At 39.8% G+C, this 57,671-nt stretch carries 45 protein-coding genes and 3 pseudogenes (2 of these 48 cut by a window edge); 23 read left to right on the top strand and 25 right to left on the bottom strand.

Annotated features, from left to right (window positions below):
* The 5 genes from clpB to htpG all read left to right on the top strand — a co-directional run.
* Positions 1-1,353: the 3' portion of an ATP-dependent chaperone ClpB gene (gene clpB, locus CAL6303_RS16160; RefSeq protein ID WP_015198885.1), read on the top strand. Its footprint begins 1,317 nt before the window's first position; 1,353 of the gene's 2,670 nt are visible here — the last part of the coding sequence; the start codon falls outside the window, past its left edge; it ends in the stop codon at positions 1,351-1,353.
* Between the two features lie 831 nt (positions 1,354-2,184).
* Positions 2,185-3,231 carry a glycosyltransferase gene (locus CAL6303_RS16155; protein ID WP_015198884.1) on the top strand — a complete coding sequence of 349 codons (1,047 nt, stop codon included), beginning with the start codon at positions 2,185-2,187 and terminating at the stop codon, positions 3,229-3,231.
* Between the two features lie 122 nt (positions 3,232-3,353).
* Positions 3,354-4,343 carry a glycosyltransferase family 2 protein gene (locus CAL6303_RS16150; RefSeq protein ID WP_015198883.1) on the top strand — a complete coding sequence of 330 codons (990 nt, stop codon included), beginning with the start codon at positions 3,354-3,356 and terminating at the stop codon, positions 4,341-4,343.
* A 3-nt stretch (positions 4,344-4,346) separates the two neighbouring features.
* The gene (locus CAL6303_RS16145; protein ID WP_041740675.1) at positions 4,347-5,513 is read left to right on the top strand and encodes a glycosyltransferase family 4 protein; all 1,167 of its coding nucleotides are present in this window, start codon (positions 4,347-4,349) and stop codon (positions 5,511-5,513) included.
* Positions 5,514-5,683: 170 nt separating this feature from the next.
* Positions 5,684-7,639, top strand: a complete 1,956-nt coding sequence (htpG, locus tag CAL6303_RS16140; RefSeq protein WP_015198881.1) for a molecular chaperone HtpG — start codon at positions 5,684-5,686, stop codon at positions 7,637-7,639.
* A 1-nt stretch (position 7,640) separates the two neighbouring features.
* Here htpG and CAL6303_RS16135 read toward each other — a convergent pair whose 3' ends face one another.
* A complete protein-coding gene (locus CAL6303_RS16135; RefSeq protein WP_015198880.1) occupies positions 7,641-8,399 on the bottom strand; it encodes a circadian clock KaiB family protein in 759 nt (252 codons plus the stop codon).
* 291 nt (positions 8,400-8,690) lie between these two features.
* Entirely contained in the window at positions 8,691-9,995 is a 1,305-nt protein-coding gene (locus tag CAL6303_RS16130) for a type IV pilus twitching motility protein PilT (RefSeq protein WP_015198879.1), read from the bottom strand.
* 835 nt (positions 9,996-10,830) lie between these two features.
* Between CAL6303_RS16130 and CAL6303_RS16125 the strand changes: the two genes are divergently transcribed.
* Complete coding sequence (locus CAL6303_RS16125) at positions 10,831-11,205, top strand: hypothetical protein (RefSeq protein ID WP_015198878.1); 375 nt, start codon at positions 10,831-10,833, stop codon at positions 11,203-11,205.
* Positions 11,206-11,389: 184 nt separating this feature from the next.
* On the opposite strand, the gene CAL6303_RS16120 is transcribed toward CAL6303_RS16125, so the two are convergent.
* Both CAL6303_RS16120 and CAL6303_RS29365 read right to left on the bottom strand, forming a co-directional pair.
* Entirely contained in the window at positions 11,390-11,893 is a 504-nt protein-coding gene (locus CAL6303_RS16120; RefSeq protein WP_015198877.1) for a DM13 domain-containing protein, read from the bottom strand.
* Between the two features lie 156 nt (positions 11,894-12,049).
* Positions 12,050-12,169, bottom strand: a pseudogene (locus tag CAL6303_RS29365) (Uma2 family endonuclease); the annotation flags it as partial.
* Between CAL6303_RS29365 and CAL6303_RS16115 the strand changes: the two are divergent.
* Positions 12,131-12,652 carry a T4SS efffector SepA family protein gene (locus tag CAL6303_RS16115; protein ID WP_415748905.1) on the top strand — a complete coding sequence of 174 codons (522 nt, stop codon included), beginning with the start codon at positions 12,131-12,133 and terminating at the stop codon, positions 12,650-12,652. The pseudogene CAL6303_RS29365 and the gene CAL6303_RS16115 sit on opposite strands and share 39 nt — an antisense overlap.
* Positions 12,653-12,774: 122 nt before the next feature.
* Here the strand turns inward: CAL6303_RS16115 and gcvP are convergent, their stop codons facing one another.
* The 7 genes from gcvP to CAL6303_RS16080 form a co-directional block, all read right to left on the bottom strand.
* Positions 12,775-15,660, bottom strand: coding sequence for an aminomethyl-transferring glycine dehydrogenase (gene gcvP / locus CAL6303_RS16110; protein WP_015198875.1), 2,886 nt, complete (start codon positions 15,658-15,660; stop codon positions 12,775-12,777).
* A 212-nt stretch (positions 15,661-15,872) separates the two neighbouring features.
* Positions 15,873-16,190, bottom strand: a complete 318-nt coding sequence (locus tag CAL6303_RS16105; RefSeq protein ID WP_015198874.1) for a helix-turn-helix domain-containing protein — start codon at positions 16,188-16,190, stop codon at positions 15,873-15,875.
* The gene (locus tag CAL6303_RS16100; protein WP_015198873.1) at positions 16,177-16,557 is read right to left on the bottom strand and encodes a type II toxin-antitoxin system RelE/ParE family toxin; all 381 of its coding nucleotides are present in this window, start codon (positions 16,555-16,557) and stop codon (positions 16,177-16,179) included. Before CAL6303_RS16100 ends, CAL6303_RS16105 begins: the two co-directional genes overlap by 14 nt.
* A gap of 254 nt (positions 16,558-16,811) precedes the next feature.
* Positions 16,812-17,201: a glycine cleavage system protein GcvH gene (gene gcvH, locus CAL6303_RS16095; protein WP_015198872.1), complete on the bottom strand. Its 390-nt coding sequence runs from the start codon at positions 17,199-17,201 to the stop codon at positions 16,812-16,814.
* 146 nt (positions 17,202-17,347) lie between these two features.
* Positions 17,348-18,472 carry a glycine cleavage system aminomethyltransferase GcvT gene (gene gcvT, locus CAL6303_RS16090; RefSeq protein ID WP_015198871.1) on the bottom strand — a complete coding sequence of 375 codons (1,125 nt, stop codon included), beginning with the start codon at positions 18,470-18,472 and terminating at the stop codon, positions 17,348-17,350.
* Between the two features lie 422 nt (positions 18,473-18,894).
* The gene (locus CAL6303_RS16085) at positions 18,895-20,733 is read right to left on the bottom strand and encodes a tetratricopeptide repeat protein (RefSeq protein WP_015198870.1); all 1,839 of its coding nucleotides are present in this window, start codon (positions 20,731-20,733) and stop codon (positions 18,895-18,897) included.
* A gap of 15 nt (positions 20,734-20,748) precedes the next feature.
* On the bottom strand, positions 20,749-21,165 hold the full coding sequence (locus CAL6303_RS16080) for a hypothetical protein (protein ID WP_015198869.1): 417 nt from the start codon (positions 21,163-21,165) through the stop codon (positions 20,749-20,751).
* 515 nt (positions 21,166-21,680) lie between these two features.
* On the opposite strand from CAL6303_RS16080, the pseudogene CAL6303_RS29360 reads away from it, so the two are divergent.
* Positions 21,681-22,918 (top strand): annotated as a pseudogene (locus tag CAL6303_RS29360) (ISAzo13 family transposase).
* A 203-nt stretch (positions 22,919-23,121) separates the two neighbouring features.
* On the opposite strand, the gene CAL6303_RS16065 reads toward CAL6303_RS29360, so the two are convergent.
* Positions 23,122-24,060 carry an NAD-dependent epimerase/dehydratase family protein gene (locus CAL6303_RS16065; RefSeq protein WP_015198868.1) on the bottom strand — a complete coding sequence of 313 codons (939 nt, stop codon included), beginning with the start codon at positions 24,058-24,060 and terminating at the stop codon, positions 23,122-23,124.
* A gap of 190 nt (positions 24,061-24,250) precedes the next feature.
* Here CAL6303_RS16065 and CAL6303_RS16060 point away from each other — a divergent pair, with 190 nt between their 5' ends.
* From CAL6303_RS16060 to CAL6303_RS16045, 4 genes are all read left to right on the top strand, one after another.
* Positions 24,251-25,405 carry a glycosyltransferase gene (locus tag CAL6303_RS16060; RefSeq protein ID WP_015198867.1) on the top strand — a complete coding sequence of 385 codons (1,155 nt, stop codon included), beginning with the start codon at positions 24,251-24,253 and terminating at the stop codon, positions 25,403-25,405.
* A gap of 91 nt (positions 25,406-25,496) precedes the next feature.
* The gene (locus CAL6303_RS16055; RefSeq protein ID WP_015198866.1) at positions 25,497-26,255 is read left to right on the top strand and encodes a sugar transferase; all 759 of its coding nucleotides are present in this window, start codon (positions 25,497-25,499) and stop codon (positions 26,253-26,255) included.
* Between the two features lie 564 nt (positions 26,256-26,819).
* Positions 26,820-27,899, top strand: a complete 1,080-nt coding sequence (gene gmd, locus CAL6303_RS16050; protein ID WP_015198865.1) for a GDP-mannose 4,6-dehydratase — start codon at positions 26,820-26,822, stop codon at positions 27,897-27,899.
* A 188-nt stretch (positions 27,900-28,087) separates the two neighbouring features.
* Positions 28,088-29,032, top strand: a complete 945-nt coding sequence (locus CAL6303_RS16045) for a GDP-L-fucose synthase family protein (RefSeq protein ID WP_015198864.1) — start codon at positions 28,088-28,090, stop codon at positions 29,030-29,032.
* 841 nt (positions 29,033-29,873) lie between these two features.
* Here the strand turns inward: CAL6303_RS16045 and pstB are convergent.
* From pstB to pstS, 4 genes are all read right to left on the bottom strand, one after another.
* On the bottom strand, positions 29,874-30,680 hold the full coding sequence (pstB, locus tag CAL6303_RS16040; RefSeq protein WP_015198863.1) for a phosphate ABC transporter ATP-binding protein PstB: 807 nt from the start codon (positions 30,678-30,680) through the stop codon (positions 29,874-29,876).
* A 108-nt stretch (positions 30,681-30,788) separates the two neighbouring features.
* Positions 30,789-31,682: a phosphate ABC transporter permease PstA gene (gene pstA / locus CAL6303_RS16035; protein WP_015198862.1), complete on the bottom strand. Its 894-nt coding sequence runs from the start codon at positions 31,680-31,682 to the stop codon at positions 30,789-30,791.
* A 23-nt stretch (positions 31,683-31,705) separates the two neighbouring features.
* Positions 31,706-32,656, bottom strand: coding sequence for a phosphate ABC transporter permease subunit PstC (gene pstC, locus CAL6303_RS16030; RefSeq protein ID WP_015198861.1), 951 nt, complete (start codon positions 32,654-32,656; stop codon positions 31,706-31,708).
* Between the two features lie 515 nt (positions 32,657-33,171).
* Positions 33,172-34,362, bottom strand: a complete 1,191-nt coding sequence (gene pstS / locus CAL6303_RS16025) for a phosphate ABC transporter substrate-binding protein PstS (RefSeq protein ID WP_015198860.1) — start codon at positions 34,360-34,362, stop codon at positions 33,172-33,174.
* A gap of 655 nt (positions 34,363-35,017) precedes the next feature.
* On the opposite strand from pstS, the gene CAL6303_RS16020 reads away from it, so the two are divergent.
* Entirely contained in the window at positions 35,018-35,605 is a 588-nt protein-coding gene (locus CAL6303_RS16020; RefSeq protein ID WP_015198859.1) for a biotin transporter BioY, read from the top strand.
* Between the two features lie 548 nt (positions 35,606-36,153).
* Positions 36,154-36,630 carry a signal peptidase II gene (gene lspA / locus CAL6303_RS16015; protein WP_015198858.1) on the top strand — a complete coding sequence of 159 codons (477 nt, stop codon included), beginning with the start codon at positions 36,154-36,156 and terminating at the stop codon, positions 36,628-36,630.
* A gap of 281 nt (positions 36,631-36,911) precedes the next feature.
* On the opposite strand, the gene CAL6303_RS16010 is transcribed toward lspA, so the two are convergent.
* The gene (locus CAL6303_RS16010) at positions 36,912-37,607 is read right to left on the bottom strand and encodes a hypothetical protein (protein ID WP_015198857.1); all 696 of its coding nucleotides are present in this window, start codon (positions 37,605-37,607) and stop codon (positions 36,912-36,914) included.
* A 462-nt stretch (positions 37,608-38,069) separates the two neighbouring features.
* Here CAL6303_RS16010 and CAL6303_RS16005 point away from each other — a divergent pair, with 462 nt between their 5' ends.
* A complete protein-coding gene (locus CAL6303_RS16005) occupies positions 38,070-40,340 on the top strand; it encodes a transglycosylase domain-containing protein (protein WP_015198856.1) in 2,271 nt (756 codons plus the stop codon).
* Between the two features lie 276 nt (positions 40,341-40,616).
* Here CAL6303_RS16005 and CAL6303_RS16000 read toward each other — a convergent pair whose 3' ends face one another.
* Positions 40,617-41,798 (bottom strand): RtcB family protein, encoded by a 1,182-nt coding sequence (locus CAL6303_RS16000; protein ID WP_015198855.1) that lies wholly within the window; start codon positions 41,796-41,798, stop codon positions 40,617-40,619.
* A gap of 654 nt (positions 41,799-42,452) precedes the next feature.
* Here CAL6303_RS16000 and CAL6303_RS30805 point away from each other — a divergent pair.
* From CAL6303_RS30805 to CAL6303_RS15985, 5 genes and pseudogenes are all read left to right on the top strand, one after another.
* Positions 42,453-43,196 (top strand): annotated as a pseudogene (locus CAL6303_RS30805) (CAP domain-containing protein); the annotation flags it as partial.
* Positions 43,197-43,802: 606 nt separating this feature from the next.
* Positions 43,803-45,146: a S8 family peptidase gene (locus CAL6303_RS30800; RefSeq protein WP_203225979.1), complete on the top strand. Its 1,344-nt coding sequence runs from the start codon at positions 43,803-43,805 to the stop codon at positions 45,144-45,146.
* A 2-nt stretch (positions 45,147-45,148) separates the two neighbouring features.
* Complete coding sequence (locus CAL6303_RS30395) at positions 45,149-45,325, top strand: hypothetical protein (RefSeq protein WP_158333161.1); 177 nt, start codon at positions 45,149-45,151, stop codon at positions 45,323-45,325.
* Between the two features lie 253 nt (positions 45,326-45,578).
* A complete protein-coding gene (locus tag CAL6303_RS15990) occupies positions 45,579-45,776 on the top strand; it encodes a DUF2281 domain-containing protein (RefSeq protein WP_015198852.1) in 198 nt (65 codons plus the stop codon).
* Positions 45,773-46,033, top strand: a complete 261-nt coding sequence (locus CAL6303_RS15985) for a type II toxin-antitoxin system RelE family toxin (RefSeq protein ID WP_015198851.1) — start codon at positions 45,773-45,775, stop codon at positions 46,031-46,033. Before CAL6303_RS15990 ends, CAL6303_RS15985 begins: the two co-directional genes overlap by 4 nt.
* A 175-nt stretch (positions 46,034-46,208) precedes the next feature.
* On the opposite strand, the gene CAL6303_RS15980 is transcribed toward CAL6303_RS15985, so the two are convergent.
* On the bottom strand, positions 46,209-47,018 hold the full coding sequence (locus tag CAL6303_RS15980) for a hypothetical protein (protein ID WP_015198850.1): 810 nt from the start codon (positions 47,016-47,018) through the stop codon (positions 46,209-46,211).
* Between the two features lie 84 nt (positions 47,019-47,102).
* Between CAL6303_RS15980 and hisB the strand changes: the two genes are divergently transcribed.
* Positions 47,103-47,732, top strand: coding sequence for an imidazoleglycerol-phosphate dehydratase HisB (gene hisB, locus CAL6303_RS15975; RefSeq protein ID WP_015198849.1), 630 nt, complete (start codon positions 47,103-47,105; stop codon positions 47,730-47,732).
* 132 nt (positions 47,733-47,864) lie between these two features.
* On the opposite strand, the gene CAL6303_RS15970 is transcribed toward hisB, so the two are convergent.
* Entirely contained in the window at positions 47,865-48,443 is a 579-nt protein-coding gene (locus tag CAL6303_RS15970; protein WP_015198848.1) for a carbonic anhydrase, read from the bottom strand.
* A 174-nt stretch (positions 48,444-48,617) separates the two neighbouring features.
* Here CAL6303_RS15970 and ilvB point away from each other — a divergent pair, with 174 nt between their 5' ends.
* Entirely contained in the window at positions 48,618-50,459 is a 1,842-nt protein-coding gene (gene ilvB, locus CAL6303_RS15965) for a biosynthetic-type acetolactate synthase large subunit (protein WP_238993831.1), read from the top strand.
* Between the two features lie 308 nt (positions 50,460-50,767).
* Here the strand turns inward: ilvB and CAL6303_RS15960 are convergent, their stop codons facing one another.
* The gene (locus CAL6303_RS15960; RefSeq protein ID WP_015198846.1) at positions 50,768-52,108 is read right to left on the bottom strand and encodes an IS4 family transposase; all 1,341 of its coding nucleotides are present in this window, start codon (positions 52,106-52,108) and stop codon (positions 50,768-50,770) included.
* 202 nt (positions 52,109-52,310) lie between these two features.
* On the opposite strand from CAL6303_RS15960, the gene dacB reads away from it, so the two are divergent.
* Positions 52,311-53,792: a D-alanyl-D-alanine carboxypeptidase/D-alanyl-D-alanine-endopeptidase gene (gene dacB, locus CAL6303_RS15955; RefSeq protein ID WP_041740668.1), complete on the top strand. Its 1,482-nt coding sequence runs from the start codon at positions 52,311-52,313 to the stop codon at positions 53,790-53,792.
* A 94-nt stretch (positions 53,793-53,886) separates the two neighbouring features.
* Here dacB and CAL6303_RS15950 read toward each other — a convergent pair whose 3' ends face one another.
* The 4 genes from CAL6303_RS15950 to CAL6303_RS15935 form a co-directional block, all read right to left on the bottom strand.
* Positions 53,887-54,672 carry an FHA domain-containing protein gene (locus CAL6303_RS15950; RefSeq protein WP_015198844.1) on the bottom strand — a complete coding sequence of 262 codons (786 nt, stop codon included), beginning with the start codon at positions 54,670-54,672 and terminating at the stop codon, positions 53,887-53,889.
* A gap of 104 nt (positions 54,673-54,776) precedes the next feature.
* On the bottom strand, positions 54,777-56,036 hold the full coding sequence (locus CAL6303_RS15945; protein ID WP_015198843.1) for a DNA double-strand break repair nuclease NurA: 1,260 nt from the start codon (positions 56,034-56,036) through the stop codon (positions 54,777-54,779).
* A gap of 364 nt (positions 56,037-56,400) precedes the next feature.
* The gene (locus CAL6303_RS15940; RefSeq protein ID WP_015198842.1) at positions 56,401-57,039 is read right to left on the bottom strand and encodes an energy-coupling factor transporter transmembrane component T family protein; all 639 of its coding nucleotides are present in this window, start codon (positions 57,037-57,039) and stop codon (positions 56,401-56,403) included.
* On the bottom strand, positions 57,039-57,671 hold the 3' portion of the coding sequence (locus tag CAL6303_RS15935) for an energy-coupling factor ABC transporter permease (protein WP_015198841.1). 309 nt of this gene lie beyond the right edge of the window; the window shows 633 of its 942 coding nt (coding positions 310-942); the start codon falls outside the window, past its right edge; it ends in the stop codon at positions 57,039-57,041. Before CAL6303_RS15935 ends, CAL6303_RS15940 begins: the two co-directional genes overlap by 1 nt.

Genomic DNA, 57,671 nt, shown 5'->3' with positions numbered 1-57,671 from the left:
CCCCAAATTAAAGATAAATTAGACCAAATTCAAGTCGAAATTGCCACTTTAACCTTCAAACAGCAAGAATTAAATGGGCAATGGCAAGGTGAAAAACTACTTTTGGAAGCAATCAGCGCACTGAAGCAGGAAGAAGAAAAGCTACGGGTGCAAATCGAACAGGCTGAACGTGCCTATGATTTAAATAAAGCCGCACAGTTGAAGTATGGGAAACTAGAAGGAGTACAACGGGAGCGGGAAGTTAAAGAAGCCCAGTTAATTGAATTACAAGCGACATCTGCCAACCTGCTACGGGAACAAGTCACCGAAGCCGATATTGCCGAAATCGTGGCAAAATGGACGGGAATCCCCGTAAATCGGCTCCTAGAATCGGAAAGACAAAAATTACTGCAACTAGAAAGCCACCTCCATCAACGGGTAATTGGACAGCAGGAAGCCCTAGAAGCCGTATCAGCCGCCATTCGCCGCGCTCGTGCCGGAATGAAAGATCCCAACCGTCCCATCGGTTCCTTCATGTTTATGGGACCAACTGGGGTAGGGAAAACAGAGTTAGCGCGGGCTTTAGCACAGTTTTTGTTTGATGCCGAAGATGCCTTGATTCGTTTAGATATGTCTGAGTATATGGAGAAACACTCAGTATCTCGGTTAGTTGGTGCGCCTCCTGGTTATGTGGGATACGAGGAAGGGGGACAGCTTTCTGAGACTGTTCGCCGCAGACCTTATTCAGTAGTACTTTTAGATGAAGTTGAGAAGGCACACCCAGATGTATTTAATATTCTCTTACAAGTTTTAGATGACGGGAGAATTACTGACTCCCAAGGACGTACAGTAGACTTTCAGAACACCGTCATCGTCATGACAAGTAATATTGGTAGCGAACATATCCTGGATGTTTCCAGCGATGAGAGCCAATATGAGAAAATGAGAACTAGGGTAATGGATGCATTGCGATCGCACTTTCGTCCAGAGTTCCTAAATCGGGTTGATGATTTGATTATTTTCCATCCCCTCAATCGAAGTGAAATGGGAGAAATCGTCAAAATTCAACTCAAACGAGTGGAAAAACTCCTGGGGGAACAAAAAATCAACCTGGAAATATCTCCAGCAGCCTGCGATCACCTGGTGGAAGTCGGGTATGATCCAGTATATGGAGCCAGACCAATTAAACGAGCTATTCAGCGTCAAGTTGAAAATGCGATCGCCACTAAGATTCTGGAAAACGCTTTTATTGCTGGTGACACCATCTTGATTGATAAAAACGATCAGGGTTTATCTTTCCAAAAGAAAATACCAACTAAAACCAATGCAGTGAAAACTTTGGTTCCACTCTTAGAGTCATCGTCTGAAATTTAGTAGATGAAGGTAGAAAGCGATTATTAATCTATGATCCCAAATCCTCTATGGTGTCTCTGTACTACAGCTAAATTCAGTATTTGATTACACTGAATAATCTAAGTATTATAACTTACGTTATTCCCTAATTTCCAACGAAACTGATGTAAATACGATAGACAAAATCGTAAATCGTGAGTATAAATCATGGTAGGGCATGATTTATACCCATTTTTTCATCTATCAAGTTTTTAAAAACCAAATCAATTGCTAATTTAAGATTATATAGCGTTTCCCAAGCAGATGAAGTACAGCAATTGTTATCTAAAGCTGATACCTAAAAGCATATAGATTTTAATTTGTACCTCACCAGACTGAGAAGCGCTATATCTGTCTCCCCTTTTGATGGGGTAGGGTAAAGGAAAATCTACAAAAAATTGTACTTTTCAACACGAAAAGTCCTGTATATAAAAAATCTCTTGAAGAGGAATGCTTCAGCAATTAAATTCCAATTTTATGCTTCTATTAAGTAGCATATCTTGTGCTGGGGTTTAGTGTCTTGCAGTATTTTGCAAGTGGTATACCCCAACCCTTCCCTTGCTAAAGGTGGTGTGTTTTTATCCTTCACCAAGTTAAAATCTGCTGTAACTCTGCAAATGTAGGGGTTATCAGTTATATCCAACATACTGAAGTAAGTAGGCAGGTTTTGAAAATTGTAGTTAAGACAACGTAGTGGTAGCAAGATACATTTATTTCACATCTATTAAAATCACTATAAATGATACATTTAGCTGTCATTGACTACAACAGGTTTAACTTTTTTTAAAATTACTTTTTCTCGGAAATTAAATTATGAAAATTACTGCTTATCCAGCATTTAAAACCAAATACAAAAATCCATATAACTGGCTTTTGTATAATAATATAAAATCTCCCAAGGTGACTGTCGCAGAATTTTCTGCCAAAGATAGCTTACGTGGTGACTACGATATTCTTCACCTTCATTGGGTTGTGGAAACTATTATTCGTCACCCAAATTTAATCCAAGCTTTCTTAAGGGCAATTATGATGTTAATCCTCATAGATTTACTCAGAAAAAAAGGAACTAAAGTTGTTTGGACAATTCACGATGAAAACCCCCATTCAATCATTCATCCACAATTAGGAAATTGGTTTCAAAAACAATTTTTACACCGCCTCGATGGTTATATCAGCTTAAGTGAGTATAGCAATCAATCTATTGAAAAAAATTTACCACATTTGCAAAAAATTCCCCATACAATAGTTCGCCATGGACATTATCGTGATGTTTATCCAAATAAAATTACACCTCAACAAGCACGAGACACTTTAGGAATCACAGAAAAACAAAAAGTGTTACTGTTCTTTGGATATATAGATGTTTATAAAAATGTTCCTCACTTGATTCAGACTTTCCGTGAATTAGCACCACCTGATTGGACATTAGTAATTGCAGGTAAAATTGAACGCGATTCCCTCAAGGATGAAATTATTACAGCTACAAATAATGACTCACAAGTTAAATTATTTCTCGAATATATTCCGGATGAGCAGGTACAATTATATTTTCAAAGTGCAGATTTAGTTGTTTTACCATTTCAAGAAATTTTAAATTCTGGTAGTGCATTACTTTCATTATCCTTTAACCGTCCAATTTTAGTACCAGCTTTGGGTTCAATTCCCGAACTTCAAAACCAAGTCGGAAAAGACTGGGTTAAGATGTACTTTGGTGAATTTAATACTATTAATCTTCAAAGTGGCTTAGATTGGTTTGTTGATACTAAACGTTGTGAAAATACACCAATAGATAATTTGGATTGGCGGATATTAGCAAATCAAACTTTGGAATTTTATCAACAGATTTTAAATCAAAAATAGTACAATTTTCTATTGAATTAAACATGAAATTATGAAATTATACTGAGGCAAGTATGAATTAATCAATCTTACAATATTAGTAAATCAATAGAGAAAAATACAATCAATATCAATACTATTTTATGGCTGCTATCTCAGTAATCATCCCAGTGTTTAATGGTGCAAAAACAATAAAAGCATCTATTGATAGTGTTTTGAATCAAACTTTTACTGATTTTGAACTGATAATTATTAATTCCAGTTCCAATGATGCAACATTAGAAGTTGTTTCCCAAATCTCAGATCCTCGAATACAAGTGTATACTCATCCTCAAGCAAATGTGGCAGTGAATCGAAATATCGGTGCAAAATATGCAACAGGTGAATTTATTACTTTTTTAGATGCAGATGATTTGTGGACACCAGATAAGTTAGTATCTCAATATTATGCATTACGAGAAAAATCCCAAGCAGCAGTTGCTTATAGTTGGACTAACGCGATTGATGAAAATGATAAATTTCTATATAAATGTAGTCATGTTCAATACCAAGGTGATGTATTTTCTCAGTTACTTTTAGATGACTTTATTGGAAGTGGTTCTAATGTCATGATCAGATCATCTATCTTCCACAAATTTGGTGGATTTGATGGACTGCTGACAAATGCCCAAGATACAGATTTATGGATTAGATTGGCTAGCAAATATGAATTTGTTTGTATCTCCAAAGTCCAAATTATGTATCGAGTAACGAGTTCTTCTATGTCATCAAATATCATTGGCTTGGAAAAATCTAATCTCCAAGTAATTGAACGAGCATACAGCTATGAAAAGGCAAAAAAATATCTACATTTAAAGCAATATAGCTTGGCAAATCTCTATAAATATCTTACATATAAGGCACTACTATTATCTCCAGATAAGCATTCTATTAAAACTACATCAATCCTCATATTCAAAGCCATAAAATATGACGTAAAACTTTTATTTAAGCCAGTTTTGTATAAAGCACTTATCAAATTATTTACTATTTCCCTATTACCAAAAAAAATTGCCGAAAACCTTTTAGAAAAATTTCCTATAATTGCAGATACAAGTACACTTTTCGGCTACATCAAAGTCAAATATCCTTAAATGATGAAACTTGCCTATATAACTGAGCATAATGTTTTAAATTCCCAAAAATGGTCAAGGCACAATCAAGGAACTTGCACTGCCAGTAGATATATTGCGGATAATTTTGCTGCTCAAAATACGACAATCAACTATATCGGCTCCTTGGTAGCAAAACACAAAATAATTACTCGTAGTAAGTGGAACTTTTATCGACTTTTATTACAAAAAGATTACTATAGTTGGGCAGAACCTTTAATTTCTCGAAGTTATGCAAAGCAAATTGAAAAAAGGATTTTAGCCTCCAAAGCCGATATTGCTTTGTGTCCACAAAACATTGTTCCTATTGCCTACCTTCAGATTAAACAACCCCTAGTTTTGTGGACAGATGCAACCTTAACTTCCTTAATCAATTTTTATCATCACATGGATAACCTATGCGATGAAAACGTGAGAAATATCTATAAAATGGAAGCCGCAGCCCTAAATAGGTGTAAATTAATTCTATATACATCCGATTGGGCAGCACAGTCAGCAATCCAAACCTATGGAATTAACCCAGATAAAGTTAAAGTAGTACCTTGGGGTGCGAACTTAGAATGCGATCGCACTGCCGCTGAAATAGATAATATTATTAAAGCTAGACCCGTTAGTCCCTGTAAATTACTATTTATTGGTGTTGACTGGATTCGCAAAGGTGGTAAAGTTACCCTAGAAATTGCCAAATTGCTCAACGAAAGCGGTTTACCAACCGAACTAACTATAGTTGGATGCAAACCAATAGTTTCCCAGCCATTACCACATTTTGTCAAAGTAATAGAATTTATTGATAAATCTCAACCTAAAGGAATAGAAAAACTAAATCAATTATTTAGGGAAGCCCATTTTTTAGTACTTCCTAGCCAAGCAGATTGTACCCCCCATGTTTTCGCGGAGGCAAATTCTTTTGGTACCCCCAGCATTGCGACAAATGTGGGAGGAATTGCCACATTAATTCAAGATGACATCAACGGCAAAACTTTTGCCTTAAATGCTGACATCTCTGAATATACTAACTATATTCAGTCAATTATGACCAATTACACCACATACCAAAAACTTGCCCAATCGTCATTTGATCAGTATCAAACCCGTTTAAATTGGCAAGTTGCAACCAACCGTGCAAAACAGTTGATTCAAGATTTGATTTAATTCATCCCATCCCTAAGTCCTTAATTTTCTGGGAAAATTCATCCTTTCAAGTTTGTGGTAGGGAAAACCGAATATTTTCTATGTGGTAATCTACATCAGACAACTAAGGGCAATTACTTCTATTTACCCTTTAAAATTCTCATTTAGAGATCCTCATAAACTTAAAAATCATGCTTGAACAAGGAACCATCAGTATTCATACTGAAAACATTTTCCCAATTATCAAGAAATCTCTATATTCAGATCATCAAATTTTCTTCCGAGAATTGGTATCCAACGCAGTTGATGCAATTCAAAAGTTGAATATGGTATCCCGTGCAGGGGAATATGATGGAGAAATTGGGGAAGCAGAGATTACAATTGCCATTGACAAAGGTAACAAAACCCTATCTATTTCTGATAACGGCATCGGCATGACAGCCGATGAAATCAAGAAATATATCAACCAAGTGGCATTTTCCAGTGCCGAAGAATTCATCACCAAGTACAAAAGTGATTCCGATCAACCAATTATCGGACATTTTGGCTTAGGTTTCTACTCCTCCTTCATGGTGGCAAAAAAAGTAGAAATCGATACCCTATCCTACCAAGCAGGAGCGCAAGCTGTTCACTGGAGTTGTGATGGTTCACCTCAATTCACCTTGGAAGAATCATCCCGCACCACTCGTGGTACCACCATCACCATGTACCTCTTGGAAGAAGAAGAGGAATATCTGGAAGCTGCAAGGGTGAAAAACTTAGTCAAAACCTATTGCGACTTTATGCCAGTTCCCATCAAAATGGATGGCGAAACCCTCAACCGTCAAAAAGCACCTTGGCGAGAATCGGCAAACAACCTCAGTAAAGAAGATTATCTCGAATTTTATCGATACCTGTACCCCTTCCAAGAAGAACCCTTGCTATGGGTACATTTGAATACAGATTATCCCTTCATCATCAACGGGATTATGTATTTTCCCAAACTCCGTCCCGATGTTGATGTCAGTAAAGGGCAAATCAAACTATTTTGTAACCAGGTATTTGTCAGCGATAACGTCGAAGAAATCATTCCCCAGTTTCTTTTACCGATGCGAGGAGTCGTCGATAGTAGTGACATTCCCTTGAATGTATCACGCAGTTCCTTACAAGGCGATCGCACTGTGAAACGAATCGGTGATTATATTGCCAAAAAAGTTGGTGATAGACTCAAAGAACTTTACCGCGATAGCTACGAACAATATATCAGCGCTTGGAAAGACTTGGGAACATTCGTCAAATTTGGTACCCTCAACGACGAGAAATTTAAAAAACAAGTGGAAGATATCATCGTCTTCCAAACCACCTACCAACCCAGTCAAGAAACTACCACAGTACAGGTACAAAGCGAAGATGGAGACGCTTGGGAAGACGTAAATAAAGCCGCGAAACTCCCATTTACCACCCTGAAGGAATATCTCGAACGTAACAAAGAACGTCACGAAAACCGTGTTTTCTACTGCACAGATCCAGCAGCACAGTCAACCTACGTAGAATTACACAAGAGTCAAGGCTTAGAAGTCCTGTATCTCGACTCCTTCATCGATACCTACTTTATCAACTTCCTGGAACAGGAATACAACGATGTTAAATTTACACGGGTAGACTCGGATCTCGATAACACCCTTCTCGACAAAGACAAACCTGCGGAAATAGTTGATCCCACCACCAATAAAACCCGTTCAGAAGTCGTCAAAGAACTGTTTGAAAAAGCCATCAACAAACCTAAAGTCAATATCCGCACAGAATCCCTAAAATCTGATAACCCCCAAGGTACACCCCCAGCAATGGTACTTTTACCAGAAATTATGCGACGTTTGCGGGATATGAGTGCGATGAGTCAACAACAAAGTGCAGAATTCCCAGAAGATCACATTTTAGTTGTGAATACAGCACATCCATTAATTCAGAACCTAGCAAACCTCAGCCAAGGTAGTATAATTCAAGATGGTGGTGATTCACCTAGCGCTCAACTTGCAGGGATGATTTGTCAACACGTCTACGATTTAGCGTTAATGTCCCAAAAAGGTTTTGATGCTGAAGGAATGAAATCGTTTGTAGAACGTTCAAATGAAGTGTTAACCAAGTTGACTGAACAAGCGACAAAGTAACCTAAGCTGGTTCTTTCGCACCCAACATACTTAAAATTCGTTCAACATTATCCAAATCCCCTACCATTCTTCGGATTGGTAGGGGATAAACTTTAACTAAGGTGGGAGTTGCCGATACTTGATTGACTTCCGCTTGTTCCGGATGACTCAGGACATCAATTACCTTTAGGGTATAGGGGTAAGTTAGATATCTTTCTAATAAATCATACAGGGTTTTAAGAATGCGTTCAGTATTGGCACTTTTGCCAGCAACGAATAAACGCAGAACATACGCCTGTACTTTTTCTTGACTTTGTTTAGGTAAAATTACTGAAGACCTGAAACTTGAATGGGAATGTTTCAAATCAGCCCGAACAATCAAATCATGGTCTTCCCACAGTTGGGGGAACGTAGATCTATAGGTTGACATGACAAAGCGATCGCATAAACCATCCTGCCAAGGCGCTGCTTGCCATACGCGATCGCCAGCTTCAAAAATACTGTTTAATAATGCTTGGTGCCGCATTACTGCCGGATAAGCTTCCGCAAACGTCCGTACTTCTTCTGTCCGAGGATCTAACCAGTGATCAATTGTCGCTGTATAATAAGGAACTAAAAAATGAGGTGGTTCAGATAAATCTAAAATTTCTTGTAGAGTCGTACACAAATGTAAATGCCATCGACCCTTTTTACTGGGGTCAATACAATAAATTAAATCTCCTCCAGGTGTAAATAGGGCAATACCTTTAAATAACTGAGGTAGCGGTAACTTTTCTGGCATCAACGGTATTAATTAAGTTAGGAATTAGAAAATAGATTCAGAATGGAAACAATACTTGAGTATGAGATACCAGTAAAAGTAAACTACAGAATCCAGGAGAGTCAAACACTCTTAAATAAAGCCTTTCCCAACTGGCAATTCTCAGCGTGATTTTGCTTCCACTAGTTTTTTCCCTATACCCTTAGCAAAAATGCCCCTAGCAAAAGTGTAGTTGATATTATGCCCACACCCATCACTCTAAACTTCTAATTCCTAACTTGATGTCCCTCACTTCAGCCAGGAAAGTATCAATTATTCCCTACCTCGTAGATATTGTGCCATTTCATTCGGAGTTGGGGACATCTCTAAGGCTGTTTCCTCATTAATGCGTCCTTCCTTATAAAGTTCCAGCAGTGATTGATTCATGGTGGTCATCCCATCAAAACCTGCCTGCTTCATCAACTCGTTAATTTCATCGTATTTCCCATCTTTGATCCAGTCTTTCACCGCATCAGTATTAATGAGAATATCGTGGAAAGCAGCACGCTTACCATCAGTTGTTCGACACAAACCTTGGGCAATAACTGCCACCAATGATTCAGAAACAGCTACCCGCATAGCTTCTTGTTCTTCACCCGCGTAAAGGTTCAGAATCCGTTCAATGGTTTTCACCGCACTATTAGTGTGTAACGTTCCCATCACCAAGTGACCTGTTTGTGCAGCTTTGAGTGCCGTATTTACAGTTTCCTTGTCCCGCATTTCTCCCACCAGAATCACATCTGGATCTTCCCGCAGTGCAGCTTTGAGGGCATTATCAAACTTACGGGTGTGCATTCCCACTTCCCGCTGTTTAATTAAAGCTTTTTTACTTTGATGGACAAATTCCACCGGATCTTCGATGGTAATGATATGACGTGGCATTTCCTTATTCATATAGTCAATCATCGCTGCCAATGTCGTTGACTTACCTGAACCAGTGGGACCAGTAATCAAAATTAGCCCTTTGTGATGATGACAAACATCCCGGAAAACTGTAGGCAAGTTCAACTGTTCCATCGTCAGAATTTTCAAAGGAATCAGCCGCAATACCATCGCATAACCGCGCAGCGAATCAAAAACGTTAATCCGTACCCGTGCAAACTCATATTGAGTCGCACCATCAAATTCTAGATTCTGCTCAAACCGTTTGATTTCTTCCTCAGTCAGAATTTCTTCCAACCAAGCCATAAAAGTTGGTTTATCAGTTTCGGCATAGCTAGTAGTCTCAATTTCACCTCGGTTGCGGAAGCGTGGTGTTTCCCCCACACCCAAATGAATATCCGAAAAACCCTTATCAAATGCTTCTTTGATTAAGTGTTCCATTGTAATCCCAGAAGGATTACTGCGAGGACGCGCACCCATTGGTGGAGGTGTTCCTGGACGATGTGTTGCTGGTGTTGTTGGTAAGGTAGGAACTACCCCTGAACCATTGGTAGCACGCTGACTATTACCCATATCCAGAGTTTGAGTGGCTTGACGTTGAGTACTAACACTCATTCCCGGTGGTGGTGGGGGTGCTGGGGGTATACCACGAGGCATGGTTGGAGTCTGACCGACTGGACGCTGGGATTCGCTCATAAATCTTCCAATTAATTAAGTGGGTAGAACGCTGTTGTCGCTTGCTGATGTTTAGGGTGCTTAGGAGGAGATACTACGCATCTGTAAGTAGCAAATTATTTTTAAATTTGAAACTTTAAATTTAAAGAAGAACTAAAAATTCTACTCATTTACTTGTTTAACATACTTGACACAGTAAATATAATCAGTAATATTTGGTAGATATTAATGTATTAATTAGTTGAATCCGAACCTGTGATTTCCTAATTCACTTAAAATCTGATGAAAAAAAATAACCGCAGGAATATCAGCACTAACTGATGGCAACTCAGCGCAACTCTATCTTGAGGAATAATTATGAGAATGAAGGGGTGTTGTGATAAGAAATGTAAAGCAGGTCAAAAGCCACGACAGACTAAACCGAAAGCTATCAGTTCTCAATCTTCGAGATGCTTTATAAAATAAATCTAAAATTTGAAGGCGGGTTGAAACCACATCTAACCCGACTATTATTATGTGCTTGGCTGTAAAGATTCAAATTCTGGCTTCACCCTAACCCATTCTGCTTAAATACTTCCTCTATAAATTACCTGTTATGCTCTGCGTCCTAATTCTCTTCTGAGTTGAAAATAGATAATTAGCAATACCTTAGCCCCCTCAACTACTCGTCTTTCATCTTTGCTGCTGGTATTTATCCACAATTACAAAAAAATAACTGTAAAGTTTATTAAATAAATGCTCATCTTCGCAAAAGGTTTTTATATACTAAATACATTAAATCGTTGATCCCGATGCGGATCGCTAACGAATTAATCTCGCAACGAAAACATCTGCTTTGTTACTGGGAGGAAAAATCGTGGCTCTGTCTCAAACCTCGAACTTCGGTAAAGCTTATTCTGTACTAATGCTTAAAAGCTTTTTGATTTGGACTTTTACCCTGGCAGTTTGCTTGTTGGTTGTTGGTTTTCCTTTAGTGGTGTTGATGGCTACAGTAGGATGTTTACTATCAGTTGTTCTTCAATCAGTAATGCCTGTTAGTGCAGTATTGTTAGTGGCTGGCGGATTAATTTTGTTTAACGTCTTGGCTGTAGTTTGCGCTGCTGCTATTTTGACTACAAAAGGAATTCATCCCAATGAAGTGAAATGGTTAAGTTGGTTACACGGAGAGGCAGAACAAATGCAGACCACTGTTTTCGCCGCTTGTCCCTTGACTTGTGAAATTAGCGAATAAGTAGCCATCACTACTAGATGTTCAACAAACAGTGCATCTGCCCGGTTCTGCCGGGTTTTTTCATGCTTAGTTAAATTTTTACAATCCATAGGTATGGATTATAGGTTAACCACTGACTAGCAATTATTAAAGAATCCTTTAAAATTACTCGGTGTTCTGGATTGTCACCAAAAATGCAGGAGATTTAGCTATTACTTAACTTCGCAGCACCAAAGGTAGCATTGAACTTGCGACACCAAATTACAGCAGATTTGTAATCAGCTAAGTTGATTTTGTCAGAAATGGCATAACTTTGATCACCACTAAATTTTTTTAAAGGGCTAATTAGAACATAATCTCCCTTTTTTAAAGAATAGTATGGTGGTTTAGTAGAACCGATTACGTTGTCTGAACGATGTAAAACTATAACTAAATCTGGTCCTGAATTGGAAGTTTTGAAAGATTTATCAAGTTCTAAAAATGATTTGCCATTTTTTGTCACAATTTTGGCTGTACCTTGAGTTTTATGTTCTCCAGAGACAAAATTATCAACTTTTTTAATAGATGATTTTTCAGATTTCGCTAACTGAACTGTAGGATTGTTTGGAGAGTTAACAGCAATAGGAGCTTCAGTTGAACTAACTTCTTTGGCGCAACTAATGGTCAGAAATGATGCTAGGCTTAATATTAATAAACTTTTGAGTTTCACGATCTTAGATTCCTTAATAACTTAACTCTAATTTTGTCAGTTGTATATAGTGCCCTGAAAACCAGAGCTTAAAGCTAGATAGGAGCCACTATGCAAGGTAGTAAGATGCAGGTATTAGCTCTAATTAACTTGATTATGACTTGAATAATTAGTGCTTCCGTCCCCACGACAGAAACGCTCAACGGAAATTTTTTCCGAGTCAATCAATAAATACTCTTGCAAAGAGGTTATTTTGAGATAATTAGTAAATTTTTCGCTTCTATCTTTAGCACTGGTACTCTTGAGCGGGTATTAAGCTACTATGAAATACATCATAAGTCTCAAGTATCTGATGAGAAATCAGTCGATCCGGGTAAAGAAATAATAGATTTAGGTAATTTAAATAGTCTTGATAAAAGCCTGGATCACACTAGAGTCATGCGTGCGATTATGGGTGACAACGAGGTTCAAAAGCCAAATTGGAGCAAAATTATTGATGTTGCTCATGAACTAGTTGTTCAACGGGGGATGACTATAGATGATTTAATTAAGCTTTCTTTATCTAATATAGTTAAGGGTAAAAAGACTGATTCAGGCTTTCACTATCTGCCAGAACTAAATATTTCTATACAAGGAGTGAGTGCAAATCTTGCATGGCGTAATGCCTTACACTTGATGGAAAGTACCAAATTGCCAATTGAAATATATTTTGAGTGGCGTGACAAAAAGGATTCAATGCATCCTGGGAAGCGGGGTAAGGTTAGCTGGTGTCCTGAATAGTTGTGAAAATAAAAAATATATATTAAATATATAATTTTTATATTATATTTTTCTAACTCCGATTCACTACAAAAACCCGGTTTCTAAAACCGGGTTTGTTAATTAAAGTCTAAATTTCCAACTTACTCTGAATATGCATCCATCGGTAAGCATGAACAAACAAAATTCCTATCCCCAAATGCTGCATCAATACGACTGACACTAACCCAAAACTTATTATCCCTTGTCCAAGGCGCTGGATATGCAGCCTCTTCCCTAGTATATGGATGTGTCCATTCCCCGGAAATTAAGCTTTCGGCGGTATGGGGTGCATTCTTCAACAGGTTATCTTGAATATCCATTTTCCCAGCTTCAATTAGGGCAATTTCTGCACGGATGGCAATTAAAGCATCACAAAAACGGTCTAATTCTGCCTTAGATTCGCTTTCTGTGGGTTCCACCATAATTGTACCAGCGACGGGCCAGGATACAGTGGGGGCATGGAAACCATAGTCCATCAAGCGTTTAGCTACGTCGTCGATGTCGATATTGGCGGATTTCTTCAAGGCACGTAAATCTAGGATACATTCGTGTGCCACATACCCGTTACTACCTTTGTAGAGTACAGGGTAATGTCCTTCCAAGCGTTTGGCGATATAGTTGGCGTTGAGAATGGCGATTTTGGTAGCTTCAGTTAAACCGGATGCACCCATCATCACAATATACATCCAGGAAATTACGAGGATGCTGGCGCTACCCCAAGGAGCCGCAGATACTGCGCCGATGGATTTTTCGCTGCCAATTTCAATTACAGGATGTCCAGGAAGAAAAGGTACGAGGTGCGAAGCGACACCAATAGGACCCATGCCGGGACCACCGCCACCGTGGGGAATACAGAAGGTTTTGTGCAGGTTCAAATGGCAGACATCGGCACCAATATCACCAGGACGACATAAACCGACTTGAGCATTCATATTTGCCCCGTCCATGTAAACCTGCCCTCCGTGGCGATGTGCGATCGCGCAAATCTCGGAAATGCCTTCTTCAAATACACCATGTGTTGAAGGATACGTCACCATCAAGGCGGCAAGGTTGTCGCGGTGTTTCTCTGCTTTGGCTTGGAGGTCGCTAATATCGATGTTGCCATCTTTGTCACAGCCTACAGCGACTACTTTCATCCCACACATAACGGCGCTGGCTGGGTTGGTACCATGTGCTGATTCGGGAATTAGGCAGATGTTGCGGTGAGTATCACCTCGTGATTCGTGATACTGTTTAATTACTAAAAGTCCAGTATATTCACCTTGAGATCCGGCATTGGGTTGTAAGGAAATCCCAGCAAATCCGGTAATTTCGGCTAACCATGCCTCCAACTGCTCAAATAATATTTGATACCCTTTGGTTTGAGATTTCGGTGCAAAGGGGTGAATATTCCCAAATTCTGCCCAAGTGACGGGTATCATTTCCGATGTTGCATTGAGTTTCATCGTACAGGAACCCAAGGGAATCATGGATGTAGTTAGGGATAAATCCTTGGTTTCCAGTTTGTGGATGTAACGCAGTAATTCGGTTTCCGAGTGGTAGCGGTTAAAAGTTGGGTGGGTGAGGTAAGGGGTAGTGCGGGAAAGGAGGGGGGAGGGGGGGAAGGAGGGGAGTTGTTTTCCTGGGGCAAAGATTTCCAGTAAGTCGATTAAATCGGCTTCGCTGGTTGTTTCATCTAAGGAAATTCCCACAGCGTTATCGTCGAAAATTCTCAAGTTGATTTTTTTGACTTCGCAAGCTTGGAGAATAGATTCTAAACTCTTGCTTCCTAATTCAACTCGCAATGTATCAAAGAAATTTTCACTTTTAATTCTATAACCGGATTTTTTCAACCCTTCAGCTAAAGTTGTTGTTTTTTGGTGGATATCTTCAGCAATTTGTTTTAATCCTTCAGCCCCATGATATACAGCATACATCCCAGCAATAACTGCTAATAGAACCTGTGCCGTACAAATATTGCTAGTTGCTTTATCTCGACGAATGTGTTGTTCGCGGGTTTGCAAAGCCAACCTTAAAGCTGTTTTTCCTCGCGCATCTTTAGATACACCAACAATTCGTCCTGGTACTTGGCGTTTGTATTCTTCCTTAGTGGCAAAATATGCTGCGTGGGGTCCTCCATAACCCAAGGGAATACCGAAACGCTGTGTACTACCAACAGCAATATCCGCTCCAAATTCACCTGGAGGTTTGAGTAAACACAAACTTAGGGGGTCAGCAGCAACTGTAACTAAAGCACCTGTAACATGTACTTTTTGAGTAAATTCACGGTAATCGTAAATTGTGCCATCACTGGCAGGGTATTGGAGAATTGCCCCAAAGATAGCTGTAGAAAAGTCAAAATCTTGGTGGTTCCCAATGATAATATCAATTCCCAAGGGTCTGGCACGCGTCTGTAACACGTCGATTGTTTGGGGATGGCAATCTTGGGAAACAAAGTAGGCATTTGCTTTATTTTTGCAGACACCGTAACTCATACTCATTGCTTCGGCAGCTGCGGTACCTTCATCAAGTAAGGAAGCATTGGCAATTTCCAACCCAGTTAAATCAATAATCAGGGTTTGAAAATTTAATAAAGCTTCCAATCTTCCCTGGGCAATTTCTGGTTGATAGGGAGTGTAAGCAGTGTACCAACCGGGATTTTCCAGGATATTCCTCAGAATTACCGGGGGAGTAATGCAGTTAGAGTAACCCATCCCAATATAGGAACTATACACTTTGTTCTGGGACGCGATCGCTTTCAACATCCGCAGTGCATTATACTCAGTTTCGGCATCGGGGACATCAAGCGAACTCGTTAACCTAATTGTCTGGGGAACTGTGTCATTAATTAACTGTTCCAAACTGGAAATTCCCAAAACTTCCAGCATTTCTTGAACTGCATCACTGGTGACACCAATATGTCTTTGCTGAAAACTACCGAACTGCTGATTGTCCCTATCTACCATCGGTTCAGGAGTTGACTGAGGGCGAGGAGCGTAACTTACCACAAACTAGTCTCCAAACGTGACTATTTAATATTTTGCAATAAATATATATAAGGTGTGATATTCCCCTACTGAGTTTATGTAATCTTTATGTTGATTTTCCGGATTACTCAGGGTATACCTAATGATCCAAAGGTGTAGGAGTATGTCACAGATGTTCTATCGAAACCTGCTTGTAGTCATTTTATATAGAAGCGCAGGTGGTTTTCTGGCATTCAAATGATTATGCTTTCCAGTCCATTTTTTTGAACTAAATAAAGTAGTTTCAGTGCAGTACCCGTCGGTCGCTTTTGTCCGATTTCCCATTTTTGGACTGTTGATAAACTTGTGTTTAAGATTGCTGCAAACACCGCTTGACTAACTTGTGCTGATTCACGGATTTGCTTGATCTGTTTAGCTTCCAGAGTTTCCATCGGTGGTAAACAGAGTCGGTCAAATTCACGTAATGTAACTTGATCCATCACACCTACCTGATGCAATCCCTTAGCTGTTTCGTGAACAGCTTCAAGAATAGGTGATTTAGTTTTCCTCATGGCAATTTACCCCTATTAATTCGTCTTCTAGCTTTGCTTTTTCGAGATCTTCGTCTGTATAGGAAAGTAATTCAGATGCTAATCTCTTTAAGGCTTCTTGTTCATCTTTATCGATATTACTGCGCTGATTTTTGGGAAAACCAAACACGAAAATCCACCGATTTCCTTTATTGGTAGCGATTAGAGTACGAAAACCGCTACGCTTACCTTGTCCCTCTCGTGCAATTCGCTTTTTAAAAAGCCCACCCCCTAAATCGGCATCATAAAGTCCTGCCATCATTTCATCTACAGCATTACAAAGACTAAGGTCTTGAAGTCCATGTTTGCGTGACCAACGGTCGAACCATCGGGTTTTGTAAACCACCATATTGTAGTTCCTTCTGCTCAGAGTATAGCACTAAGTGCTATGCTGGATCAGACTTAAAGTTTAGCAAGACTTAGTAAGTAGGTGGGTGGGAAAAATTATCGTTGTGGGGAGTCAGTAGTGAGTAGCGAATAGTGAGTAGTGGTCAGGATTTGAGTTTAATTTACACTTTGTTACATAGTTGTGTTTATCTGTGCCGACTTACTTAGAGTTTTATTTTTAGCTAGAAGTAGAAGAAATAATTTTCCATACCTGAGTTAAACTCCTTCGACTTGGTTACTATATTCCCCTGCCGTCATGGCATCATCAATTTCACTAAAGTCATTCACACGCACCTTCATTAACCAACCTTCACCATAGGGATCATCAGCAATTTCTTCCGGTGAATCAATAATTGCATCATTGCGCTCAATCACAGTCCCTGTAATCGGTGCATTCAAATCTTCCACAGCCTTTACCGATTCAATAGAACCAAAGGTATCACCTTTAGCGATCGCATCACCCACATCAGGCAGTTCCACAAAAACAATATCACCCAATTGATCAACTGCAAAAGCACTAATACCAATAGTTGCAATTTCGCCTTCCAAGCGGACATACTCATGAGTATCTAAGTATCTCAAATCTTCGGGATATTCAAAAGTCATTTTCAACGATTCCTTAGCAGATGATTTTTAATTAAGTGAGTTGGGATAAAAGCTGGAAAAGCTTTGCGGCTACTAGCTATTAGTAACATACCAGGGGGGATAAAATGCAAACACTGGCTTGAGAGAAACATCAGAAGATAAGTTAATCAAGCTTTGGCAGCACGATAAAAAGGGCGCTTAACTACGTTTGCTGGATATAATTTACCGCGAATTTCCACTTCTAATTGCTGTCCGACAGTTGCGATTTTGCTGGGAACATAAGCTAAAGCTACCGGATAACCAAGTGTCGGGGATAAAGTCCCACTAGTTATTTCCCCCACAATATTCCCCTCAAATAAAACTGGATAGCCATGACGAGCAATATTACGCCCCTGCATTTGTAATCCTACCAAGCGACGGGATACACCTTCAGCTTTTTGTCGTTCTAATATTTCCCGTCCAATAAAATCACCTTTACTATCCAAATGCACCAACCAACCCAAACCAGCTTCTAAAGGTGTAGTAGTATCATCAATATCTTGCCCATAAAGTGACATTGCCGCTTCCAAACGCAAAGTATCCCTAGCACCCAATCCGCAGGGTTTCACACCAGCTTTCAGCAGACTTTGCCACAATTGTAAACCTGTTTCTGAATCCACCATCACCTCAAATCCATCTTCCCCTGTATAACCAGTTCGTGCCAAGAAACCTGGTTTTCCCAATACAGTTGCATCCAAATGTCCAAAAGCTTTCACAGGTGCCAAATCCTCTTGCACAAACTGTTGGAGATATCCAGTTGCTTTTGGTCCTTGAACAGCAATTAAAATCTTTTCAGTTGACAAATCTTGAAAATCTATCTGAGTGCGATCTAAATTCTCCCACAACCAAGCCTTATCCTTCCCAGTAGTGGCAGCATTGACAATCAACACACCCCGCTGCACCCCAGAATCTTCCCCTTGGTAATAAAAAATAACATCATCAATAATTCCACCTTGGGGATTCAGCAAAACACTATACTGAGCTTGACCAGGTTGTAAACGCTGTAAATCTGATGGTACCAGCCTTTGTAACTGCTCCACCAAATTTTTTCCCCGCAAAATAAACTTACCCATATGGGAAATATCAAACATCCCCGCAGTATTCCTCACAGCTTCATGCTCAGTAGTTATACCGCTAAACTGCACAGCCATATCCCAACCTCCAAAACCCGTAAACCTAGCTTTTAGTTCTTTAGCAAGGGGATACAGAGGAGTTCGCAGTAAATCTTGAGTCGTTTCCGATTGATTAGCCACAGGTAAATTTACGATATTGAGTCAACATCTTTATATACTAAAAGATGAATTCATCAACTAACACAGAATCAGAGAAAAACTAAACCTTATCTAGCTTGAAAACTTTAGCAACCCAACATAGTTAAGTTAATTAGGAAGTGCGATCGCATTCTCCGACAAACTCCATAAATCGCATTTTCAAACAAACCTAGTAAAAAACCCATTTGTTACCAGAAAGCGAACGACTTTCGTCGCGCAAGCTTCGCACTTTCCGACCAACCCTACAAAACACAGCTTTCATTGCAAGAGATCGCACTTCCACTCAAACCCAGTAAAAAACCTCATCTGTCATTGCGACGAAGGAAGCAATCTCAACATCTTAAACACAAACGAGTCAAAGGATCGCTTCATTTCGCTACACTCGCAATGACGGAAGTTAAAAATCACCCCTCACTTCCTTGCTGCTGTGTGCGTAAATATTCCAGGTTCCCCCGAATAGTCACCGTATTGGGATGATTTGCACCCAAAACCCGTTCTGCAATCTTCAAAGCTTGGATGTAAAGTGGTTCTGCTGCTTCGTACCTTCCCTGGGAATAGTAGAGTGTAGCTAAATTGTTCAAACTGGTTGCAACGTCGGGATGATTTTCTCCCAGTAGCTGTTTATATAACTCCAAAGCTTGGAGGTACATAGGTTCTGCTTGTTCGTACCTTCCCTGGGATTTGTAGAGTGCTGCTAAATTGTTCAAACTGCTTGCAACGTCGGGATGATTTTCTCCCAAGCGGGATTTGACTGCGGATACGCATCCTTCATACCAAGGTGCTGCTAATCCATATAAACCCTGTCCATTGTAAAACCAAGCTAAACCAGTAAAAGCCCAAAATAGATTTTCGTCACTGACTGCATCGGTTAAATTTTCTGCAACTTCTGTGAGGTGGGGAATGGCTGTTTTAACTGAGTTAATAAATTCTAAAGTTGGTGTATAGGGAATTGTTTGAGCAATTTCTATAAAAGTATTAGTAAATGCTTGCTTGATTGCGTTTTTTTCCCCGTCTGCGGTTAATTTATCTTTCAAAAATTCCCTAATTAAGGGATGAATTTTATAACCATATAAATCATCTGCTTCTAAACATTGCACTAAATGACGTTGGTAAAGTTGCTCAATTGCTTTCTCCACATCCGACTCATCCCAGTTGAGGGATTTCGCTGTGGATTCTACCCATTCCCATACAAAAATATCTGCTGCAAATAAACTCAATAACCCGGCTATTTTTTGTGTTTCTGGATTCAATTCCACCCAGCTTAATTCAAATGCAGCTAAAACTCCCCGTTGTGCGGTACTCAATCCCTTTTTTTGGGGATTAATCGCTTCCTGTTCCAGTCGCTGCTGTTGCAACAATTCCAGCATTTTCCCTAACGTGAAATGGGGCGGTTTTTTCTTGATGTACCGTCCCACTAATTCGATTCCTAACGGCAAATATCCCAACCATTTACATAATTCTTGAGCATCTGCGTCATTGCGACGTAAGGAAGCAATCTCAGTATCTTTCACTTCCAACGAGTCATTGAGATTACGTCGTTCATCCTTGGAATGGCGGGATGGTTTATTGACTCGCTTTTCCCCCAGGATATTTATTAATAGCTGTAATCCTTCCTCCTCTGACAACACATCGAGAGGAATTTCCTCAACATTCGCGTCAATATCACGCAATCTCGTTGTCAGCAAAATCCGGAAGCGATGATTTGAGGGTATCAACTCATCAAACCCCTGCAAATTCGTCACATCATCCAAAACTACCAACACCAAACCTTCTGTTGGTTGCCAATTTTGCCAACACCAAGCTACTTGTTGAACCAGGGTCAAATTATTCCCTTGAAAATCATGCTGAGGAACTTCTAAACCCATTTGTAGCTGCACAAATTGAATAATTTCCGCAGCTATATTTGCATCTCTAGCACTTAACCAAAAAACTCCACCAGGATACGCATCTGCATGTTCCCTAGCATATTTTATCGCCAATTCTGTTTTACCAACTCCACCCATTCCTGCCACCGCAGAAATAGCAACGGTGTTATTTTGTGCGTGTAACTTTTCGTGAATTGTTGTTAGCTCGTTACTGCGTCCAACAAAATGACGAATACCGGAATAGGGAATATACTTGACAGCAGTCGCAGGTTTTTGGGGAGCTTGGTGATTGATATTAATAGTATCAGCATTGTAAACATTACTATTATTAGCTTCAGTTTGCCAACCTTTGGCGTTATCTTTATTTTCTTGCTTCATGACACCAAATAACCATTAAGAATTTGGTGATGATTGATTGACGGTTATATCTCCGATATAAGCTGTTCCCCCATCAACTTTTGTTTGCCAACCTTTGGCGTTATCTTGGTTAATCTGGGTCATACTACTATTATCTTGCTTCTGACCGGCTTTGATCTCTTTTGCGATCGCTCTAATTTCTTCTGCAAAGTCTGGTTGTTCGTGCATTAATACTTGTAGGTAAGCAGCGACTGTATCTAAATCAGTCTTTGAACCTTTCTCTGCTGCTCTCAATGCTGTCTCTACTTTGACATTACCGCGAAACTTGTCCCAGATTTTCTTTCGTAACTCGTCCATTTGAACAAGCGCTGATTCGGTAAATTTCTCGATTGTTTTCTCGAAGATTTTTGTAAAAGCTAAAGTGACGATGACGCTAGCGGTTAATGCTTCCATAAAATGCTACACCAAGCAAAGACAACTGTATCTATGATACTTACTGGTTACTAAAGATTCGGGAAATCATTCTTTATAATGTATCCGGATCAGTATCTAATTTACGTAATTTTACGATTAATGTTCACTCGAAACAAGCACAAAATCAACAACCTAACCCCCAACGTTGGGGAGAAAATCAAAGCTCTCTGCTAGGAGGAGAGAGCTTTGGAGAGAGGTCTATTTGTGGTTCATTTACCTGAAAATTCCTGTAACTGGTGGGTTATGACGCTATGAATATTTTCCCTTAGTAATGATATCCGCTCATACATCTTTTCTGGAATGCCGCAAGGCTATACAACTTCTACTTAACTCATCTGACTTATTAAGGGACTTCCAGAAAATAAACTATTCCATTGGAAATAATGATAATCATTTTAAAGGGGGATGAAGGGGCTGCCGACGGCAGCCCCTTCATCCCCCTTTTGTAGTAATTTGAATAATGACTGAGTTTTTGAGTGTAGCAACTGGTGACTATAGTATTAACTGATTCTCTGAAAAAGTTGTTCATTGAAACTGCATCTCAATTAAAAGGTGCAGAAAAGCGTAGATTTATGGCTTCGACAGTTCAAAGCTTAGGTTTAGGAGGGCAAAGACTTGCACAATCAGAATTAGGATGGAATCGAGACACAATTCGCAAAGGAACAAGAGAATTAAAAAGCGGTATTGCTTGTGTTGATAACATGAGTGGCAAAGGACGTTACAAAGCAGAAGAACATCTGCCAAATCTTTTAGAAGATAATCAAAAAAATAGTTGACTTCTATAGTCAAACCGATCCGAGTTTTAAAAGTCAAAGACTATATACTAGACTCAGTGCAGCCGAAGTTAGAAAGCAATTAATCGAAAAGTCTGGTTATAGTGATGAAAAGTTACATACATCAGAAACAATTCGAGTCAAATTAAATAATTTAGGTTATAAGCTCAGAAGGGTAAAGAAAGTTCAGCCTCAAAAAAATCCCACAAACTGATGCAATCTTTGAGCAATTAGATGTAGTAAATAAAGATGCAGATGAAGATAAGAGTGTTTTACGTCTAAGCATGGACGGAAAAGCCTGTGTTAAGATCGGCTCATTTGACCGAGGGGGTAAAAGCCGGGATGGGGTGAAAGCATCAGACCATGATTATAATCCGAAAACAACTGTAACTCCTTATGGAATATTTCTTCCAGAGCTTGACGAGTTATTTTTGTACTTTACAGAATCGAAAGTTACAAGTGATTTTATCGTTGATATTCTAGAAGATTTTTGGTCTTGTGAAAAGCATCGTTTTTCTGAAGTTAAAACACTACTTCTGAATCAAGATAATGGTCCGCAGAATAGTTCGCGGCGTACCCAATTTATGAAACGTATAGTAGAGTTTGCTCACAAACGTCAAGTAAATATACGTTTAGCTTATTATCCTCCCTATCATAGTAAATACAATCCAATAGAAAGGACATGGGCAGTACTAGAAAATCATTGGAATGGGAGTATTTTAGATGAACTAGAAACGGCTTTAAATTTTGCTAGCACTATGAAATGGAACGGGAAACATCCAGTCGTTAAGCTAGTACACGAAACTTATGAGAATGGGGTAAAGCTTACAAAAAAAGCTATGGCTCAAATCGAAAAACAGATTGAGCGGCTAACCGATTCTAATCATGAAGTTTTCCCAAATTTAGGTAATTGGTTTATTGATATTTGTTGTAGTAAAACAAACGTGATTTCATTTTAATAGCAACATTTATTTAGCGGCAAAATATCCCTTATTTACACTGTTTAACTTCAAATAACAAGTGTATAGACTCTTATGCATAAATGAGGGGGAGAAAAGGGCTTGCCGACGGCAAACCCTTTTCTCCCCCTCAAAATGATTATCATTCTTTAAATCAACCTGTCTTTTCCTTTTTTTGGAATAATTTATTCTTTGGAAGTCCCTTAACTCATCAGACTTAAAATTTCATCATCAGTAGAAAAATCAATCTCCTTGTTACTCCTACCTGAAACCAGAAAATCATTCTCAAACGAATCCTTCAACCCAGATATCAAATCATACTGTGGTTGCCAACCCAACTCAGTCATCGCTTTATTTACCGAAGCGAAGAAATGCTGAACCCGCATTGGAAAAGCCTTACGTTTGCCAAAATCAAACTTCTTCGGATCATAGTGAACAATTTGGATATCCTCCGGCGCTTTCCCGGCTGCCACAGCACAAGCACGCGCCAAACCATCAAAAGTAACAAAACGGTTGTCAGAGACATTGTAGACTTGTCTGACGGCGCTAGAATTGCCTAAGACGCGACACATTGTTTGAGCTAGATCCTGAACATGACCAAACTGAGTAATATGCATCCCGTTTCCGGGAATCGGAATTGGACGATTGCGAACAATTCGATCAAAAAACCAAGCTTCCAAATCGTTATAGTTTTGGGGACCATAGATGTAGGTGGGACGAATTGATGTAAAAGGTATATCTTGTTGCATCAAAAAACTCTCAGTCTCGTGTTTTCCCTTATGACGGCTTTTCGGATCTACAGCATCTTCCTCATAGTGAGGCATTTGATCCGATTTGAGGTATACACCTGCCGAACTCATGTAAACAAAATGTTGCACACTGTCTTGAAAAATTTCTGCTAATGGTTGAGTATCAGTAAGTTCTCGCCCATTATTATCAAAAACAGCATCGAATTTTTCATTAGCCAACGCAGCTTTAAGGCTTTCTGAGTTTGTGCGATCGCCTTTGATCTGTCTGACACCTTCTACAGGAACCGGACGATTCCCCCGATTGAACAATACCACCTCATGCCCCTGCTCCACCAACAATTTTGTCAGGTAAACACCAATAAAACGAGTTCCACCCATCACTAGAATTTGCATAAATTCCCAATCCCCAATATCTTCCTTTTTGAGGTTATCAGCTAGTGGTACCCCTCTGGAACCTCCCCCTAGAGAATTACGTCTTTATATTTACCCATGGGGGATTTCCTATTCGTTTATAAATGTGGGAAACTTTCTGTTAATCCCATTGTTTACTCATTTTATTTCCTACCTACCCCCAAAGTTAACTGTGCCTTTGAAATATGCTCTAGTGCATGAATGGCTTACCCCAAAAGCAACAGGTGGTTCAGAACTCGTAGTCCGCGAAATTCTGAACCATGTGGACGCGGATTTATATGCTTTGATTGATTTTGAATCTACTAATCCCCAAAGCTACCTATACAAACGCTCTATTGGCACAAGTTTTCTTCAGTCTTTCCCCCAAGCGCGCAATGGTATTCAAAAATATCTGCCACTTTTGCCCCTTGCCATCGAACAGCTAGACTTACGCGAATACGAGATTATTCTCTCCTCATCCCATGCTGTTGCCAAAGGGGTGCTCACAACTCCAGATCAGCTACATATCTGTTATTCCCACAGCCCTATGCGTTATGCCTGGGACTTGACATTTGATTACTTGAATGCTAGCAAACTAGGCTCCGGAATTCCGGGAATTGCAACACGCTATATTTTGCATCGTCTACGCCAATGGGATGTAGTCAGTGCAAATCGCGTTGATCACTTCATTGCAAATTCCCACCATACAGCCCGGAGAATTTGGCGCTGTTACCGTCGTGAAGCAAAGGTAATATATCCGCCTGTAAATGTCGAAAATTTCCCATTTTCTGAGCAAAAGGAGGATTTTTACCTGATTGTTTCCCGGTTAGTGAGTTACAAACAAGTATCTTTAATCGTTAGCGCTTTCAATCAACTGCAAAAACCTTTAGTAGTTATCGGCACAGGACCCGATATGGCAAAGATACGTAAAATCGCCCGTTCCAATATACAACTACTAGGGTGGCAACCAGACGATGTGTTAAAAAAATATATGACTGCTGCTAAAGCATTTGTATACACAGCTTGTGAAGATTTTGGCATTGCCTTAGTGGAAGCTCAAGCTTGTGGGACACCAGTTATTGCCTACGGTGCTGGTGGTGCTACAGAAACTGTACGGGATATTCGTGATTCACCAACGAATACAGGAACAGGAATTTTGTTTAATGCTCAAACTGAAGCTGCTTTAATTGAAGCAGTGGAAACTTTTGAATATTACCAAAAAAAGTTCGATTCTGAGTATATGCGATCGCACGCTGCTCAATTTGCGCCGCAAGTCTTTGCCAAACGCTATCTTGAGTTTCTGACAGCGTGTCAAGAAAAAAGCTCTTTACCCAAACTTAAAGTATAGTTCGCAAAGCTTTTGGCAATTTATCCCCAGAAGCACCTCCGAAAAGCTTTAAGATTGGGACTATGTGTGGTGTGGATTATTAAGGAGTATGATGACTGCCCAGAGTTCACTCCTCTCCGGCAAACGAAACCAAAGACAAACTAAGAGCGTATCTGCGCGTACTTACTTAAGACGTATTCAGATCAAAAAAACGCTCCTAGCTAAAACCAGAGTTTCACCCCACGAGGGTATCAACGGAGAGTTTAGCAAGCGGATATTCGATATCGCTTTTTCCCTATTCGTTCTGATCGTTTTTTCCCCCATCTATTTGCTGTTAGCTGCGCTAATTGCTTTTAGTTCTGATGGACCAATTTTTTATGTCCAAGAACGGGTAGGTCAAAATTATCAACTGTTTAATTGTATAAAATTCCGCACAATGGTGTGCAATGCTGACGAAATACTCGGAGAGATGATGGAAAATTCACCCCATCTCAAGCAGGAATTTGAATCCAGTTTTAAATTGAAACAAGATCCTCGAATCACTCCTATCGGTAATTTCTTACGAATTACTAGTTTAGATGAATTTCCCCAGTTTTGGAATGTCTTAAAAGGTGATATGAGTGTTGTTGGTCCTCGTCCTTTGGTAGAAGAAGAACTTCCAAAATACGGGTGTCATATTGACAAAATACTCACCATTAAGCCTGGAATTACAGGACTGTGGCAAGTCTCTGGACGAAATGATATCCCCTACCCCCGTCGAGTTCAAATTGACCTTCATTATGCCAAGTTTCGTACTCTCTGGCTTGATTTATGGATCATTTTGAAGACAGTAGGGGTCGTGATTATGACTAAAGATAATGGTGCTTATTAACAACTTACAAGTTAAGTGAGAGTGAATAATTAACAGTGATTAGTTAGGGCAAAAGCCCTAACAATTTTTTCGTGAGAAATATCACACCATCACTGTGAAGATGCTCATTTTTACTTGTCAATTTTCCTCCTAAAAAATAAATTATAACTTTGCCTATTCCTTCCTATTGGGTCATAAGAAACGTTCTGGGGAAGGAAGGCTTCGGACTGGGTTTGAATCCTCGTCCAAAACATTCTGTTGTCTTTCCCCTCTTCAGATTTGCCTTTTTAACCATATTTTTAACTGAAAATTATAAATTTTAGGTAAAAAAGCTGAGTCAAATATAAAGTTTTGATGAACTTATTTGTAAAGATTCGGAAAACACTTGCTAGTAGTGGTTAGTCTTATCTGGTGGCTAAAAATAGTTAGTGGGCAATCTCAGTAAATTAACTGAGACACAATTGAATATCTAAGTAAAAACTAGTGAGTTTTACATTGGGAAATCACAGAAAAGTTTGCTAAGTTGTAGCAAATTGTAACTGTTTATTTCATCAGCACCGAATCTTACATAAAGGATATTTGAGCATGACGCAACAAAAGCGAGCGCTAATTACTGGTATTACAGGTCAAGACGGTTCATATCTCAGCGAATTTTTGCTAGAGAAAGGATACGAAGTTCACGGTATAATTCGCCGCACCTCCACATTTAACACAGACCGCATCGATCATATTTATGAAGATCCTCACCGGGAAGGAGCGCGCTTATATCTTCATTATGGAGACTTGACCGACGGTACCACACTGCGCCGCATCCTTGAAGAAGTTAAACCAATTGAAATATATAACTTAGGCGCTCAATCCCACGTTAGAGTTAGTTTTGACTCACCAGAATATACAGCGGATTCCGTGGGAATGGGTACTTTACGCTTATTAGAAGCGATTCGTGACTACCAACAACGAACTGGTGTAAAAGTACGCTTCTATCAAGCTGGTTCTTCGGAAATGTACGGTTTAGTACAAGCAGTTCCCCAAAGCGAAACAACTCCATTCTATCCCCGTAGCCCTTACGCTTGTGCAAAGGTTTATGCTCACTGGCAAACTGTAAACTATCGTGAATCTTACGATATGTTTGCTTGTAATGGTATTTTATTTAACCATGAATCTCCTCGACGTGGAGAAACTTTTGTGACTCGTAAAATTACCATGGCTGTGGCTCGAATCATGGCAGGTAAGCAAAGAAAATTGTTCATGGGTAATCTGGACTCAAAACGTGACTGGGGTTACGCAAAAGATTACGTCCGGGCAATGTGGGCAATGCTACAGCAAGAAAAGCCTGATGATTATGTAATTTCTACCAACGAAACTCACACTGTACGTGAATTTTTGGACTTAGCATTTGGTTATGTCAATCTAGATTGGCAAGAATTTGTTGAGTTTGATGAGCGCTATTTACGTCCTTCAGAAGTAGATTTATTAATTGGTGATTCCACCAAAGCGCGGACAACTCTGGATTGGGAACCATCGGTGACATTTGAACAACTTGTGGCATTGATGGTTGAAGCTGATTTAAATGCATTGGGTTTAACTTCCCCCAACGGCAAACTCATGGAAGTGGTTAAAGATAATGCCATGGTGCGTCAAGAGTTGGGAGTGCTTCATTTCTAAAACTGGAAATTAGTTTTCCTACATGGTGAGATGAGTACAGATCCCCGACTTCTTCAAGAAGCCGGGGATCTAAAATGATGAAACACCTACTATTTCTTTGTGAAGTTGCAGTGAGTGTAAGGTATCTTCACAAAGAATTGCTATGAAAATCGCATAATTTGTCAACTGATGATGAGTGATACAGGAATATGACAGCTTTGGAACTAAAAAACAAACGTATTCTCGTGACTGGTGGTGCTGGCTTTTTGGGCAAGCAAGTGATAGATCAGTTGTGCAAAGCTGGTGCAGAAAAAGATAAAATTACCGTAGTGCGATCGCGTGATTGTGATTTGCGCCAAATGGAAGCTTGTAAGCGTGCATCTGATCAACAGGATGTTATTATCCACCTGGCAGCACACGTAGGCGGAATTGGTCTCAATCAACAAAAACCCGCCGAGTTATTCTACGATAACCTGATGATGGGGACACAACTAATTCACGCAGCTTATGAAGCTGGGGTGGAAAAGTTTGTTTGCGTTGGTACCATTTGTGCATATCCCAAGTTTACCCCGGTACCATTCAAAGAAGATGACATTTGGAATGGCTACCCAGAAGAAACTAATGCACCCTATGGTGTAGCCAAAAAGGCTTTACTAGTTCAGTTACAAGCTTATCGACAGCAGTATGGGTTTAATGGGATTTATTTGTTACCAGTAAATCTTTACGGACCTGAAGACAACTTCGATCCTAGCAGTTCCCATGTTATCCCAGCCTTGATTCGTAAGGTTCAAGAAGCCCAAGCCAGAGGAGATAAAGAGCTTCCAGTTTGGGGTGATGGTAGCCCAACTCGTGAGTTTTTATACTCAGAAGATGCCGCTAGAGGTATCGTCATGGGAGCTCAATCATATAATGATTCCGAACCTGTCAACTTGGGTACAGGTTATGAAATCTCCATCAAAGACTTAATTACAACCATTTGTAAGTTAATGGAATTTGAAGGTGAAATAGTTTGGCAAACCGATAAACCCAACGGACAACCCCGACGCTGTTTGGATACTGAACGGGCAAAACAAGCTTTTGGTTTTACTGCTCAGGTTGGATTTGAAGAGGGATTAAAAAATACGATTGATTGGTGGCGCAAAAACGCTAATTAAGTCGCTTATTTCTAGAGACTTAAGGGAAAGATAACTCTTTCCCTTTTTTGGTGTGGTTCGCTTTTCACTTTCCCCCATTATTTGTATCTCATCATCTCTCCGATAGAGTTTCTGCCGTTTCAGCTAATACCAATTTGAAAAAACAATGTGACAGATAGATATTTGTAGAGACGTAGCACTGCTACGTCTCTACCGTTGGATATGTTGCAATCATTATTTGAATTGGTGTAAGTAAGCCGGCAGAAATAAACAGGACTATGTTACAAAATGTAAATTGGCTTTAAACCCTTATCCCCACTGCCTACTGCCTTGCCCTAATTACAATTTTCAACCCCGACCTACTTAAATCGGTTTGCAAATCACTGGAAATCCAAACAAAAAACCGGCAGTCTTTAAAAAAGACTGTCGGCGATTTAATGTGTTCCCTATTAATGACTCGGCTAGAGTTCAGTTAATAATTATTATTCCAGGATGAACATATAAGGTAGAGGATCTCAATCATCCGTGATTGTGATTGTTATCACAACGACTGTGTGGCTGATTCTAAATTACTTCTCTATTTGCCTTAGACTAGGCAGGCTTTGTCCGTGTGGCGATACCCTAGGAGGGTATCGTGTTGGTTTTGATCAAAAACTGCTGTACTATATGGTTTGGTAGCTTTTTGGCTTATACCGATTCAAATAATCATTGCGATATATCTGATGCCGGGAACTTAGCATTGCTAAGTCCCTACCAAGCATCTTTTTCATTGTTTTGTTAACAATGTTTAGGCACAAAAAAACACAGGTATACCGAAAATACACCTGCATCATTGCAATTCTGCGATAACCAAAATTTTAATTTAACCAAACTTGCCGCTAACGTATTCTTTAGTTGCTTGTTGCTGCGGATCTTGGAAAATTTGCTCTGTGCGTTCGTACTCAACAAGATAGCCTGTACGACCACCTCTTTCTCCTGTTTGAACATTGAAGAAGGCTGTCATATCAGATACTCGTGAAGCCTGCTGCATGTTGTGGGTAACAATAACAATAGTATATTCTTCCTTTAACTCATGAATTAACTCTTCAACTCGCAATGTAGAAATGGGGTCAAGTGCAGAACAAGGTTCATCCATGAGAATTACATCTGGCTGAGTGGCAACTGCACGGGCAATACATAAACGTTGTTGTTGTCCTCCAGATAATGAATTACCACTTTGACGGAGTTTATCTTTAACTTCATCCCATAATGCAGCTTGTTTGAGACTACGCTCAACTAGCTGATCCATATCACCTTTATAGCCATTAATTTTCGCGCCAAAGGCAATATTGTCATAAATTGACTTAGGAAAAGGATTCGGACGCTGAAATACCATACCGATGCGTCTGCGGACTTCTACCGGATCGATATGAGATGCATATAAATTTTCACCATAGTAGAAAACTTTGCCTTCGGCTCGGAAACTGTCAACCAAGTCATTGAGGCGATTATAGCAGCGCAATAAGGTACTTTTACCGCATCCAGAAGGACCAATAAAGGCTGTAACCTTGTTTTTGGGAATATCCATCCAAACGTCACGCACAGCCAAAAAATTACCGTAATAAACGTTTAATCCTTCTGTACGTAAAACTGTTTCTGTATCGTTAACGGTGCGAATGTTAGTAGCCATAAATTAATGTGTTTTACCGAGTATTTAGCCGGGGTTGTTTTTTTTGTAGGGGATTGTTGCAGATTGTCAGAGATTATTAGAAGTTGTGGGAAATTATTGGAAATTCAATTAACGGGATACGCGGCTTGCTGCTAAACGCGCGATAATACTTGTAACTAAAACCATCAGTACTAAAATTAGTGATGCAGCCCAAGCTAGAGATTGCCAATTTTTAAATGGAGAAATCGCAAAGTTGTAAACCAGAACTGCTAAGGTAGCAGTTGGTTGGAACGGGCTATTTGACCAGAATTGGGAGAATAAAGCTGTAAAGAGAATGGGAGCAGTTTCACCTGCTGCACGAGCAATGGAGAGAGTAGCACCTGTAACAATGGCAGGAAGTGCCGCAGGTAAGACAACTTGGGCAACAGTCTGAAAGTTGGTGGCACCAATTCCCAAGGCTGCTTGACGCAAATCGTTAGGTACCAATTGCAGTGCTTCGTCGGAGGTGCGGACAATAATGGGTAACATTAAGATTGCCAGCGCCACACCACCTGCGAATGCTGAGTAGCTTTTGGTTGTAGCCACTACAATCCCGTAAGCGAATACACCAGCAATAATTGAAGGCACACCATTTAATACGTTAGTGGCAAAGCGAATGTTACGTGCAAGTCGAGGTTTGCTGAATTCAGTTACATAAATAGCTGCCATGACACCGAAAGGGACGCTAATTGCGGTAGCAATACCTACAGTCATCAAGGTACCAACAATAGCATTACCGAAGCCACCTCCCTTGACTAAGGGAGGTGGTGGCAATTGGGTAAATATTTCCAGATTCAGGTTACTAAAACCTTGAATTAAAACATAGGAAAGAAGAGCTATTAAAGGTATTAGTGATAAGGCTCCACAAAGAAATGCGATCGCACTCATCACAGAACTAAATAATGTCCGAGGTGAAGCAGGAGATCGGGTGAGACTACCACGCATAAGATCACCCGAAGCTTCTTGAGAATAATTTGATGCCATATACTATCTTACTCACCCTATTTCTATATTCGCTTGACTCGCATCACAATCACCTCTGCCAAAACATTGACCACCAAAGTGATGACAAATAACACCAGTGCTGCATACATTAAAGCCCCTACCTGCAATCCACTAGCCTCACCAAACTGATTTGCCAGTAAAGACGAAATTGTATTGGCAGGTGCAAACAATGAAACTTGGATATTATTGGAGTTACCAATCAGCATTGTGACAGCCATTGTCTCCCCCATTGCTCTACCCAATGCCAACATAATCGCGCTAACAATACCGGAAAAAGCAGCAGGAATAATAACTTGAAAGATGGTTTCCCAGCGAGTTGCCCCTAAACCAACAGCAGCTTGACGCAAACTTGCTGGTACCGAAATCAAAGCATCACGGGATATAGCGGTAATAATCGGTAATGTCATAATTGCTAAAACAATCCCAGCTGCCATCATTCCTGGACCTGTGGGAGGAGTAGCAAATATTGGTAAAAAACCTAGTTTCTCATGCAGGAATTTTCCAATCGGGGTAATAATCGGTACTAAAACAAATATTCCCCAAATCCCATAGATCACACTAGGAATTGCAGCTAAGAGTTCTACTAAAAATACCAAAACAGTGCGAACTTGTATCGGTAAAAGGTTTTCGCTTAGTAGGATTGCAGTGCCAATACCAATGGGAACCGATATCATCAAGCCAATCACGGAACTTACAATAGTTCCATAAATTTGAGGTAGAACACCGTAATCGCTCTTAACTGGATTCCAAGTGCTTTTACCCAGAAAACCTAATCCAAATTGCTGAATAGCGGGTAAAGCTTGAATGGCGACTTGAACAGTAATCCACAATAATATACCTGCGATCGCTAATGCGAAAAAACGGGTCAACCAGATAAAACCTCTATCTACCGATTTTTCCAGTTGTGAACGTGGTTGAACCGATGACTGTCGATTTGGGATTGCTGTACTCATAAAGTTGATCTAAAGCAAGTTGATAATATGTCTGACGACATTTTCGGAACATATATTTGGAGATTTATCCACACATGGCAAAAGACAGCAAAAACTATCTCATCTCACATACCTAACACTTTTTGTCTTCGGAAACCTTAGCCTTGATTAGGAGAAAATCTCACTTCAGAACTTCCAATTCACAGTTGGAAATAATTTTATACAAATTATTGACAAAATTCGCCACAGATATTAATTAACAAGGAATTCAATGATTTATTTTAAAACTCAGCACCAATATCTGCTTCCATTTTTATTTGCTCTTACATCGGAAAATTATCTCTTTTCCTACCTATGATCTTAACCTGACAAAGACAAGTCGTAACTAGTTTTAAAGTATTTAGTTTTAGCTTCTCACTTATTTCACAAACCTGTATAAGGTTAAATTTTCAGCTTAGATATCTTTGTGGTTCAAAATCTATCATATTTTGACCACAAAGATCCTCTCACTACGACCATTCAATCTCGAATTACCGCTATTTTCCAGCAGTACTGGTGTTTCCAGTTCCAGTTACAGCAATTTTATAATCGGGGCTAATTTGGTCAGCAGCAGCCGCAACTTTCGCAACCACATTTGCTGGCAGAGGAACATACCCTAACTCTGGCGACACTTTTTGACCTTCAGTTAACCCATATTCGATCATTGCTTCTACAGCTTTAGCTTTGGCTGCATCTGCATACTTTGTGTTAGCCAAGATCCAACTGTAACTAACGATTGGGTAAGATTCTGCACCTTCTGGATCTGAAATAAATGCACGCATATTAGCAGGTAATACTACTGACTCCAGAGTTTTCGATGCCGATTTGTCATCAGGAATGACATACTGACCCGCTTTATTTTCCAAGGCTGCAAAACTAACTTTATTTTGTTTAGCATAACCATACTCAATGTAACCTATGGAACCTTGGGTCTGAGTAATTTGGGCAGTTACGCCTTCATTTCCTTTAGCACCAACACCTGTGGGCCAGTTCACGGTTTTGCCATCACCAACTTTTGATTTCCATTCAGGACTAATAGCACTCATGTGCTTAGTAAATACACCTGTGGTACCGCTACCATCAGAGCGATATACAACTGTAATCGCTTGCTTGGGTAATTTTGCACCCGGATTTAGCTTGGCAATTGCTGCATCATCCCAAGATTTGATTTTACCCAGCAAAATATCAGCATACAAGGCACGAGATAATTTTAATTCTGGAACATCAGGCAAGTTATAAGCCAAGACAATACTGCCTGCTGTCATCGGCAGCAACATTACACCTTTATCCGCTGGGACTTTAGCTATTTCATCGTCCTTCATAGCGACATCGCTAGCACCAAAGTCTACAGTTCCTTTGATAAATTGCTCAACGCCTGCGCCACTACCAACTGATTGATAGTTAACTTGTAAACTAGGAAACTTTTTATTCAAACCTTGAAACCAAGTTTGATACAAGGGTGCAGGGAAGGATGCACCTGCACCGACAAGAGAAACATTACCGCCAAAATCAACTTTGCCAGATGTAGATGCAGCTGCATCTTTAGCACCAGTGGTTGCATCACCAGATGAAGTATTATTTGCTGCTTGTTCGCCACCACCGCAAGCAACTAAGCTTAGAGTTAAAGCGAAAGCTGGGACAGTCCGCATCAGGCTAGCGACATTAATCTTACAGTTACGAAAAAGCATGGGTTGGCTATACCAAGAGAATTTGAAGTTATAGAGCATACAATATCGCGTATAATGGTAAAGCCAGGTAAAGAACAGGTTAAAAGAACTTAAAAATATACTTTATCTAGATAACTATTAATAAATCTTATCATATATCTAGATTTAATTTTATGAAATTTATCAAGGTAAATAAAGCTTGAAACCTATACACAGTAGGCAGAAAGCTCTGTTAGGTAGCTAGGTAAAACCATTAATTCCATGTTTCATATTCATAAACATACTCTCTATTAAAAAATTAAATTTTTACCAACAACGCCTCAAAATATCTTGTTTTATCAGTGAACAGAAGCATTCCTTTTGACCAAAATATAAGTGTTTATACTGTAACAGCAAGACCATGACCAAGTTAATCAGTCATCAAAATTAAATTTTGTTGCCAGATAAATATGCTGTTTTAGTCAGATTAAAGCTTAAAATATGATCTTCTATCTTCAAAGGAAACAGCAAAAAATAAATTATTCCAAATCTATAGCCAGAGGGTATGTCAATCAGACAAATGACTCTTGCTATTGACATACCTGAAAACTGAGTTACAAATCAGAAATGTTGTATTAGAAAATCCTTAGGGAAAGAAGTTCATCATGTCACTATGTTGTGTATGAGTATTTGATCAATGTTGGCTGCATCAAATCAATTACTATGGTCTATGATTGGCTTACTATTGACTATAGGCGGTACTTTTTTACAAGCCTATGTCACCACTCTACCCTGGAGTTGGAGCCAACATGGAATTCAGACTCTTTATGTTGGAGTCACCTATCAAATAGCTGGAGTATTGTTGGTAGGTTGTTTAGGTGGTAAAAATGCTGGTGCCCTTTCTCAGATAGCTTATTTGGTGATGGGCTTAACTATATTACCAGTTTTTTACGATGGTGGTGGTATTAGTTATATTAAATTGTCTCAATTTGGTTATCTTTTAGGGTTTATTCCAGGGGCTTGGATTTGTGGACTATTAGCCTTTAAAGCTAAACCACAGCTTGAAACTCTGACTTTCAGCTGCCTATGCGGCTTATTGACCATCCACATATGTGGCATTATTTATTTGATTATTGGCTATTTTCTCCGATGGAAAGGTACGGAAACTATATCTTTGATGCAGGCAATTATTAATCATTCTTGGTTGCCATTGCCCGGTCAAGCCTCTATAGTTTGTGCAGTTTCTTTAGTCGCATGGTTATTACGACGTATAATGTTTTACTAAGTAAAAAAGGGTAAAGTATATAAATAAAAAACGAAATTGTCTATATATTAAGAAAGATAAGCTGTTCCACATCTAGTTTACGTAGTGTGACAGGCAAGAATGCTCATCCCACAAGAGTTTAATCTTTTTGGATAATACAATTTGAATGTGTTTTAGCTTATCGCGGCGAGCATCCCGTTTTCGCAAAATCTAATAATTTTCCATATATAGGAATACGATTTGATTATTGTTGGCGTAGCCTGTGCTTTGCACTTAAAAATTTAAGTATATGTAGGATGTCTTATGGCTTTAGCCTAACGCAGCAAAATCCGGAAGACTACGTGTGTTTCATAAATCAAATATGAGTCCTATATTTAGATTTTATTATTTCAGCGAAGAATCAAAATTGGGATGCAACCCCATATCGCGTCTGTCTTAACATCCAATGAAAATACAAACTACTGTATAATTAATAGTTGCAAAGATCGAAAGTTTAATTAGTTTTAACATTAAAAAATATTTTAATAGTGACTCTTTACTTCCGATTGTCGATAGTTGACTAATTCACCATGCACTTAAAAAATCGTGACTTCTGGATATGTGCCGTTACTACTTTTGTGTTAGATCAAATAACTAAATATTGGATTGTCCAGACATTTGAAGTGCAACAAACAGCAGCAATTATACCAGAAATATTTCACTTTACCTACGTCACTAATACAGGTGCAGCTTTCAGTATTTTATCAGGTAAAGTTGAGTGGTTACGCTGGCTATCTCTAGCTGTTAGTATAGCGTTGATCCTACTGGCATGTTTGGGTCCAACACTGAGACGTTGGGAAGAGCTAGGCTATGGTTTTATACTTGGTGGAGCGATGGGAAATGGAATTGATCGATTTATCCGAGGTTACGTTGTCGATTTTTTAGATTTTAAACTGATCGACTTTCCAGTGTTCAATTTTGCAGATATTTTTATTAACGTAGGAATTATTTGTTTGCTGATTAGTAGCTTTCAAAAAACACCAACATCTAAACACAAGTCACATTAAGTTAAAAATTAGTAATTTTATTTTTCGTTTCCAAACGGAAGAGACTATATTTTGAGACAGTCTCCGGTGGTATATTACGAGGGGTTAGCTATGAGCTATTTACGGCGGGGAGGATATCAAGAAAATATTGATAAATAAATGTTTGATAGTTATTTCGCAGATCCTACTTATATGAACGTGAGAGCAGGAAAAACCTACCCTCACAAAATCACAAACTGCTTGCGGTTAAACTAATACAGCTTGACGGAAATAAGCAGACCTTTTAAAAGCATTTTGCAGCTTTACTTATTCATTCCACCTGCGGGTGCTAGTTCCGAACCAGAATTAGGAAGTGTACTTGGTGCAGGGGAATTTACATTAGGTTCAACTGTAGTATCAGGTGTAACCGAATTGTTGGATGGAGTCACACTATCAGGTGTGTCAGTGCTAGGAACTGGTGTAATTTTGTTGGTATCACCATCAGAGGAACCTGATGGGGGAGTCATGGGTGTGATACCACTACCGGGAGTTGGGGAAACTTCTGGTGCTGGGGAAGTGCTTCCGTCGGGAGTACCTGTACTTGGAAGTGGGGTAATTTTTTCAGGAGAAGCTGTTCCCTCTGGGGGAGTCATAGGTGCGACACCACTATCGGGGGTTGTGGGAACTTCGGGTGCAGAAGATGGAGGAACAGCTTCAGGTGCTGGTGCTTCTGGTGGTGGAGCAATTTGAGTACCACTATCGGAAGGAGCTACGGTTGGTGTGCTGCTATCACCTGATACTGGTGTAACTGCTGTACCACCTGGACAACGGGAGTTTAGGGGGAAATTTTTGCATAAAATTTCCATGACATCTGGTGCTAGTTCTTTTTCTTGAGGGGAACTTTTGGTTTCTTTACTTACTTGCAACTCAGGAAATTTTGTTGATTGAGCAACAGCAATATTAGAAGACAATGCCAAAGTTAATGCAGTTCCAATCAGAGTAAAATATTTTCCCTTCATAATCAAACCTCAACACCTGAACACAATAATTGCCCATTAAATCAAAGAACAGTGCTGAGAAAATCTGCCTAAATGGGGATGTATATTGCTGGAAAAAATGCATCTGTTTTGAAATTCAGTAAATATAAGTAGGATTTAAATCAATTACTTGTCAATTAAAAGTTTGTCTAGATACCAAATATCAAATATACTTCTTAAGGTTTTAATTAGCAATAACTAAGATGGAGCCTATAATTGGTCGGTAGATAGAGAGACGATTATTGTTAATAATCTCTCTGCATATAAATGTAACAATCCTCACAATATAACTTTAATTGCAATATATTATTTGGGTGTTAAATCGAATTGGGAACAGTTCCGTATCACTAACGTCTTGATAAGCTTGTGATTACAATGGTGGAAAGTGGCATCGCAATCGCAACTCGCCCAATTCTTCAGTAAAAACCGTGGTGTGAATAGTCGATGAGTTCCCCCCAACCCCCTCAAAAGCCGCAAACTTTGCTTGGTCAACTGACTCAAGCAGTGCAAACAATTCAAGCTAGGGTTGATTTTTCTAAACTAGCGCTCAAGCCGAATGCCAGAGTTCCGGAACTTTGGGTTCAAGATGCTGGTGCAGATAAAGCTGAGGTTTATCCGCTGTTAGGCGATCGCTATATGCTTGGACGTAGCTCTAAATCTAGCGATATTGTTGTCCGCAACCCGGTGGTGAGTCAAATCCACTTGTCTTTATCACGGGATTCTAGCCAGCGAAAACCAGTTTTTATTATCAAGGACGAAAATTCCACCAATGGTATTTACCGGGGCAAACGTCGGATTAACTCCTTGGAATTACGTCATGGTGATATTCTCACTTTAGGACCTGCGGAATTAGCAGCTTCAGTTAGGTTACAGTACATTGACCCACCGCCAATACATGTCAAAGCCGCTAATTGGGCTGTCTGTGGGGTAGGTGGTCTAGCAGCGTTGGCGGTTTTGGGAATTGGTGTTGAATGGCTTAAATTCAAAGTAAATCCTCTTCCTGGGGCAACAAGATCACCGATCGTAATTACTGCCCGTGATACTGTCACCCCTTTGCGAGAACCAAGAAATATCGCCCATATAGATATGAAGCGGTTGGACGATTTTGGTCCTTATCTGGCTGATGCTGTGGTCGCTTCAGAAGATAGTCGCTATTATTGGCACCCTGGTGTAGATCCATTGGGGGTGTTACGGGCAGTGTTTGTTAATACTCGTAGTGGTGATGTACAGCAGGGTGCAAGTACCGTTACCCAGCAGGTAGCCCGAAGTTTGTTCCGTGACTATGTGGGAGCGCAAGATTCTTTGGGACGCAAGTTCCGGGAGGCTGTTGTGGCGTTGAAACTAGAAACCTTTTACAGCAAAGATTATATTCTCCTAACCTATCTGAATCGAGTATTTTTAGGGGCTGACACCTACGGATTTGAAGATGCGGGTAAATTTTATTTCGACAAATCGGCGAAAGAACTAACTTTGGCAGAAGCTTCGACTTTGGTGGCGATTCTACCTGCACCTAACGGTTTTGATTTGTGTGGAGATAGTCGCAATAAACTACAAACTATCGAGTACCGTAACCGTGTTTTGCGGCGCTTATTGGAGATGGGAAAGATCGACAAACAGAAGTACGATCAAGCTAGGCGATCGCCAATCGACATTAGCCCTAAAGTTTGCGAACAACAAAGAAAAACTATCGCTCCATACTTCTATAACTATGTATTTCAAGAGTTAGAGACCATTTTGGGTGCTGATTTAGCCAGGGAAGGTAATTTTATTATTGAAACCCAACTAGATCCAACAATTCAGGCTCAAGCAGAAGCTTCACTACGTAATAGCGTTAGATCCGAGGGGGCTAACTTTAATTTTTCTCAAGGCGCGATTGTTACACTTGATTCCAGCACCGGAGGAATCCTGGCGATGGTAGGAGGAACAGACTATGCCAAAAGCCAATTCAATCGCGCCGTTCAGGCAAAACGCCAACCTGGTTCTACATTTAAGATATTTGCCTACACTGCTGCTATTGAAAAGGGAATTTCTCCCAATGATTCCTTTTCCTGCGATCCTTTGGTTTGGCAAGGCTCACGTTATAAACCCTGCCGTATTGGATCTGGAACAAGTTTGAGTTTGGCTACAGGTTTAGCACAATCAGAAAATCCCATTGCTTTGCGGATTGCCCAAAGAGTAGGGTTAGATAAAGTGGTGGAAGAAGCCCGACGCTTAGGAGTCCGCTCTCAACTTGATCCTGTACCTGGCTTGGTTTTGGGTCAAAGTGTAGTAAATGTGCTGGAAATGACTGGCTCCTTTGGTGCTATTGCTAACAATGGGATGTGGAATCGTCCTCACGCCATTAGCAGGATTTTGGACAGCAGTGATTGTCCGGATCGCAAGGACTTGAAAACTTGCCGTGTGATTTATTCCTACGATCAAGATCCAGATGCAAATAGACGTGTATTAAAAACCGATGTGGCAAATACGATGACAAGATTACTTAGGGGAGTAGTTACAAATGGTACAGGTCGTGGTGCCGCCATTGGTGAAGGTGAAGCCGGGAAAACAGGAACCACCGATAAAAACGTTGATCTGTGGTTTATTGGTTTTGTCCCCAATCGCCGCCTAGTGACGGGGATCTGGCTGGGTAATGATGATAATAAACCCACGAATGGTAGTAGCGCCCAAGCTGCACAGTTGTGGGGAAGTTATATGGGTAGAGTAGTTAAATAGGTAAAACCAGATTGTAGAGACGTAGCACTGCTACGTCTCCACAACAGTCTTATTTTCAAGGATATAGGACTTACGCACTGTACAAAAGGGCTATAGTGTGTATTAACGTGGATCCCTTGTTCGGTTCCTTTTACCAATTACCCTTTCTTGGTTTATGTCCCTTGATGGGGAATAGAAAAACAAGCTTTAAGCGCTGAAAACCATACCATTTTGATTTTTCTGTCAATGCGTAAGTCCTAGGATATTTGACGATTATCAGAATCCCATCACCTGATATCAACCCTTCACGCATACAACCTGTTTCAAAGTAGCAACAACCTTCACTAAGTCAGATTGTTGGTTCATCACTTCCTCAATTGACTTGTATGCACCCGGAATTTCATCCAAAATCCCTTCATCTTTGCGGCACTCCACACCCTCAGTTTGTTTCACCAAATCATCTAGGGTGTAAACATTTTTAGCCTTAGTTCTGGACATCAACCTTCCAGCACCATGACTACAAGAACAAAAGCTATTAGCGCAGCCTTTACCCTGAACAATGTAGGATTTTGCCCCCATTGAACCAGGTATGATGCCGTAGTCGTTTTCTTGTGCGCGAACAGCACCTTTGCGGGTTACATATACCTCTTCGCCAAAATGTACTTCCTTCTCAGCATAGTTGTGGTGACAGTTCACCTCTAATAGAGGTTTACTTTGTTTTCCACCTGCTACATGTTTTTCAACAATCCGCTTAAATCTTGCCATCATCACATCACGGTTGACTTTGGCGTAATTTTGTGACCACTGTAAATCGTGCCAATATGCTTTGAATTCATCTGTTCCGGCAATAAAGTAAGCCAAATCTGGATCAGGTAATTTGTTACCTGCCATTTTCGCCAACTCTTTGGCAGTACCGATGTGGCACTGGGCGAGTTTATTCCCAATATTCCGTGAACCAGAATGTAACATCAACCAAACTTGATTTTCACTGTCGAGACACACCTCAATGAAGTGATTACCCCCACCCAGTGAACCCATTTGTCGCATGGCTTTAACTTCCAAATCTTGCACACCTTTGTGTAAGTTGTTGAAATCTCGCCATCTTTGCCAGTTACTAACTGTCTTTTCGACATCAGGGTTTTCATTAAAGCCAGTGGGAATCGCTGCTTCAATATCTAAGCGTATTTTCTTCAGTTTACCTTCCAGTTGATCACCATTAAATGGGGTTTTAATTGCAGCCATCCCGCAACCAATATCAACACCCACAGCAGCCGGAATTACTGCCTCTTTTGTGGCGATAACTGAACCAACTAAGGCACCTTTACCCAAGTGAACATCAGGCATCAATGCCACATGTTTGAATACAAATGGTAAGGATGCGACATTTTTCGCCATCTTGGTTTCTTCACTACCCAGGGGGTGATTTGCCCAAGATAATACAGGGGATGGGCTGGAAAGTTCTAATTTTTCGTAAGCCATGATTTTAGTTTTTTCGTATTTATATTAGTTGTAGTTAGAGTGTAGTTTTAGTTTGTTATTTCATAGTTTTTGATAAGAAAATAAATTATATATGCAAAAGTAAAACCCATTTTTAATGAGCTAAATCATCTCACCGATTGATAGCAAAATACAGAATTTTACTGATATTTTTTAGTTAACAAAATGTGTATATTCAAGATGTAGTATTAATGTAATACACAATGGATATCTATGTCAACCATGACTATACCTATTTATAAATATAGGAATCCGGTTTGGTTTGTGAATCTATCTGTTGGGGTGAGGGAGTAGTGAGTAGAAACTGTACTGAGTTTTGTAAGCGCGGAGCGCAGGCTACGCCAACAATATTCAAATAGGATTCCTATAGTCTATTAATTTTAGGTTTTCCAGAAATATATAAAGTTGCGATTAAGTTGATTTTCCGCACAAAATCGCTCTCTTCACAAAAATTGCTTTCAGTTTATTTTCTCTTCAAAAATAAAATACGTAGCCGCACTGTGGCAAATAAGCAATATTAAATACCAGTATTGAATATAAATAAAAACTATTTTCGCTAAAAAATCTCTGTTTGTTGGGTTTTTGATTAATTTTTAGCAATTTTAATTGATTTAAAAAATAAAAAGAGGATTATATATGACTTTGGATAATGCTGGGAATACCTTGGGTGCTGCGAGAAAGCTGAACCTTACATCCACGACACAAACATTTACAGATTTTGTCGGTGCAAGTGATTTAAACGATATTTATAGTTTTAGCCTCAGCAGTCGTCTTAGTTTAAACCTCGCTGTTAGTGGTTTAAGCGCAAATGCAGACGTGCAGATTATTCAAGATAAAAACTTCAACGGGGTTTTTGATGTTTCCAGGGAAGTTATTACTAGTTCTTATTTAACTGGAACTTCTAATGAATCGATTAAAACAGCTTTAGATGCGGGGAATTACTTCATTCGTGTTTTTCCAGGAGCGGGAGCGAATACCAATTATAACTTGGGTGTTAGTGCGGCATCATTTAGCGATCGCGTGTTGGAATTAACCAATGCAGAGAGAGCCAAGGTTGGACTATCAGCCTTGAAGTTAAACTCACAACTTAACCAAGCAGCACAAAGTCATAGTCAAGATATGGCTTTACGTGACTACTATAGTCATACGGGGGCTAATGGATCTCGGTTTAGCGATCGCATTTCGGCTACAGGCTATAAATTCTCTGCTGCTGCTGAAAACATTGCGGCAGGATACGTAACACCTGAAGACGTTGTTCAAGGCTGGATGAATAGCTCAGGACATAAAGCTAATATCCTGAATGCCAACTACAAAGATATCGGAATTGGTCACTACTACCTTGCAAATGATAGGGGAGCAGTTAATTACAATAACTATTGGACGCAAAATTTTGGTGTTTCCTCACAACCTGTTAACACAGTACCAACTGCTTTACAATTTGGACTCGAAAAAACTGCTTACACCAATACCGAAACCCTGAAAATTAGTAATGGTTGGGTATTCGACGGTAACGGTGCAACCGATATTAATCGAGTTGATTTCAAAATCAAACGAGCAAATGGCACATTTGTAGACACAGCAGATATTTTTAGTACCACTCCTGCTACTTCTGATAACCGTTGGGGACAGTTTAATTACAGCTTGAATTTAGCAGGATTAAATTTGGCAACTGGTAATTACAGTTTGTGGGCAGTTGCTTACGATAAAGCTGGTGCGCTAAGTAATGTTTTTGAGCGTCAATTTAATCTTACCGTCCCAAATGCCGTACCAAATAACCTACTATTTGGACTTGAAAAAATTGCTTACACCAATACCGAAACCCTGAGAATTAATAATGGTTGGGTATTTGATGCTAATGGTGCAACTGATATTAATCGAGTTGATTTCAAAATTAAACGAGCAGATGGCACATTTTTAGATACGGTAGATATTTTTAGTGTCACTTCTGCCACTTGGGATAACCGTTGGGGACAATTTAATTACGGATTGAATTTAGCAGGATTAAATCTTGCATCTGGGAATCATAGTTTATGGGCTGTTGCTTATGATAAAGCTGGTGCTGTCAGTAATGTTGTTGAGCAAAAATTTAGTCTTGTTCCACCACCAACATCAACATATAATTCCACCTCTGGTTATGGTTTAATCAACGCAGCAGCAGCAGTTGCTAAAGCAATTGGTCAAAATACCTTTGCGGATGTAACTAACCTGGGTGGAAATGACTGGGGTGCAGATTTAGTCAAAGCACCAGAAGTCTGGGCAAAAGGATATACGGGTAAAGGTATTGTTGTTGCAGTTCTTGATACTGGGGTTGATTACAACCATACTGACTTAAAGGGAAATATCTGGACTAACAGTCGAGAAATTATTGGAAATGGTAAGGATGATGATGGAAACGGCTTTGTTGATGATGTATACGGTTGGAATTTCCATGATAAAAACAACAAGACTTTAGATACTCATGGTCATGGAACTCATGTTGCTGGAACTATTGCTGGGGTAAGAAATAACTTTGGTGTTACTGGTATTGCTTATGATGCCAAAATTATGTCGGTGAAAGTTCTCGGAAATGAGGGAGGTAGTAGTTTAAGTGTTGCAGGAGGAATTCGCTATGCTGTCAACAATGGAGCTAACGTCATTAATATGAGTTTGGGTAGCAATTCCCCATCAAGTGATATTTTAGCAGCATTACAATATGCGAGCAGTAAAGGTGTAATAGTTGTGATGGCAGCAGGAAATGATAGATTGACATTACCTGGTTTTCCTGCTCGTTATGCTGATAAATGGGGAATTGCAGTTGGTGCTGTCGATAGAAACAATAATATGGCTTCTTTCTCTAATCGTGCTGGTTCCAATCCACTCGCTTATGTAACTGCACCAGGAGTTAGTATCTATTCAACTATACCCGGTAATGGATATAGTTTTATGAGTGGTACTTCTATGGCTGCACCTCACGTTGCAGGGGTTGTGGCTCTGATGTTGAGCGCTAATCGCAGTTTATCAGATAGTCGAGTGCGGGAAATTGTCACGCAGTCAGCTTTTAATGGACAAAATTCTGCTTTTGTTACAAACAATGCTCTGAGTACAAGCACTGTTAACACAAAAACATCATTGGCTTATAGTATCAATCAAAACACTTTTTCTTCAACAACCCCCAAGATCGTTAATTTGAAGACCGACCTTAACGCTGTTTATTCTTTCAAGGAAGGTAATATGTTTGCAAATCCAATAAATTGGCTACAGTCTACAAGCTTTTATCAAAAAATCCAGTTAGAAAGCGCAGCAAACCCTCAAACAATATTGAATCTTGATAAAAAGCACTTGCTTCAATAACTTTGATTTTAAAGATTAATTGTTTGCGATCGCGTTTCCATACCATACAGAATAAAGTGCGATCGCCTTTATATCCGGAGTGCGATCGCATTTCCATTCTCATGCACGATCTGCTAGTGCGATCGCATTTTTATCTAGTTTTTGACAGAGTGCGATCGCTTTTCTCTGTTTGTGGATAAGTTACTATTAGTAGCCTTGATGTTGGGTTACACAAAGCCTCCACCCAACCTACATTTAGTTACTGCGATCGCGTTTCTGGTTACGTTAGGCTATAATTCAGTATTCTTCAAGGAAAGCAGATGAACTGGAAGCTTGACGAAGCCCAACAAAAACTCTCTCTTGTGATTGATGCGATCGCGTTTTTTGACTGAGTTAGTAAGACTCCGATAACTGCGATTGTATAATGGAGCCAACCAGCATGAAGGCGAATTTATGAATGCCAAACAAAAAATAATTGAAGAGATAGAAAACGTACCAGAAGAAATTATATGTGAGGTATTGGACTTTTTGCTATTTTTGAAAGCTAAAGAAGATAAAGAAGATTTAGAAGATGCCAAAGCTGCATTAAAAGAAGCACAAGAAGTTGGTACGATTTCCTTGGGTGAACTCAAAAGGGAACTAGGTTTGTGAGTTACGAAGTAGAAATTGCTCCAGCAGCAAAAAGACAGATAAAAAAATTACCTATTGATGTTCAACAGAAAGTTGTTGCCAAATTAGAAGAGCTTGCTTTTGAACCTCGTCCTGATGGTGTGAAAAAATTAGAAGGTTCAGATAATTTATACAGAGTCAGATTGGAAAAATATCGAATAATTTACGAAATACAAGATAGTTTCCTATTAGTCACAGTGGTGAAAGTAAAACATCGTCGAGATGCCTATAGATTCTGAACAACGTTTTAGTTAGCGTTACAAGTTTGACGCGATCGCTTTTCTCTGTTTGTGGATAAGTTACTATTAGTAGGCTTGATGTTGGGTTACGCACTCGCTGATACCGAACCTGCATTTAGTTACTGCGATCGCGTTTTGTATTCAGAGTGCGATACCTACGATTGTAAACTATACACTATATAATCATTTGACCTAGTTTTTTCAGTAAAATTAAAACATCATATAATTCATTTTCTCGTTTATATAAAGTTAATCTATCTGACAAACCATAAACTGGTGTATTGTCAATAATCACTAATTTTAAAAATTGAAAGTCTTCACCATTAGTGACAAACCCATAAACATTTTTTGGTGGATTTTGAATTAAATTGGGGCTGGAAAGCATATATATCAAAGCTTTAGGGATTGCTTTTTGTAGAGAAAAGTTTGTCCTTTTTGACTCAATTACCAACAGCCAAAACTGTTTATATAAAACTAATACATCAATTCTGCCTTTAATTATTTCTTTTTGAATTCCATTGTTTTCTTCATCATCTGTAATAGCAATGTCTTCACTAATTTCTATTGGTTCTTCCGTTGCAATCTGAAAGGGTGAACGATAAAATCCGGCTAAATCCAGTAATGGAGATAAAACCACTAACTTTACCGCTTCTTCTAAAAGCGGAGAATTTTCAACTAAACTAATATAGTTTGTTTTCACACGCTCTAAGTATTGCTTTTCCAAATCCGTCAGTTCTGGTAAATACTCCAAACATTCATCAAAAAAATTGTCGTCGGTAGACTTTTGTAAGCTAAATTTTTCCTTTAAATCAGCAAGAGTGACATCTTGAGGTTGAATAATTTTAGGCATAATTTTTATAGCGATCGCGTTTGTTGAGTTTGGCGGTTTATGCGAAGCTTGCGCGACGAAAGTCTTTCGCACTTCCATTACCACCCATAATAAAGCGCGATCGCTCTTGAAAATGAAGATTAAAAGGTTAAGCATTGAGCGAAGTCAAGATGCATCTTACAATCTAAAAGGTATCCTGTATCCCACAGATAACGCTCAAGCCAAATAAATAAAATAATTATGCAAACCCTGACTTCTCAAATTCATACCTCTAGTGTTTCCCCCCGTGTCGCTTCCGTTAGTCGTACTACAGGTGAAACTGATGTTCAAGTTAGCATTAATTTAGATGGCACGGGCGTTTGTCATGCAGCAACTGGAATCCCATTTTTGGATCACATGCTACATCAAATCTCCTCCCATGGACTGATTGACTTAGATGTTCGTGCCACTGGAGATTTACATATAGATGATCATCACACCAATGAAGATGTAGGTATTACCTTGGGGCAAGCATTACATCAAGCATTAGGCGATCGCAAAGGTATTGTTCGCTTCGGGAATTTTCTCGCACCTTTGGATGAAGCGCTGGTACAGGTTGCTTTAGATTTTTCTGGCAGACCCCACCTTAGCTATGGATTGCAAATTCCAACCCAACGTGTTGGTACCTATGATACGCAGTTAGTTCGAGAGTTTTTTGTGGCAATTATTAATCACAGCCAAACAACGCTGCATATTCGTCAACTCGATGGCATTAATTCTCATCATATCATCGAAGCTACATTTAAAGCCTTTGCTAGGGCGATGCGAATGGCTGTAGAAGTTGATCCCCGTCGTGCTGGTGCGATTCCCAGTTCCAAAGGGATGATTTAACATTCTGCGAGAAACCCGGTTTTATTTTTTTTAGATCATTGCGACGTAAGTAAGCAATCTCAAAATCTGCTGCCCAGGGTTGTCGCGGTGCCAGGAAAAACCGGGTTTCTCGGATTGCTAGTTTTGGGTGGGCTAACTGGGAATTTTGCGTAAAACAGGCTGAAATTCCGCTTTGTTGAGGGTTGCGAAATATAGTTCTACTTCTAGATTTGAATAGCGATCGCTTATTAAATCAAAAGCTCTGTTTAAATAATCTGTGTGTACTTCTAACTCTCTTTGTGGATCCTTGCTTAAGTTAGGATCGATCATACTTGCATAGGCACCACAGTCTTGATGATCGATCACAATTACTTTTTTAATTTGATGTAATCGATAGGATAAATCTAACTGATCCCAAAATGCTTCTGCATCAGATGGGTGGGGAAAGCCGCTTATAGCCAGGGAAGCACCTGCTAAAGCTGTCCAATCATATTCACCCCACAGATGTTTCTTTGATAAAAACAAACGTTCTGCTGTAAAAAACCTAAAATCAATACAACTAAGCACTAAAGCTTGAGGTTTAACAGTTGCTGCCTTTGCGGATGCTGCTGATTGTAAAATAGTCAGGGCGAATGCTCCAGGTAAGAAAGATTTCAGGAAATCACGACGACTAGCTGAGGAATGACAACACGGACATTGTGTGGTTTTTGATGGATTGGGAGAATTTTCCACTTTATTTACTGTTCAATTAATTGGTCAACAGTTGGTCAACGCGATCGCTATTAAGCTAAAATGAAGTATTAGATACATAATTTCACTATTTTAGCTGTCGCGTGAGGTTAAACAGTGCGCTCGCGTTCCCAACAAGTTGGTTCTCCGGAAAGTCCCGATCTTACCCAGTCGAATATTCCCCCTGTGGCTTCTAATCAGCAGCCGAAACGGGCATCAGGTGGTTTTGCTCTACTTGATAGTTTAGAGCGTCACGGCGTTGAATATATTTTTGGTTATCCTGGTGGCGCGATTTTACCTATTTACGATGATCTATATAAGGTAGAAAGCGCTGGAAGTATTATTAAACACATTCTAGTCAGACATGAGCAAGGAGCAGCACATGCTGCCGACGGTTATGCCCGTGCTACAGGTAAAGTAGGTGTGTGCTTTGGTACATCTGGACCAGGCGCAACCAATTTAGTTACAGGTATCGCCACCGCTTACATGGATTCCATCCCTATGGTGATTGTCACCGGACAGGTAGGAAGACCAGTGCTTGGTTCTGATGCTTTCCAAGAAACCGATATTTATGGGATTACGCTGCCAATAGTAAAACATTCCTACATTATCCGTGATACTGCTGATATTGCTAGGATTGTGGCAGAAGCATTTTACATTGCAAGTACTGGTAGACCAGGACCTGTACTAATTGACGTTCCCAAGGATGTCGCCTTAGAAGAGTTTGATTATATCCCTGTAGAACCGGGTACAGTAAAACTATCGGGATATCGCCCCACAGTTAAGGGAAATCCTCGTCAAATCAATGCAGCATTGCAGTTAATTAAAGAAAGTCGCCGCCCATTATTGTATGTTGGCGGTGGCGCGATCGCATCCAACGCCCATGAGGAAATTCAACAACTAGCTGAGTTGTTCAATATGCCTGTCACCACCACTTTGATGGGAATTGGTGCTTTTGATGAACATCACCCCCTATCTGTCGGCATGTTGGGAATGCATGGCACCGCCTATGCCAATTTCGCCGTTACCGATTGCGATCTCCTAATCTGCGTTGGCGCTCGCTTTGATGACCGGGTTACAGGTAAACTAGATGAATTCGCCTCCCGCGCGAAAGTCATCCATATCGATATTGATCCCGCTGAAGTTGGGAAAAATCGTGTTCCCGAAGTCCCCATCGTTGGCGATGTCAAAAAAGTTCTCAAAGACTTATTGAAGCGTTGCAAGGAAACAGGAATTAAAAGTACTGCCAAGCAAACCCAAGAGTGGCTCAACCTAATCAACCGTTGGAAAGAAGATTTCCCCCTAGTTGTTCCCCACCATGCTGACAGTATTTCTCCCCAAGAAGTCATTGTGGAAGTTGCTAATCAAGCACCCCATGCATTCTACACTACTGATGTGGGACAACATCAAATGTGGGCGGCACAATTCCTCAAAAACGGTCCCCGTCGTTGGATTTCCAGCGCTGGCTTAGGAACAATGGGCTTTGGTGTTCCCGCCGCTATGGGTGCAAAGGCTGCATTCCCAGATGAAGATGTAGTTTGTATCAGTGGTGATGCTAGTTTCCAAATGTGTTTACAAGAACTGGGGACTTTATCACAATACAACCTAGCGGTCAAGACAATAATCCTAAATAACGGCTGGCAGGGGATGGTACGGCAATGGCAACAAGCCTTTTATGGTGAAAGATATTCCAGTTCCAATATGGAAGTGGGAATGCCAGACGTAGAATTATTGTGCCAGGCTTACGGTATCAAAGGCATGATCGTTAACAAACGGGAAGACTTAGCCGCAGCAATCACCGAGATGTTAGCCCATCCAGGTCCGGTTGTGATGGATGTCCGCGTTACTAGGGATGAAAATTGTTATCCTATGGTAGCCCCAGGGAAAAGCAACGCCCAAATGATCGGTTTACCGAAACAGATGCCAAAACCTGGAGATGAGCCAATTTTCTGTAGCAACTGTGGTGCAAAAAATACGGCACTAAACAATTTTTGTCCAGAGTGCGGGACAAAACTTTAAAATCAGTGAACAGCGAACAGTTCCCAGACATCATTTAGATGATTGGTGCATAACACAGTATCGATGTTTGTAGGGTGTGTTAGGACGATAAGTCCGTAACACACCTCTAACATTAGTTAACGCTGAACAGTCATGATTTAGATGATTGGTGAATAACACAGTATCGATGTTCGTAGGGTGTGTAAAGCCCTCCGGGCATGGCTAAGTGCAAAGCACACGCTAGAGGACGATAGTCCGTAACGCACCATTGTTTATTTGTTAGTTTATTTTCTGCTATTCCTAATTAAAAGATCAATACCTCTGCCAAATTAAGAGGATTCAACGCCCGTAGAAACGTGATGAATACGCCCTAAAGAAGTAAGCTTGGCAAAAATCCGGGTTAATAAAATAGGCTCAGGGATTTCTGGAAGCATTTTTAAGATCTCATGGACATATCGAAAGCCACGATAATGAGCCTTAAGATCAATAATGCCGGAGTCAGGATTCAGGATGCGGAAATCAGCGAGAAGATGATGAGATAAATTAACCATAAAGAATGCTAGATTAGCAGCATTAGTCACCGCAGTTTGACCGATGTTCATAAAGTCTTCCAATCCCCAAAATTGCTTGGCATCACGGAAGTTAAACTCGATCTGAAAGCGTAGTCTGTAGTAGTCAATTATTTTCTCAGATGACAACTTTAGGTCACTAGAAAACAGAATTACGTGACTGCGAGCATTAGTTTTCAGATTTGTTTTCACCAAAATAACTACATTCAGTGACTGGGCAAATTCTTTGTGCAGTAAAGTAGCTTGGTAAGTATCGGTTTGGATATCCTCTTCGATACTACTTTGACGCAAATATTCATCAGAAATATTACGCCAGTCTAGTTTATCTCCGTATTTACGGCGTGAACGATGATTAGGGTCAGGATTTTGGTAAGGTATGTATAATGCTGAATCGTGGCGTAACTTGGAAATTATATGTAAGTTGACCTGTCGAGCCATCTGCAAAGCATTATTGTTTCCAAAATGACCATCTAAGACTAAGTAAGTCAGTGGAATAAAGTTAGCTACCAGCTTGACTAGCTCATTAATCATCTTCTTAATTCTGAGTAATTCAGACGTGAGAATTACTTCGGTCTTGTTTTTATTTTTACTCCCTTTTGGTCGTCCACGTCCATGTTTTTCTTTGGCTTTTATTTCTGGTCTTAACGATACGCTACTTTTTTCTATATCGCTCTTTATCACCTGTTCTACCTGAATTGGAAATGAGTGCCTTTGTTCAACACTTACTAATGATAATGTAAAGAAAGATAGCCCTGATATTGGCTTACTTACTAGGCTGGAAAAGAATCTATCCAACCCATAAGTTTTTTTCCCGGATTTACTTACTACAACTTCATCTCCTGCAAGTAAATACACCTCATTCGCACGGAACAAATGCTTGCGGAAAAATAGCCAAAACAATGTCGCCCAAGGGATTACCGTATGAAAAAATCTCAACATCGTCCGATAACTACCACCACTACCTGTCCAACGAGAAATTCCCAACATAGTGACTCGCCCGCTCATCGCTAACATTGCCAAGATTATTTGGTTCAATTGCTTCATCGTTGTAGCATTTATCTGCGGCAGGAAGCACTGTAACAATGATAAAATGTCAAACATGGGCGCACATAGTGGTTTTTGAGTTGTCGTTGTGAGAGACAATAACTCTACTACGAAACGCCCTACCTCTTCCTCTTCATCCTCTTACTTTGGCGAAGGTATTGAAAGATAAAAGATATTTGTCTGGCAAAATGATTTGTGTAGCAAATTTATAGGAAAATCTTTCAATACCAGGTAATTTTCCTTACCCTACCAATTCATGATGATTAGACCTCTGTCTCTATTACTACTTTTAGTGGGTAGCCAGTTTCTGGGCTTAAGCAAAAACGCTCTTGCTCAAACTGCCCCACCAAGTACAACACCCACACCAGTTGCACCACTAAACACACCTAAATCCATTTGTCCAGCCCAACTAGCAACTAATATCGATAGTGTTGTGAATCGCACTGTATTTAGTCGTGTTCGTTGGGGTATTTTAGTACAAAATTTAGCGTCTGGACAAACCCTATATAGTCGTGATGCTCAAAAATATTTTACACCTGCTTCTAATACCAAATTACTCACAACTGCCGCTGTACTCCAACAATTAGGAGCAAATTTCCGGTTTCGCACCTCAATTTATCAACAGGGAAATGGAGTTTTTCGAGTTGTAGGTAGGGGAGATCCCAGTATTAAAGATGCACAACTTCGGGAATTAGGAAGACAACTCAAAGCTAAGGGTATTATCAATATCAAAAAACTCATTGCTGATGACAGCTATGTTTTTGGTGATGTAGTTATACCTAGTTGGCAATGGGAAGATCTCCAATCAAATTATGGCGCACCTTTTGGTAGTTTCATCGTCAATGAGAATGTTTTTAATATTCGACTTGTACCCCAATCGGTTGGTAAACCATTACAAATTTCCTGGGTGGAACCTAACGAAGCAGGAATCTGGAAAATTCTCAACCTATCTACAACCGCAGCGAATAATCAAGCAACTGATTTGGGTGTGAGTCGTGATTTGTCGGGAAATATCCTGAAAGTTCAAGGAAAACTTGCAGCTAATGCTAATCCTTTTAGGTTAACTTTGCCTGTAGTTGATCCCAATTACTTCTTTTTACGTCGTTTGCGTACCGCTTTAGCTGCTGAAGGTGTAAGTTTGGGTACAACTGCTGTGGAAACTGGGGGAACTACACAACAGGAAGTTGCAGCAATTCAATCACCACCATTGTCACAGTTGGTGGCAGAAACTAATATTAATAGTAATAATTTGTATGCAGAATCACTGCTGAATGCATTAGCGGTGAAACAAACCAGAAAACCTCAACAAACAACTTCAGGTTTAGGTTTGGAAGTTTTGAAAACAACTTTAACTCAAATGGGAGTTAATCAAGCAGGTTATTTTATTGTTGATGGTTCTGGTTTATCTCGCAAAAATTTAATTAGTCCAGAAGCACTGGTACAGACATTACGGGGAATGGCAAAATCTCCTAATATTGGTGTATATCGAGCTTCTTTACCAATTGCCGGGAAAACTGGAACGTTAAAGTTTAGATTTCGTGGAACTACTGCTGAGGGGATTGTTTTAGCAAAAACGGGAACTGTTGGAGGTGTCGTTTCTCTTTCTGGTTATGTGAATGCAGCAAATTATGAGCAGCTTGCATTTAGCATTATTGTGAATCAAACTGAGCAACCTGCTACTGTTTTACGTCAAGCTATTGATGATATGGTAGTGATTTTAACGCAGTTGAAAAGGTGCTAAATTGTTGTAGAGACGTGATATATCACGTCTCTGTTAAAATCCTGAATTAAAAATTTTTAACGCAAAGAAACGCAGAGTATTTTTGATAGGTTTTTTATTTTTTGCGAAGTTTTTTGTTGAGTAATTTCTGTAAGTCTTGTAAGCTGTAACCGAGAATTTTTCCGGTGGTGTTGAGTTTATATCCAGCTAGGAATAATCCGACAGCAGCAATGATTGCTAATAAGTTGACGGAAGCGAAGATGTTTGCGGTGAATAAAATGATCGCAATTCCTGCGGCAATTAGTAACCATCCCCAGTTTTGATTAAAGCGACGTTGAAATAAAAATACTGCTCCTGCTATGCATAGTAGTACACCGGGAATTCTGACAAAAATTCCGATTTTGGTGTTTGCGGCAATGATAATTACTGATGCAACCATTAATGCTAAACCCACAAGTCTGTTAGTTTTGTTGACTTGATTTGTTTGGGTATATTTGGCAAGTTTTGGTTGAAAAACTGTTGCCTGCGATGCTATAGTTTTTGTTGATTCCGGGTTTTGGTGGTTTTGGAAAATAAAGCTGACTTTTTCTTCTTTACCTAGTGATATGATATCGCCTAATTTTAATGGGTAGCGTTCTCCAATTTCCAGTTTTAAATGATTTAAATATGTCCCATTTGTACTACCTGGATCGACTAAATAATAACTATCTGCTTCTATTTTAATTTGGGCATGAATCCGCGACACAATATCGCTGTGAGGTAAGTGAGTTACATCTATATTGGATGGAATTTCTTCACCTTGTTTGCCAATTTGAATTATGCCTTGATTGCCAAATAATTTGAATCTACTGCTACTTTGAATATGAAATAGCTCTAAATCTAATTCGCTGCTACTGGTCATATCTATAGTTATTTATATAAATCAACATCTGATCTTGCTTCCATTATGCGATGACGAATATCGCATAACGAAACTATAGCTATTTTATCGAGAAACTTGAAAAGTTACGCAATACTACCACGTTTACGTGCTTCTTTGTAGGAAGTTCCCACATTTCTCAACCCAGCTTTAATCATTTGCCGTTCTAAAAGTGAAAAAAATCGGGTTTTATCTCCTCCCCGTACAACAGCTTGATTATGTGCTTCCGCAATTGCCACAGGATAGCCGTATCCTTTTTGCACCTGTGCTAGGGTTAATCCCAAAGCTTCATTAAATAGCTCTGTATCTTCTACTACCCAATTTGGTATTTCTATTCTGGCAACTTCGGTACCTACATGCACATAACAGAAGTAAATTTGTTGTCCTTGATATAACTCCAGAATCCTGCTATTACTTTGCCATAGGGGTCCCCGCTGTCCGGGTTTCAGTTGGGTACTCCAAAGTGTACTATCACGCAATGGGTCAAAAACTTTACAGGGTAATTTCGCGTTTTGATCTGAGCAAAAACTCATACAATCAGGAGTTGGATGGGTACAAGCGGCAAATCGTAAAAAGTTGGTTGCTTCAACGTTACGGGAAGCACTCAAATATCCCATCAAAGGTACTTTCGCAGCTTTCATTTGTTCCCAAGCTGCCAAAATTGGGGGTAAAATTGTTTCCCTTGCTTCTAGGGGAAGTTGTTCTAAAAACCAGTAAATTAAAGAACCATCCACCATTGCTAAGGTGGGAATCCGAGGAGGGAGAGATTCGCTAAACAGGGGTAAATTTGCTGTTGATAATTCGGGATTTTTCTTGACTTTCTGATTCAGATTTTCACCCCTAGCTACTGCACAAGATAATTCTGCCAAAACCACAGCTTCGCTAGCGGTGCGACGATAACCCATCCATTCTTCGGTGCGAATTCCCCATTTGCGAGATTCATACAGGTCTTCGGCACGGTAAAATACTTCTGGCAAGCTATCAAGCAACGGTTGTTTATTCTGCCCATAGTGTAAAACCACCCTACCAATATTCAGGAGATAGCAGTAAGCAATTTCATGGTGATTGGGTGCTATCTGTGAACCATCGGTGGCAATTACAGTATGTACTTTTGGGGGAACTGGAATATCAATGCAGGTGTTGAGGGGTTCTAATGGTGTAGCATTGGCAAAGAGAATGCGATCGCGCCATTTATCCTGAGCGTTAACTAGTTCATCCTGTCGTGTAAACGCATCCCGAAGGTATTTTTCTGCCAATTCCAAACGCTTCTGACTAGCGACAGTTTCCTGTGTCAGGTGTTGACTCAATCCTTGGATTTGACGGGCAAGTTTAGTTAAGTCAAGCATAATTTTCCATCTCAACTCGAAATTCTGGGATGACTTGAGAATTTATCCTAGGTCATTTTTTCTCGGATTTATGTAAAGCCTACGGCATACATGAAACGGGTAGCATGACTGAATAGCGTCAATTTTGTCATAATTTAGGGATGGTGCGTGACGCTACAAGTATTATAACTACGTACAAAATTTATTTAAGCGTCACACACCCTACAATGGAAAATGTGTCAGTAAGTCCTAATTTTAGTCAAAACTTTTTTTGATGATAAATTAGCCTTCAGTATAGAACAAAAAGCCTTAGAAGCTATCCATAAAGTAAACTTTAAATTGTCCTGTAGCTTTGCAGTATCCGAGAAAGAATGCTATTCAACTTCTAATTCAGGTATGATGCGGTGGTGATGCAGAATGCGATCGCACTTGCGAAAAGAACCATGAATAAGTCTGTTTTTTCTAGCTTTGTTTCTGTTGGTAGGTATCCATTATAACCACGAGCTAACATCGCCCCATAAACCCGTTCGGCTCGCTCTAAACTGCGTAAATATAAGCTACCAATCATTGCCGCACTGGCATAACGTAACCATTTCGCTTTACCTGCCAGCCCACGCAATTCAGCACTACGCTGCATATTTTTAACTTCATCTACAAGTATTTCTATGTACTGCCCTGCTAACAGGAGATTTTCTTTTAATCCCCTAGGTAAAGGCAGACTTGCTAGGGCAATACTGAGGGAGTGGGGTGGCAAAGTTAATAAAAAACTATTGATTGCCAGTAAACAAGTTAGGGAACGTAGCAATAAAAAGCTAGCTCGTTCCCATCCTAAGGGTAAAGCAATAAAAGAGAGAAAAAGTAACTCTGTACCCAATAATTGAGCCAGTTGCCTCGATGGTACTCGTAAACTGAGCGCCCAAATTAATGCGATCGCGCTATAGCTACAAAGGTAGTACCAGCTATTTAGTTTCAGGAAAGCACAGCCAATGACAATTATCAGTGATAAATACAGCTTTAACGCCATTATTCCCCGTTTTCTGCCCATTCTCCCCTAGGCTTGACAATTTGCGCTAAAACGAAAGCAATACCAAAGCAAACTCCAGAACCTACTACCCCAGCAATGCTAGTACCAATTTTGCTTAAGCCGGAAATTTCATAATCAGCGAAGGGAGTTGGTGTCACCACACGGACATTTTCTGCTAATTTTTCAAAGCCTTGAGTTTGAGCTACCCAATCCAAACCATCGGGAAATGTGGAAGCAAATAGGGATAGTACCCCAGCTACTAACAGAATACTAACAACTGGTACCAAAAATCCCCGAAACTGTCGTTGTTCTCCTGGAAGTAAATCGGGTCGAGTTTTTGCTAAGTAACTTAGCACACCACCAGTAACTAAACCTTCACCGACACCAATTAAAACATGGATACTACTCATTGCTGGTAAAACAACGTTAATTGGTGCCGTGTTGGAAATAGCTAGTTCTAGAGAAGCGAAAATTGCCGCAACTACAACACTAATTCCCGCAGCAATCCCCCCAGCTAAGGGTAAACGTCCTCTAGAACCTCCAAGTAACCGCTGCAAAGTTTGAGTTAAACCCCAACCAACCCAAACCCCCACCAATCCCATGTTCAAAATATTAGCTCCCAATGCCGTAAT

It is taken from the genome of Calothrix sp. PCC 6303 (assembly GCF_000317435.1).
Classification (GTDB): domain Bacteria; phylum Cyanobacteriota; class Cyanobacteriia; order Cyanobacteriales; family Nostocaceae; genus PCC-6303.
The sequence above is the reverse complement of the archived record's forward strand: the minus strand, read 5'-3'. Positions and strand labels throughout refer to the sequence as shown.

What these genes read in the sequence shown, in the direction of transcription:
- pstB (WP_015198863.1), bottom strand. Translation starts at nt 30,680, where the DNA reads ATGGCTACTAACATTCGCACCGTTAACGATACAGAAACAGTTTTACGT.
- CAL6303_RS16155 (WP_015198884.1), top strand. Translation starts at nt 2,185, where the DNA reads ATGAAAATTACTGCTTATCCAGCATTTAAAACCAAATACAAAAATCCA.
- CAL6303_RS16080 (WP_015198869.1), bottom strand. Translation starts at nt 21,165, where the DNA reads ATGGAAGCATTAACCGCTAGCGTCATCGTCACTTTAGCTTTTACAAAA.
- pstC (WP_015198861.1), bottom strand. Translation starts at nt 32,656, where the DNA reads ATGAGTACAGCAATCCCAAATCGACAGTCATCGGTTCAACCACGTTCA.
- gcvH (WP_015198872.1), bottom strand. Translation starts at nt 17,201, where the DNA reads ATGACTTTTGAATATCCCGAAGATTTGAGATACTTAGATACTCATGAG.
- CAL6303_RS16045 (WP_015198864.1), top strand. Translation starts at nt 28,088, where the DNA reads ATGACAGCTTTGGAACTAAAAAACAAACGTATTCTCGTGACTGGTGGT.
- CAL6303_RS16105 (WP_015198874.1), bottom strand. Translation starts at nt 16,190, where the DNA reads ATGAGGAAAACTAAATCACCTATTCTTGAAGCTGTTCACGAAACAGCT.
- CAL6303_RS16005 (WP_015198856.1), top strand. Translation starts at nt 38,070, where the DNA reads ATGAGTTCCCCCCAACCCCCTCAAAAGCCGCAAACTTTGCTTGGTCAA.
- dacB (WP_041740668.1), top strand. Translation starts at nt 52,311, where the DNA reads ATGATTAGACCTCTGTCTCTATTACTACTTTTAGTGGGTAGCCAGTTT.
- CAL6303_RS15990 (WP_015198852.1), top strand. Translation starts at nt 45,579, where the DNA reads ATGAATGCCAAACAAAAAATAATTGAAGAGATAGAAAACGTACCAGAA.
- CAL6303_RS16020 (WP_015198859.1), top strand. Translation starts at nt 35,018, where the DNA reads ATGTTGGCTGCATCAAATCAATTACTATGGTCTATGATTGGCTTACTA.
- hisB (WP_015198849.1), top strand. Translation starts at nt 47,103, where the DNA reads ATGCAAACCCTGACTTCTCAAATTCATACCTCTAGTGTTTCCCCCCGT.
- CAL6303_RS15940 (WP_015198842.1), bottom strand. Translation starts at nt 57,039, where the DNA reads ATGGCGTTAAAGCTGTATTTATCACTGATAATTGTCATTGGCTGTGCT.
- CAL6303_RS15980 (WP_015198850.1), bottom strand. Translation starts at nt 47,018, where the DNA reads ATGCTTAACCTTTTAATCTTCATTTTCAAGAGCGATCGCGCTTTATTA.
- CAL6303_RS16130 (WP_015198879.1), bottom strand. Translation starts at nt 9,995, where the DNA reads ATGAGCGAATCCCAGCGTCCAGTCGGTCAGACTCCAACCATGCCTCGT.
- gmd (WP_015198865.1), top strand. Translation starts at nt 26,820, where the DNA reads ATGACGCAACAAAAGCGAGCGCTAATTACTGGTATTACAGGTCAAGAC.
- pstA (WP_015198862.1), bottom strand. Translation starts at nt 31,682, where the DNA reads ATGGCATCAAATTATTCTCAAGAAGCTTCGGGTGATCTTATGCGTGGT.
- CAL6303_RS15960 (WP_015198846.1), bottom strand. Translation starts at nt 52,108, where the DNA reads ATGTTTGACATTTTATCATTGTTACAGTGCTTCCTGCCGCAGATAAAT.
- CAL6303_RS16065 (WP_015198868.1), bottom strand. Translation starts at nt 24,060, where the DNA reads ATGCAAATTCTAGTGATGGGTGGAACTCGTTTTATTGGTGTTTACCTG.
- CAL6303_RS16145 (WP_041740675.1), top strand. Translation starts at nt 4,347, where the DNA reads ATGAAACTTGCCTATATAACTGAGCATAATGTTTTAAATTCCCAAAAA.
- pstS (WP_015198860.1), bottom strand. Translation starts at nt 34,362, where the DNA reads ATGCTTTTTCGTAACTGTAAGATTAATGTCGCTAGCCTGATGCGGACT.
- CAL6303_RS16055 (WP_015198866.1), top strand. Translation starts at nt 25,497, where the DNA reads ATGACTGCCCAGAGTTCACTCCTCTCCGGCAAACGAAACCAAAGACAA.
- CAL6303_RS16135 (WP_015198880.1), bottom strand. Translation starts at nt 8,399, where the DNA reads ATGCCAGAAAAGTTACCGCTACCTCAGTTATTTAAAGGTATTGCCCTA.
- htpG (WP_015198881.1), top strand. Translation starts at nt 5,684, where the DNA reads ATGCTTGAACAAGGAACCATCAGTATTCATACTGAAAACATTTTCCCA.
- lspA (WP_015198858.1), top strand. Translation starts at nt 36,154, where the DNA reads ATGCACTTAAAAAATCGTGACTTCTGGATATGTGCCGTTACTACTTTT.
- CAL6303_RS16010 (WP_015198857.1), bottom strand. Translation starts at nt 37,607, where the DNA reads ATGAAGGGAAAATATTTTACTCTGATTGGAACTGCATTAACTTTGGCA.
- CAL6303_RS16085 (WP_015198870.1), bottom strand. Translation starts at nt 20,733, where the DNA reads ATGAAGCAAGAAAATAAAGATAACGCCAAAGGTTGGCAAACTGAAGCT.
- CAL6303_RS16100 (WP_015198873.1), bottom strand. Translation starts at nt 16,557, where the DNA reads ATGGTGGTTTACAAAACCCGATGGTTCGACCGTTGGTCACGCAAACAT.
- CAL6303_RS15950 (WP_015198844.1), bottom strand. Translation starts at nt 54,672, where the DNA reads ATGACCAGTAGCAGCGAATTAGATTTAGAGCTATTTCATATTCAAAGT.
- CAL6303_RS15945 (WP_015198843.1), bottom strand. Translation starts at nt 56,036, where the DNA reads ATGCTTGACTTAACTAAACTTGCCCGTCAAATCCAAGGATTGAGTCAA.
- CAL6303_RS16000 (WP_015198855.1), bottom strand. Translation starts at nt 41,798, where the DNA reads ATGGCTTACGAAAAATTAGAACTTTCCAGCCCATCCCCTGTATTATCT.
- CAL6303_RS16150 (WP_015198883.1), top strand. Translation starts at nt 3,354, where the DNA reads ATGGCTGCTATCTCAGTAATCATCCCAGTGTTTAATGGTGCAAAAACA.